This is a genomic window from Modestobacter sp. VKM Ac-2978 (genome assembly GCF_026968025.1).
Lineage (GTDB): Bacteria > Actinomycetota > Actinomycetes > Mycobacteriales > Geodermatophilaceae > Modestobacter.
On record NZ_JAPVBP010000011.1, the window covers coordinates 1 to 55,492 of the forward strand.

At 74.2% G+C, this 55,492-nt stretch carries 60 protein-coding genes and 1 pseudogene (2 of these 61 running past the window's edge); 10 read left to right on the forward strand and 51 right to left on the reverse strand.

The annotated features are described in order from the left end of the window. Nucleotides 1-396 precede the first annotated feature (396 nt). The 9 genes from dapB to O2W53_RS22130 form a co-directional block, all read right to left on the reverse strand. On the reverse strand, nt 397-1,206 hold the full coding sequence (gene dapB, locus O2W53_RS22090; RefSeq protein ID WP_269165222.1) for a 4-hydroxy-tetrahydrodipicolinate reductase: 810 nt from the start codon (nt 1,204-1,206) through the stop codon (nt 397-399). A 59-nt stretch (nt 1,207-1,265) separates the two neighbouring features. Next, a complete protein-coding gene (locus O2W53_RS22095; protein ID WP_269165223.1) occupies nt 1,266-1,646 on the reverse strand; it encodes a VanZ family protein in 381 nt (126 codons plus the stop codon). 8 nt (nt 1,647-1,654) lie between these two features. Then, on the reverse strand, nt 1,655-3,031 hold the full coding sequence (locus tag O2W53_RS22100; protein ID WP_269165224.1) for a M16 family metallopeptidase: 1,377 nt from the start codon (nt 3,029-3,031) through the stop codon (nt 1,655-1,657). Then, the gene (locus tag O2W53_RS22105; protein WP_269165225.1) at nt 3,028-5,292 is read right to left on the reverse strand and encodes a polyribonucleotide nucleotidyltransferase; all 2,265 of its coding nucleotides are present in this window, start codon (nt 5,290-5,292) and stop codon (nt 3,028-3,030) included. The genes O2W53_RS22100 and O2W53_RS22105 overlap by 4 nt, the downstream gene beginning before the upstream one ends. A 261-nt stretch (nt 5,293-5,553) precedes the next feature. After that, nucleotides 5,554-5,823 (reverse strand): 30S ribosomal protein S15, encoded by a 270-nt coding sequence (gene rpsO, locus O2W53_RS22110; protein ID WP_091942961.1) that lies wholly within the window; start codon nt 5,821-5,823, stop codon nt 5,554-5,556. Nucleotides 5,824-5,952: 129 nt separating this feature from the next. After that, nucleotides 5,953-6,924: a bifunctional riboflavin kinase/FAD synthetase gene (locus O2W53_RS22115; RefSeq protein ID WP_269165226.1), complete on the reverse strand. Its 972-nt coding sequence runs from the start codon at nt 6,922-6,924 to the stop codon at nt 5,953-5,955. Between the two features lie 37 nt (nt 6,925-6,961). Further along, nucleotides 6,962-8,113 carry a branched-chain amino acid aminotransferase gene (locus O2W53_RS22120; protein WP_197058485.1) on the reverse strand — a complete coding sequence of 384 codons (1,152 nt, stop codon included), beginning with the start codon at nt 8,111-8,113 and terminating at the stop codon, nt 6,962-6,964. A gap of 194 nt (nt 8,114-8,307) precedes the next feature. Beyond that, a complete protein-coding gene (locus O2W53_RS22125) occupies nt 8,308-8,634 on the reverse strand; it encodes an antibiotic biosynthesis monooxygenase family protein (protein WP_269165227.1) in 327 nt (108 codons plus the stop codon). 92 nt (nt 8,635-8,726) lie between these two features. Then, nucleotides 8,727-9,227, reverse strand: a complete 501-nt coding sequence (locus tag O2W53_RS22130) for a GNAT family N-acetyltransferase (RefSeq protein ID WP_269165228.1) — start codon at nt 9,225-9,227, stop codon at nt 8,727-8,729. Nucleotides 9,228-9,265: 38 nt separating this feature from the next. Here O2W53_RS22130 and larB point away from each other — a divergent pair, with 38 nt between their 5' ends. Beyond that, the gene (gene larB, locus O2W53_RS22135; RefSeq protein WP_269165229.1) at nt 9,266-9,943 is read left to right on the forward strand and encodes a nickel pincer cofactor biosynthesis protein LarB; all 678 of its coding nucleotides are present in this window, start codon (nt 9,266-9,268) and stop codon (nt 9,941-9,943) included. Here the strand turns inward: larB and larE are convergent. The 12 genes and pseudogenes from larE to rimP form a co-directional block, all read right to left on the reverse strand. Then, nucleotides 9,934-10,767 carry an ATP-dependent sacrificial sulfur transferase LarE gene (gene larE, locus O2W53_RS22140; protein WP_269165230.1) on the reverse strand — a complete coding sequence of 278 codons (834 nt, stop codon included), beginning with the start codon at nt 10,765-10,767 and terminating at the stop codon, nt 9,934-9,936. The genes larB and larE overlap by 10 nt on opposite strands. 22 nt (nt 10,768-10,789) lie before the next feature. Next, nucleotides 10,790-11,710 carry a tRNA pseudouridine(55) synthase TruB gene (gene truB / locus O2W53_RS22145; RefSeq protein ID WP_269165231.1) on the reverse strand — a complete coding sequence of 307 codons (921 nt, stop codon included), beginning with the start codon at nt 11,708-11,710 and terminating at the stop codon, nt 10,790-10,792. Beyond that, nucleotides 11,707-12,987, reverse strand: coding sequence for an MATE family efflux transporter (locus tag O2W53_RS22150; protein WP_269165232.1), 1,281 nt, complete (start codon nt 12,985-12,987; stop codon nt 11,707-11,709). The genes truB and O2W53_RS22150 overlap by 4 nt, the downstream gene beginning before the upstream one ends. 17 nt (nt 12,988-13,004) lie before the next feature. Next, nucleotides 13,005-13,994: a DHH family phosphoesterase gene (locus O2W53_RS22155; protein WP_269165233.1), complete on the reverse strand. Its 990-nt coding sequence runs from the start codon at nt 13,992-13,994 to the stop codon at nt 13,005-13,007. A gap of 4 nt (nt 13,995-13,998) precedes the next feature. Next, nucleotides 13,999-14,241 carry a hypothetical protein gene (locus tag O2W53_RS22160; RefSeq protein ID WP_269165234.1) on the reverse strand — a complete coding sequence of 81 codons (243 nt, stop codon included), beginning with the start codon at nt 14,239-14,241 and terminating at the stop codon, nt 13,999-14,001. Further along, on the reverse strand, nt 14,238-14,789 hold the full coding sequence (rbfA, locus tag O2W53_RS22165) for a 30S ribosome-binding factor RbfA (RefSeq protein ID WP_269165235.1): 552 nt from the start codon (nt 14,787-14,789) through the stop codon (nt 14,238-14,240). The genes O2W53_RS22160 and rbfA overlap by 4 nt, the downstream gene beginning before the upstream one ends. Nucleotides 14,790-14,869: 80 nt before the next feature. Further along, nucleotides 14,870-15,172 carry a DUF503 domain-containing protein gene (locus O2W53_RS22170; RefSeq protein ID WP_269165236.1) on the reverse strand — a complete coding sequence of 101 codons (303 nt, stop codon included), beginning with the start codon at nt 15,170-15,172 and terminating at the stop codon, nt 14,870-14,872. Nucleotides 15,173-15,257: 85 nt separating this feature from the next. Next, nucleotides 15,258-17,096 carry a translation initiation factor IF-2 gene (infB, locus tag O2W53_RS22175; protein ID WP_269165347.1) on the reverse strand — a complete coding sequence of 613 codons (1,839 nt, stop codon included), beginning with the start codon at nt 17,094-17,096 and terminating at the stop codon, nt 15,258-15,260. A gap of 1,044 nt (nt 17,097-18,140) precedes the next feature. Beyond that, nucleotides 18,141-18,281 (reverse strand): annotated as a pseudogene (locus O2W53_RS22180) (translation initiation factor IF-2 N-terminal domain-containing protein); the annotation flags it as partial. A gap of 215 nt (nt 18,282-18,496) precedes the next feature. Next, on the reverse strand, nt 18,497-18,763 hold the full coding sequence (locus tag O2W53_RS22185; RefSeq protein WP_164701072.1) for a YlxR family protein: 267 nt from the start codon (nt 18,761-18,763) through the stop codon (nt 18,497-18,499). Between the two features lie 8 nt (nt 18,764-18,771). Next, nucleotides 18,772-19,896 carry a transcription termination factor NusA gene (nusA, locus tag O2W53_RS22190; protein WP_269165237.1) on the reverse strand — a complete coding sequence of 375 codons (1,125 nt, stop codon included), beginning with the start codon at nt 19,894-19,896 and terminating at the stop codon, nt 18,772-18,774. Further along, on the reverse strand, nt 19,893-20,684 hold the full coding sequence (rimP, locus tag O2W53_RS22195) for a ribosome maturation factor RimP (protein WP_269165238.1): 792 nt from the start codon (nt 20,682-20,684) through the stop codon (nt 19,893-19,895). Before rimP ends, nusA begins: the two co-directional genes overlap by 4 nt. A 210-nt stretch (nt 20,685-20,894) precedes the next feature. Between rimP and O2W53_RS22200 the strand changes: the two genes are divergently transcribed. Next, the gene (locus O2W53_RS22200) at nt 20,895-21,398 is read left to right on the forward strand and encodes a hypothetical protein (protein ID WP_269165239.1); all 504 of its coding nucleotides are present in this window, start codon (nt 20,895-20,897) and stop codon (nt 21,396-21,398) included. A 39-nt stretch (nt 21,399-21,437) separates the two neighbouring features. Beyond that, nucleotides 21,438-21,926 (forward strand): ferritin-like domain-containing protein, encoded by a 489-nt coding sequence (locus O2W53_RS22205; protein ID WP_269165240.1) that lies wholly within the window; start codon nt 21,438-21,440, stop codon nt 21,924-21,926. Here O2W53_RS22205 and O2W53_RS22210 read toward each other — a convergent pair. From O2W53_RS22210 to dxr, 5 genes are all read right to left on the reverse strand, one after another. Then, nucleotides 21,923-23,857, reverse strand: a complete 1,935-nt coding sequence (locus O2W53_RS22210) for a penicillin-binding transpeptidase domain-containing protein (protein WP_269165241.1) — start codon at nt 23,855-23,857, stop codon at nt 21,923-21,925. The genes O2W53_RS22205 and O2W53_RS22210 overlap by 4 nt on opposite strands. Nucleotides 23,858-23,930: 73 nt before the next feature. Continuing rightward, entirely contained in the window at nt 23,931-24,782 is an 852-nt protein-coding gene (locus O2W53_RS22215; protein ID WP_269165242.1) for a GNAT family N-acetyltransferase, read from the reverse strand. A gap of 40 nt (nt 24,783-24,822) precedes the next feature. After that, on the reverse strand, nt 24,823-25,977 hold the full coding sequence (ispG, locus tag O2W53_RS22220; RefSeq protein WP_036339862.1) for a flavodoxin-dependent (E)-4-hydroxy-3-methylbut-2-enyl-diphosphate synthase: 1,155 nt from the start codon (nt 25,975-25,977) through the stop codon (nt 24,823-24,825). 18 nt (nt 25,978-25,995) lie between these two features. Next, on the reverse strand, nt 25,996-27,450 hold the full coding sequence (locus O2W53_RS22225) for a M50 family metallopeptidase (protein WP_269165243.1): 1,455 nt from the start codon (nt 27,448-27,450) through the stop codon (nt 25,996-25,998). After that, entirely contained in the window at nt 27,387-28,619 is a 1,233-nt protein-coding gene (gene dxr, locus O2W53_RS22230; protein ID WP_269165244.1) for a 1-deoxy-D-xylulose-5-phosphate reductoisomerase, read from the reverse strand. The genes O2W53_RS22225 and dxr overlap by 64 nt, the downstream gene beginning before the upstream one ends. 278 nt (nt 28,620-28,897) lie before the next feature. Between dxr and O2W53_RS22235 the strand changes: the two genes are divergently transcribed. The 4 genes from O2W53_RS22235 (at nt 28,898) to O2W53_RS22250 (ending at nt 32,405) form a co-directional block, all read left to right on the forward strand. Further along, a complete protein-coding gene (locus O2W53_RS22235; RefSeq protein ID WP_269165245.1) occupies nt 28,898-29,860 on the forward strand; it encodes a hypothetical protein in 963 nt (320 codons plus the stop codon). A 2-nt stretch (nt 29,861-29,862) separates the two neighbouring features. After that, nucleotides 29,863-30,852 (forward strand): LCP family protein, encoded by a 990-nt coding sequence (locus O2W53_RS22240; protein WP_269165246.1) that lies wholly within the window; start codon nt 29,863-29,865, stop codon nt 30,850-30,852. A 62-nt stretch (nt 30,853-30,914) separates the two neighbouring features. Beyond that, complete coding sequence (locus O2W53_RS22245; protein WP_269165247.1) at nt 30,915-31,244, forward strand: DUF2631 domain-containing protein; 330 nt, start codon at nt 30,915-30,917, stop codon at nt 31,242-31,244. Nucleotides 31,245-31,547: 303 nt separating this feature from the next. Beyond that, nucleotides 31,548-32,405 carry a hypothetical protein gene (locus O2W53_RS22250; protein ID WP_269165248.1) on the forward strand — a complete coding sequence of 286 codons (858 nt, stop codon included), beginning with the start codon at nt 31,548-31,550 and terminating at the stop codon, nt 32,403-32,405. Between the two features lie 118 nt (nt 32,406-32,523). Here O2W53_RS22250 and O2W53_RS22255 read toward each other — a convergent pair whose 3' ends face one another. The 9 genes from O2W53_RS22255 to rpsB all read right to left on the reverse strand — a co-directional run bounded on the left by O2W53_RS22255 (nt 32,524) and on the right by rpsB (nt 41,746). Then, complete coding sequence (locus tag O2W53_RS22255) at nt 32,524-33,231, reverse strand: VIT1/CCC1 transporter family protein (RefSeq protein WP_269165249.1); 708 nt, start codon at nt 33,229-33,231, stop codon at nt 32,524-32,526. A 2-nt stretch (nt 33,232-33,233) separates the two neighbouring features. Continuing rightward, the gene (gene rlmN, locus O2W53_RS22260) at nt 33,234-34,412 is read right to left on the reverse strand and encodes a 23S rRNA (adenine(2503)-C(2))-methyltransferase RlmN (RefSeq protein ID WP_269165250.1); all 1,179 of its coding nucleotides are present in this window, start codon (nt 34,410-34,412) and stop codon (nt 33,234-33,236) included. A gap of 96 nt (nt 34,413-34,508) precedes the next feature. Next, nucleotides 34,509-36,071 (reverse strand): hypothetical protein, encoded by a 1,563-nt coding sequence (locus O2W53_RS22265; protein ID WP_269165251.1) that lies wholly within the window; start codon nt 36,069-36,071, stop codon nt 34,509-34,511. Between the two features lie 150 nt (nt 36,072-36,221). Continuing rightward, on the reverse strand, nt 36,222-36,866 hold the full coding sequence (locus O2W53_RS22270) for a TrmH family RNA methyltransferase (RefSeq protein ID WP_269165252.1): 645 nt from the start codon (nt 36,864-36,866) through the stop codon (nt 36,222-36,224). A 94-nt stretch (nt 36,867-36,960) separates the two neighbouring features. Beyond that, entirely contained in the window at nt 36,961-38,193 is a 1,233-nt protein-coding gene (locus O2W53_RS22275) for a phosphatidate cytidylyltransferase (protein WP_269165253.1), read from the reverse strand. Between the two features lie 20 nt (nt 38,194-38,213). Beyond that, on the reverse strand, nt 38,214-38,771 hold the full coding sequence (gene frr / locus O2W53_RS22280) for a ribosome recycling factor (protein ID WP_166755318.1): 558 nt from the start codon (nt 38,769-38,771) through the stop codon (nt 38,214-38,216). A gap of 94 nt (nt 38,772-38,865) precedes the next feature. Next, nucleotides 38,866-39,627, reverse strand: coding sequence for a UMP kinase (pyrH, locus tag O2W53_RS22285; RefSeq protein ID WP_269165254.1), 762 nt, complete (start codon nt 39,625-39,627; stop codon nt 38,866-38,868). 161 nt (nt 39,628-39,788) lie between these two features. Beyond that, complete coding sequence (gene tsf, locus O2W53_RS22290; RefSeq protein WP_269165255.1) at nt 39,789-40,604, reverse strand: translation elongation factor Ts; 816 nt, start codon at nt 40,602-40,604, stop codon at nt 39,789-39,791. Nucleotides 40,605-40,729: 125 nt separating this feature from the next. Beyond that, on the reverse strand, nt 40,730-41,746 hold the full coding sequence (rpsB, locus tag O2W53_RS22295) for a 30S ribosomal protein S2 (protein WP_269165256.1): 1,017 nt from the start codon (nt 41,744-41,746) through the stop codon (nt 40,730-40,732). A gap of 323 nt (nt 41,747-42,069) precedes the next feature. Here rpsB and O2W53_RS22300 point away from each other — a divergent pair, with 323 nt between their 5' ends. Together O2W53_RS22300 and O2W53_RS22305 are read left to right on the forward strand one after the other, a co-directional pair. Next, complete coding sequence (locus tag O2W53_RS22300) at nt 42,070-42,597, forward strand: M23 family metallopeptidase (protein ID WP_269165257.1); 528 nt, start codon at nt 42,070-42,072, stop codon at nt 42,595-42,597. A gap of 37 nt (nt 42,598-42,634) precedes the next feature. Continuing rightward, nucleotides 42,635-43,156: a DUF4262 domain-containing protein gene (locus tag O2W53_RS22305; RefSeq protein WP_269165258.1), complete on the forward strand. Its 522-nt coding sequence runs from the start codon at nt 42,635-42,637 to the stop codon at nt 43,154-43,156. A 144-nt stretch (nt 43,157-43,300) separates the two neighbouring features. Here O2W53_RS22305 and whiG read toward each other — a convergent pair whose 3' ends face one another. From whiG to rpsP, 15 genes are all read right to left on the reverse strand, one after another. Further along, nucleotides 43,301-44,098, reverse strand: coding sequence for an RNA polymerase sigma factor WhiG (gene whiG / locus O2W53_RS22310; protein ID WP_036339894.1), 798 nt, complete (start codon nt 44,096-44,098; stop codon nt 43,301-43,303). A gap of 48 nt (nt 44,099-44,146) precedes the next feature. Beyond that, on the reverse strand, nt 44,147-45,106 hold the full coding sequence (locus tag O2W53_RS22315; protein ID WP_269165259.1) for a tyrosine recombinase XerC: 960 nt from the start codon (nt 45,104-45,106) through the stop codon (nt 44,147-44,149). Nucleotides 45,107-45,188: 82 nt separating this feature from the next. Continuing rightward, the gene (gene dprA / locus O2W53_RS22320) at nt 45,189-46,394 is read right to left on the reverse strand and encodes a DNA-processing protein DprA (RefSeq protein ID WP_269165260.1); all 1,206 of its coding nucleotides are present in this window, start codon (nt 46,392-46,394) and stop codon (nt 45,189-45,191) included. Then, entirely contained in the window at nt 46,391-47,911 is a 1,521-nt protein-coding gene (locus O2W53_RS22325) for a YifB family Mg chelatase-like AAA ATPase (RefSeq protein ID WP_269165261.1), read from the reverse strand. The genes dprA and O2W53_RS22325 overlap by 4 nt, the downstream gene beginning before the upstream one ends. Then, nucleotides 47,911-48,291: a YraN family protein gene (locus O2W53_RS22330; RefSeq protein WP_269165262.1), complete on the reverse strand. Its 381-nt coding sequence runs from the start codon at nt 48,289-48,291 to the stop codon at nt 47,911-47,913. The genes O2W53_RS22325 and O2W53_RS22330 overlap by 1 nt, the downstream gene beginning before the upstream one ends. A gap of 128 nt (nt 48,292-48,419) precedes the next feature. Continuing rightward, nucleotides 48,420-48,740 (reverse strand): DUF2469 domain-containing protein, encoded by a 321-nt coding sequence (locus O2W53_RS22335; protein ID WP_036339823.1) that lies wholly within the window; start codon nt 48,738-48,740, stop codon nt 48,420-48,422. Then, the gene (locus O2W53_RS22340; RefSeq protein ID WP_269165263.1) at nt 48,737-49,501 is read right to left on the reverse strand and encodes a ribonuclease HII; all 765 of its coding nucleotides are present in this window, start codon (nt 49,499-49,501) and stop codon (nt 48,737-48,739) included. Before O2W53_RS22340 ends, O2W53_RS22335 begins: the two co-directional genes overlap by 4 nt. A 235-nt stretch (nt 49,502-49,736) precedes the next feature. Further along, nucleotides 49,737-50,429, reverse strand: coding sequence for a response regulator transcription factor (locus O2W53_RS22345; RefSeq protein ID WP_269165264.1), 693 nt, complete (start codon nt 50,427-50,429; stop codon nt 49,737-49,739). Between the two features lie 196 nt (nt 50,430-50,625). Next, on the reverse strand, nt 50,626-51,687 hold the full coding sequence (gene lepB / locus O2W53_RS22350; protein WP_269165265.1) for a signal peptidase I: 1,062 nt from the start codon (nt 51,685-51,687) through the stop codon (nt 50,626-50,628). A 136-nt stretch (nt 51,688-51,823) separates the two neighbouring features. After that, nucleotides 51,824-52,180 (reverse strand): 50S ribosomal protein L19, encoded by a 357-nt coding sequence (gene rplS, locus O2W53_RS22355; protein WP_036339817.1) that lies wholly within the window; start codon nt 52,178-52,180, stop codon nt 51,824-51,826. 160 nt (nt 52,181-52,340) lie between these two features. Further along, nucleotides 52,341-52,841 (reverse strand): NUDIX hydrolase, encoded by a 501-nt coding sequence (locus O2W53_RS22360; RefSeq protein ID WP_269165266.1) that lies wholly within the window; start codon nt 52,839-52,841, stop codon nt 52,341-52,343. After that, entirely contained in the window at nt 52,838-53,584 is a 747-nt protein-coding gene (gene trmD, locus O2W53_RS22365) for a tRNA (guanosine(37)-N1)-methyltransferase TrmD (protein ID WP_164701909.1), read from the reverse strand. The genes O2W53_RS22360 and trmD overlap by 4 nt, the downstream gene beginning before the upstream one ends. Continuing rightward, nucleotides 53,581-54,096 carry a ribosome maturation factor RimM gene (gene rimM / locus O2W53_RS22370; protein ID WP_269165267.1) on the reverse strand — a complete coding sequence of 172 codons (516 nt, stop codon included), beginning with the start codon at nt 54,094-54,096 and terminating at the stop codon, nt 53,581-53,583. The genes trmD and rimM overlap by 4 nt, the downstream gene beginning before the upstream one ends. Before the next feature lie 44 nt (nt 54,097-54,140). Beyond that, nucleotides 54,141-54,377, reverse strand: coding sequence for an RNA-binding protein (locus O2W53_RS22375; protein ID WP_014742367.1), 237 nt, complete (start codon nt 54,375-54,377; stop codon nt 54,141-54,143). A gap of 3 nt (nt 54,378-54,380) precedes the next feature. Then, nucleotides 54,381-54,914 carry a 30S ribosomal protein S16 gene (rpsP, locus tag O2W53_RS22380; RefSeq protein ID WP_269165268.1) on the reverse strand — a complete coding sequence of 178 codons (534 nt, stop codon included), beginning with the start codon at nt 54,912-54,914 and terminating at the stop codon, nt 54,381-54,383. A gap of 154 nt (nt 54,915-55,068) precedes the next feature. Between rpsP and O2W53_RS22385 the strand changes: the two genes are divergently transcribed. Then, nucleotides 55,069-55,492, forward strand: the 5' portion of a protein-coding gene (locus O2W53_RS22385) for a VOC family protein (protein ID WP_269165269.1). It continues 8 nt past the right edge of the window; 424 of the gene's 432 nt are visible here — the first part of the coding sequence; its start codon is at nt 55,069-55,071; its stop codon lies off the right edge, out of view. Next, a protein-coding gene (locus tag O2W53_RS22390) for a ribonuclease E inhibitor RraB (RefSeq protein WP_269165270.1) crosses the window boundary here: on the reverse strand, nt 55,431-55,492 show its end. The gene runs 310 nt beyond the window's last position; only the last 62 of its 372 coding nucleotides appear in the window; its start codon lies off the right edge, out of view; its stop codon occupies nt 55,431-55,433. The genes O2W53_RS22385 and O2W53_RS22390 overlap by 70 nt on opposite strands.

Consider the following 55,492-nt stretch of genomic DNA (forward strand, 5'->3'; position numbering starts at 1 on the left):
AGGACGCCGAATGGGGGTATTGATATATGGCACTGACTTTCGGCACGCTGTTGAGTTCTCAAGGAGCGGACGCGCACAAAACCCGACCAATTGCTTGGCCCTCGTTCGAGGCGGCTTGTCCGACTGTACGCCGTGCACGGCTCGCTGTCACACCCGGGGGTCTGACCTCGCGGCTCCCGGCTCTTTCGACCCGGTCTCGCTCGGCGCAAAGAAGAAGTTACGTGCCGTCCAGGCCCTCGTCAAACCGCCGGAGGGCCTGAGCACCGTCCGAACGCCTCCCGAGGGCCATGGCGGCTGAGAAACCGCAGGTCAGCGCCGACACGGCTGTCCAGGATTGCGAGGCAGGTCACTCTGCGGAGGCCGGCGGGTGGGCCGGCCGGCCTCCGCGCACCGGCCTCAGAGCCCGAGCAGCGACTCGATCCCGACGGTCAAGCCAGGACGGCGGCCGATCTCCCGGACGGCGAGGAGGACACCGGGCATGAACGACGCCCGGTCGTAGGAGTCGTGCCGCAGGGTCAGCGTCTCCCCCGCTGCCCCCATGAGCACCTCCTGGTGGGCGACGAGCCCGGCGAGCCGGACCGCGTGCACGGGCACGCCCTCGATGTCGGCACCGCGCGCACCGGGCAGCGAGTCGGCCTCCCGGGTCGCGTCCGGCGCGGCCGGCACGCCCGCCGCCCGCCGGGCGGCCGCGACCAGCCGGGCCGTGCGGGCCGCGGTGCCCGAGGGGGCATCGACCTTGGCCGGGTGGTGCAGCTCGACGATCTCCACGGACGGGAAGAAGCGCGCCGCCTCCTGGGCGAAGCGCATGAGGAGCACGGCACCGATCCCGAAGTTCGGTGCGATGAGCACCCCGAGGTCCGGCTTGGGCTCCAGCCACTCGGCGATCGTGGCCAGCCGCTGCTCGTCGAAGCCCGTCGTCCCGACGACGCAGTGGATGTTCTGGTCGATGCAGAAGCGGATGTTGTCCATGACGGAGTCGGGCCGGGTGAAGTCGACGACCACCTGGGCGCCCGCGTCCGCCACGTTGAACAGCCAGTCGCGCTCGTCGACCATCGCCACGAGCTCGAGGTCCTCCGCGGCGTCGACCGCCCGGCACACCTCGGTGCCCATCCGGCCCCTGGCGCCGAGCACCCCCACCGAGACCAGCGGGGTCTCCCCGGTGGTGGAGGTCGGAGGCTGGACGTCGGGGGCCGGCGGGGTGCTCATCCCGCGATGCTCACCAACGCGGGCGCCGCACGCAAGGCGGCGCCCCACCCACCGGCAGGTCAGGTCGGACGCGCGGCCCGGTGCCGGGCGAGGGCTTCCCAGGCCAGGAGCCCGACGGCCACCCCGGCGACGTCGGCCGCGAGGTCGGCGACCGACGTCGACCGGTTCAGCACGGCCAGGGACTGGAGCAGTTCACTGGCCGCCGCGTAGAGCACCAGGAGGACGGCGAGCACCCACCGGCCGACACCGGCCCACCGGCCGCTGACCGCCAACCCGGCGAACAGCAGCCCGTGCACGACCTTGTCCACGCCCGGCGGGGCCGACGGCACGCCGGACGCCGGGGTGAACAGCACCGCCAGCGACACCAGCACGACGACGGCGAAGGTGCCGCGCGCCAGTGCACCGTGGTCGGCGAACCGCAGGGTCGGGCGGGAGCTCATCCGGCGACTCAGGCGGCGAGCAGCCGGTCGAGGTCGCGTTCCCGGTAGGGGCCGACGACGGCCAGGCAGGTCGGCCGGGTGAACAGGTCGGCGGCCACCGCACGCACCTGGTCCTCCTGCACCGCCTCCAGCCGGGCCAGCACCTCTCGCACCGGCAGGTACTCGCCGTAGGAGAGCTCGCTCTTGCCCAACCGGCTCATCCGCGAGCCGGTGTCCTCCAGCCCCAGCACCAGCCCGCCCTTGAGCTGGCCGCGTGCCCGGACGACCTCCTCGGTGGTCAGGCCGGTGGCCGCGACCTCCGCGAGCCCGGCGCGGATCAGCCGGAGCACCTCGGGCACGCGCTTGGGCGAGCAGCCGGCGTACACCGAGAAGCTCCCGGCACCGGCGTAGTGGGTCAGCGAGGACCCCACGCTGTAGACCAGGCCCCGCTTCTCCCGGATCTCCTGGAACAGCCGCGAGCTCATGCCGCCACCCACCGCGGCGTCCAGCACCGCGCCGGCGTACCGCCGCTCGTCCAGTCGGCCCATCCCCAGGCTGCCCAGCAGCAGGTGCGTCTGCTCGGTGCGCCGGTGGATCAGCCCGGTCGGCCGGGCTGGCTCGCCCAGGACGACGTCGGACCCCAGCCGCAACGGCTCCGGCCGCGCTCCCCCGCTCAACCGTCCACCGAAGGCCGCCGTGACGAGGTCGATGACCTGTTGGTGGTCGACTCGCCCGGCCGCCGAGACGACGATCGAGGGGACGGCGTAGCGGTCGCGGTACCAGCCGTCGACGTCGTCCCGGGTCAGGGACTCGATCGACTCCACGGTGCCGAGCACCGACCGGCCCAGCGGGGTGTCGCCGAACAGGGTCTCGGCGTACAGGTCGTGCACCGCGTCGGCGGGCTCGTCGTCGCGCATCGCGATCTCCTCGAGCACCACCGTGCGCTCGGACTCGAGGTCCGGGGCGGTGTTGAGGGCCTCGGTGACCAGGTCCCCGAGCAGGGTCACCGCGAGCGGGAGGTCGCTGGCGAGCACGTTCGCGTAGTAGCAGGTGTGCTCCTTGGCGGTGAAGGCGTTCATCTCACCACCGACGGCGTCCATCGCCGTGGCGATCTCCAGCGCCGTGCGGCTCCGGGTGCCCTTGAACAGCAGGTGCTCGAGGAAGTGCGAGGAGCCGCCCAGCTCCGGGCTCTCGTCCCGGGACCCGACGCCGACCCAGATGCCCAGGGTCGCCGACAGCACCCCGGGCATCGTCTCGGTGAGCACCCGCAGCCCGCCGGGCAGCTCGGTCCGCTCCACCCGGCCGCCGACCTCGTCGACGTCCAGCACCTGCGTGACACCGACCGGGGCCGGGACGGACGCCGCAGCGCCCGCCCCGGCCCCGGTCAGGTCGGTACTCGTGTTCACGCCTCCGCGGGAGCGGCGGTCTCGTCAGCCGGAGCTGCGTCACCGGCTGCGGCGGCGTCGCCCTCGACGACCGGCACCAGGCTGATCTTGCCGCGGGCGTCGATGTCGGTGATCTCGACCTGCAGCTTGTCGCCGACGTTCGCGACGTCCTCGACCTTGGCGATCCGCTTGCCGTTGCCCAGCTTGCTGATGTGGACCAGGCCGTCGCGGCCGGGCAGCAGCGAGACGAAGGCGCCGAAGGCCGTCGTCTTGACCACGGTGCCGAGGAACCGCTCGCCGACCTTGGGCAGCGTCGGGTTCGCGATGGCGTTGATCCGGTCGACCGCGGCCTGGGCCGAGGGGCCATCGGAGGCGCCGACGTAGATCGTGCCGTCGTCCTCGATGGTGATGTCGGCGCCGGTCTCGTCCTGGATCGCGTTGATCATCTGCCCCTTCGGGCCGATGACCGCGCCGATCTTGTCGACCGGGATGCGCACCGTGGTCACCCGCGGGGCGTAGGCGCTCATCTCGTCGGGGCCGTCGATCGCCTCGAGCATGACGTCGAGGATGTGCAGCCGGGCCGCGCGGGCCTGGGTCAGCGCACCGGCGAGGACGTCGGAGGGGATGCCGTCGAGCTTCGTGTCCAGCTGGAGGGCCGTCACGAAGTCCTTGGTGCCGGCGACCTTGAAGTCCATGTCACCGAAGGCGTCCTCGGCGCCGAGGATGTCGGTCAGCGCGACGTACTCGGTCTTGCCGTCGACCTCGTCGGAGACCAGGCCCATGGCGATGCCGGCGACCGCGGCCTTCAGCGGCACACCGGCGTTGAGCATGGCCAGCGTCGAGGCGCAGACCGAGCCCATCGAGGTGGAGCCGTTGGAGCCGAGGGCCTCGGAGACCTGTCGGATCGCGTAGGGGAACTCCTCGCGGTTCGGCAGCACCGGCAGCAGTGCCCGCTCGGCCAGCGCTCCGTGGCCGATCTCGCGGCGCTTGGGCGAGCCCACCCGGCCGGTCTCACCGGTGGAGTACGGCGGGAAGTTGTAGTTGTGCATGTAGCGCTTGCGGGTGATCGGGTTCAGCGTGTCCAGCTGCTGCTCCATGCGGAGCATGTTCAGCGTGGTGACGCCCATGATCTGGGTCTCGCCGCGCTCGAACAGCGCCGAGCCGTGCACCCGCGGGAGCACCTCGACCTCGGCCGACAGCGGCCGGATGTCGGTGAGCCCACGGCCGTCGATGCGGATCTTGTCGCGCAGGATGCGCTGCCGGACGACCTTCTTGGTCACGGCGCGGAAGGCTCCGGAGACCTCCTTCTCGCGGCCCTCGAACTGCCCGGCCAGGGCGGCCTTGACCTCGTCCTTGAGCGCGTCGGTGGCCTCCTCGCGCTCCTGCTTGCCGGCGATGGCCTGGGCCACGGCCAGCTTCTCGGCGGCGTGCGCCTCGACGGCGGCGTAGACGTCGTCCTGGTAGTCCAGGAAGCGGGGGAAGTGCGCCTCCGGCTTGGCGGCCTTCTCGGCCAGCGCGGACTGCGCCTGGCACAGCGCCTTGATGAACGGCTTCGCGGCCTCGAGGCCCTGGGCCACGACCTCCTCGGTCGGGGCGGTGGCGCCACCGGCGATGAGCTCGATGGTCTTCTCGGTGGCCTCGGCCTCGACCATCATGATCGCGACGTCGCCGTCGGGCAGGACCCGGCCGGCCACGACCATGTCGAAGACGGCGTCCTCGAGCTCGGCGTGGGTCGGGAAGCCGACCCACTGCCCGTTGATCAGCGCCACCCGGGTGCCACCGATCGGGCCGGAGAACGGCAGGCCGGAGAGCTGGGTGGAGGCCGACGCGGCGTTGATCGCGAGCACGTCGTAGACGTGGTCGGGGTCCAGGGACAGGACGGTGATGACGACCTGGACCTCGTTGCGCAGGCCCTTGGCGAAGGTCGGCCGCAGCGGGCGGTCGATCAGTCGGCAGGTGAGGATCGCGTCCTCGGAGGGGCGGCCCTCGCGGCGGAAGAACGAACCGGGGATCTTCCCGATCGAGTACATCCGCTCCTCGACGTCCACCGTGAGCGGGAAGAAGTCGAACTGCTCCTTGGGCTGGCGGCCGGCCGTGGTGGCCGACAGCAGCGTGGTGTCGCCCATGGTGGCGACGACGGAGCCGGCGGCCTGCTTGGCGAGGCGGCCGGTCTCGAAGGTGACGGTGCGGGAACCGAGGGCCCCGTTGTCGATCACCGCGGTGGCGGTGAACACGCCGTCCTCGGCGTCGAAGTCGGTGGGATCTGTGGTGGGTGCGGACATCGTGTCCTCTTCCTACGTCGCATACGGCGACGTCCTCTTCGCGGCGTCGCGCCGACGGCGTCCGGGGCGACCGGTCTTCGATCGAAGCCCTCGGGGGGCGCACTCGCGGGGTCCTGCACTCAGGCTCGCTGCGTCCCGGGGGCCACTACCGAGGACCGGCCCTCGCGGGGCGGCCGGCGTGGGGCCGGTGGTCCCGTGCGGCGGGTGCCGCACGAGTGAGGGGACCGTCCCGGTGTTGCCGGAGCGGTCCCCTCGGTCGTGCTAGCGGCGCAGGCCGAGCCGCTCGATGAGCGAGCGGTACCGGTTGATGTCGGTCTTGGCCAGGTAGTTCAGCAGCCGCCGGCGACGGCCGACCAGCAGGAGCAGGCCCCGCCGGCTGTGGTGGTCGTGCTTGTGCAGCTTGAGGTGCTCGGTCAGGTCGCTGATCCGTCGGGTCAGCATCGCGACCTGCACCTCGGGGGAACCCGTGTCGTTCTCGACCGTCGCGTACTCGGTCATGATCTGCTTCTTCGTCGCGCTCTCCAGCGCCATGGTGCCTCCAGGGCAGGTCACGTGTGGCCCCCGGTCTGTGTCACGGGGGCAGCATGCACACACGTCGGTCACCCGACGTCAGCACCGAGGTTACACGGCCGCACCAGGGCCAGGCCCGGAGTCGCCCGGTCACACCTCCAGGACGGCGCGGGTCCGCGCCACGTCCTCGCCCATGGCCACCAGCAGCTCCGGCACCCCGGCGAAGTTGAGCATCGGGCGCAGCCGCTCGACGAACTCGACGCCGACGTGCTCGCCGTACAGGTCGCCGTCGAAGTCGAGCAGGTGGGCCTCGACGGTGCGCCGGGCGCCGGCGAAGGTCGGGTTGCTGCCCACCGAGATCGCGGCCGGATGGGTGCTGCGGCTGACCCCGCGGTGGTCGCGCAGCACCAGCCGCCCGGCGTAGACCCCGTCGGCCGGGATCGCGGTGTGCGCCGGGCTCTCCACGTTGGCGGTCGGGTAGCCGAGTTCCCGCCCGCGACGGTCACCGCGGACGACGATCCCGTCGACCCGGTGCGGGCGGCCGAGCGCGAGGGCGGCCGACGCCATGTCCCCGGCGGCCACGCAGGCCCGGATGTAGGTGGAGGAGATGGTCACCTCGCCGTCGCCGGCCAGGTCGGGGGCCGAGCCGACGCTGGTCAGGTCGACCCCCTCGACGCTGAAGCCGAACCGCCGGCCCTCGGCGGCCAGTGTCTCGACGGTCCCGGCCGCCTTGTGCCCGTAGGTGAAGTTCCGCCCCACCACCACCTGGGCGGCGTGCAGGTGCTCGACCAGCACGGTGTGCGTGAACTCCCCCGGGGACAGCCGGCTGAACTCGGGCGTGAAGGGCAGCACGCACATGGCGTCCACACCCAGCTCGGCCACCAGTTCGGCCTTGCGGTCGGCCGAGGTCAGGATCGCCGGGTGGGAGCCGGGCCGCACCACCTCGGAGGGGTGCGGGTCGAAGGTGAGCAGCAGCGCCGGTCGTCCGACCGCGCGGGCCCGGGTGACCGCCGCACCGATCAGGTGCTGATGACCCCGGTGCACGCCGTCGTACATGCCGACGGTGACCACGGTGCGCCCCAGGTCCGGCGGGGTCGCGTCCAGGCCACGCCAGCGCAGCACGTCGTTCCCCTCCCCCGGTGTCGAGTGGTCGACGTGCTCAGGAGGCCACGGGCGCGACGCGGTGCAGCCAGCCGTGGGTGTCGGGGACCCGGCCGTGCTGGACGTCGAGCAGCCGCGCGCGCAGCTCCATGGTCAGCGGGCCGGGCTCGCCGTTGCCGACCGTGAAGTCGCCGGTGCGCCCCTTGACCTCACCGACCGGGGTGATGACCGCGGCCGTACCGCAGGCGAAGGTCTCGGTCACCGTGCCGTCGGCGACGCCGGCCCGCCACTCGTCGACGCTGAACTTCCGCTCGGTGACCGGGTGCCCGAGCTCGCGGGCCACGGTGATCAGCGACTCGCGGGTGATGCCGGGCAGCAGCGTGCCGGTGAGCTCAGGGGTGACGAGCTCGGCGTCGGCGCCGGAACCCAGGACGAAGAACAGGTTCATTCCGCCCATCTCCTCGACCCAGCGCTTCTCCACCGCGTCCAGCCAGACCACCTGGTCGCAGCCGGCAGCGATCGCCTGCTCCTGGGCCAGCAGGCTGGCCGCGTAGTTGCCGGCGCACTTGACGTCGCCGGTGCCGCCGGGGGCGGCCCGGATGTAGTCCTCGGAGAGGTAGACCGACACCGGCTGCACGCCGCGCGGGAAGTACGCCCCGGCCGGGCTGGCGATGACGAGGAACAGGTACTCGCTCGCCGGCCGGACCCCGAGGAACGGGTCGACGGCCATCATGTACGGGCGGAGGTAGAGGGTCTGGTCGGGGCCGGTGGGGACCCACTCGCGGTCGGCGTCGACCAGGGCGTCGACGGCGGTGAGGAAGGCGTCGTGCGGGACGGCCGGCATGGCCAGCCGGGCGGCGCTGCGGGCGAACCGGGCGGCGTTGGACTCCGGCCGGAAGGTCGCGACGCTGCCGTCGGGCTGGGCGTAGGCCTTGAGCCCCTCGAAGATCGACTGGGCGTAGTGCAGGCCGGCGGTGCTGGGGTCCAGCTGGAGCGGCCCGTACCCGGTCAGCCGGGCGTCGACCCAGCCCTCACCTGCGCGGTACCGGGCCACGACCATCGAGTCGGTGAAGTGGCGACCGAAGCCGGGGTCCGCCAGGACCGCGGCACGCTCGGCGGCGGACCGGCGCGGCACGTCCTCCACGACCAGCGGCACGCCCTCGGTGAAGACCCGGGGGGAGGTACGGCTGTCGGCGAGCGTGTCGGTCATGGCTCCCACCTGCTGGTGCTCGTGCTGGAGCGTGGTCCGGCGGTTGCCAGGCCCGCACGGTCACCCTAGCCCGGCTCCACGGGCCCACGGCACGTGCGGCGGGACGACCGCCCGCCCGTAGGTCGTGCGATCGGACGAACCGGCGGGCCCGGCCGTCGTCGCCGAGGCGGGCGACGACGGCGCGGGCCGGCGGCTCAGCTGCTCTTCGGGGCCGCGGACTCGACGACCTCGTAGCTCCACACGTGCTGCTGCGAGCGCTCGGCGGCCGGGGCCAGGGTGTCGCCCCCGCCGTCGTGCGCGCGGTCGAAGTCCTGGCTGGTCTGCCAGGCCTCGTAGGCCTCCTGGCTGCTCCACCGCGTGTAGACGAGGTAGGAGTCGGTGCCGGCGACCGGGCGCAGCAGCTCGAACCACTCGAACCCCGGGGTGGTCTCCACCGCACCGGCGCGGCCCTTGAACCGCTCCTCGAAACGGGCGCGCTTGTCCTCGGGCATGGTCACGACGTTGATCTTCACGACGCTCATGCACCGCATCCTGCCCAGCGACGACCGGCTCGACACGGCGGGTGCGACACCCGCGGCTGCTGGTCCCCGTCCACTCGCGCTGGAGGGCGCGGTCAACCCCGCGGCGGTGGGACGTAGACCCGGATCGGCGGACGCACTCCGGCAGGGGTCGTCCAGTCGGCCGACCGGCGGTCGACCAGCCGCCATCCCAGCCGCTCGTAGAGGCGCACGGCGCCGCTGGCCTCGACCACCTCGAGCACCACCTGCAGACCCCGGTCCTCGGCGCACGCCGTCACCGCGGCCAGCAGACCGGCGCCGAGGCCCTGCCCTCTCCCCCGCGGCGCGACGTACAGCCGGGAGACGACGCCCAGCCCGCCGGCCGGCACCCCGGTCCGTCGGCTCAGCACGTCGTCGACGACGCCGCCCACCAGACAGGCGTGCCCGACGACGACGCCGGCCACCTCGGCCACCCAGCAGGCGACGGTCCCGCTGGGCGTCAACCACGCTGTGGGGTCCGCCGGCCACCGCGCCGGGTACCCGTCGACGTCGTGCACCTCCCGCAGGGCGCGGACGCTGCCCGGGAGGTCGTGGTCCACCCGGCGCCGCACCAGCACCCGGACAGTCTGCCGAGCCGGTGGGCGAGACTGATGCGGTGATCGAGCAGCCGCGCACCGCCGACATCGGCTTCGCCCGGCTGGACCCCGACCGGGCGGCCCGGACCGGCACCCCCGAGGTGGTCTTCGCCGGCGGCAAGACCCCGGCCGAGACCGTGGGCTGCCTGGCCGGCCTGCTCGACGCCGGAGCCCCGCTCGCCTGGGCCACCCGGGTCGACGAACCCACCGCCGCGGCGGTGCTCGAGCGCTGGCCGGAGGCCCACGTCGACCCGGTGGGCCGGGTGGCCTGGGTGGGCACACCGGAACCGCCGGTCGGCCAGGTGCTGGTGTTGACCGCCGGGACGTCGGACGGCGCGGTCGCCGCCGAGGTCGCCGCCACCCTGGCCGCCAGCGGGGTGGGGTGCCGGCGGGTGGACGACGTCGGGGTGGCCGGCGTGCACCGGGTGCTGGCCGTGGCCCCGGACCTGGCCGCGGCCGACGCCGTCGTCGTGGTCGCCGGGATGGACGGCGCGCTGCCCAGCGTGGTCGCCGGGCTCACCGACCGGCTGGTGGTCGCCGTCCCCACCTCGGTCGGCTACGGCGCCGCCTTCGAGGGCCTGGCCGCGCTGCTCACCATGCTCACCGCCTGCGCGCCCGGCGTGCTGGTCGTCAACATCGACAACGGGTTCGGCGCCGGCGTCGCGGCCGCCCGGATCGTCCGCTCAGCTCACCGGTAGCGCACCGGGTCGGGCAGCAGCTCGTTCATCGCCCCCGACCGGAAGCCCCGCGGGTCCAGCTCCACCCGGGCGAACCCGGTGACCGCGGCCAGCAGCTCCGTGCCGACGACCGGCACCAGTGCGGCATCGACCTCCACCCGGGCCACGTCCTCGCCCATGTCCCGCACCCGCAGGTCCCGCGCCGGGTGCCCGGCCTCGGCCAGCGCGGCCCGCAACGCCGCCTCGGCCGCCTCCACCCGCGCCAGGCCCGCCGCCGACACCGGCACCCCGTAGGCGATCCGGCTGGCCAGGCATGCGGCGGCCGGCTTGTCGGCCAGCGGCAGGCCCCAGAGCCGGGCGGCCGCCCGGACGTCGTCCTTGGTCATGCCGGCCCTGGCCAGCGGCGCCCACGCGCCCCGTTCGGCAGCCGCCCGGATGCCGGGCCGGAAGCCCGCCCGCAGGTCATCGGCGTTCGTACCGGTGACCACGTCGGCGATCCCCAGCTCCGTGGCCAGCGGGGTGAGCACGTCGACCAGCTCGGTCTTGCAGAACGCACAGCGGTCACCGGCGTTGGCCACGTACCCCGGACGGGACAGCTCGTCGGTGCGAGGCTGCTCGTGCTGCACCCCCAGCGAGCTCGCGAACGCCCGTGCCGCCACCTGCTCCGCCGCCGGCAGGCTCGGGGAGACGGCCGTCGCAGCGACCACCCGTCCGGCGCCCAGTGCGCGCACCGCAGCGGCCAGCACGACACCGGAGTCGACGCCGCCGGAGAAGGCGACCAGCACCCCGGGGACGGCGGCGAGCTCGGCGTCCAGCAGGGCCAACCGGTGCTCGAGTGCGCTCATCCTCCGCAGGGTGTCATCCGGCTCAGCCCGGCGGGAAGCCGACCGCGACCCGGGCCACCGATCCGGCGTCCTCGACCAGCGCGACCAGCCGACCGTCGGGAGCGACCGCCGCGTGCAGCCCCGGGGTGCCGGTGGCCGGGACCCGCTGGCCGTACCCCAGGGCGACGGCCTCCTCCGCGGTGAGCTCCCGGGCGGGGAAGACCGCCCGGGAGGCGTCGGTCAGGCCCAGCACGCCCGGGCCGCTGCCCGGCCCGGCCAGCGCCTCGGCGGCCTCCTCGACCGGTCGGGCGTCGGCGGTGGCGAACGGCCCCGACGAGGTGCGGCGCAGGGCCGTGAGGTGGCCCCCGACCCCGAGGGCCGCGCCCACGTCCCGGGCGATCGCCCGGATGTAGGTGCCGGTGCTGCAGGAGACGGTCACGTCGACGTCGACCAGGTCGACGGTGGGACGACGGACGTCGTGGACGTCGATCCGGTGCACGGTCACCGACCGGGCCGCCAGCTCGAACTCCTCGCCGGCCCGCACCCGGTCGTAGGAGCGCTTGCCGTCGACCTTCACCGCGCTGACCGACGAGGGCACCTGCTGCAGCGGGCCGACCTGACCGGCCAGCGCGGCGTGGACGGCGTCCTCGGTGACCCCGGCGGCCGAGGCGGTGGCGGTCACGTCACCCTCACGGTCGTCGGTGACCGTGGTCTGGCCGAGCCGGATGGTGGCCTCGTACGTCTTGTCCGAGCCGGAGAGGTGGCCGAGCAGCCGGGTGGCCGCGCCCACGCCCAGCACCAGCAACCCGGTGGCCATCGGGTCCAGGGTGCCGGCGTGCCCGACCTTGCGCACCGACAGCACCCGCCGGGCGCGGGCGACGACGTCGTGGGAGGTCATGCCGCCGGCCTTGTCGACCAGCAGCAGGGACGGCGGGACGTCGGCGTCGGGCTTCTTCGGACTCACGGGGCCACGCTCTCACCCAGCCAGGCGCTGCCCCGCACCCGCCAGCTCACCGCGACCAGCCGCAGCACGATGAACAGGGTCAGGCCGGTCCACACCCCCGGCAGCCCCCAGTCCAGCCAGCCGGACAGCAGCGACAGCGGCACGAACCCCACCAGCGCTGCACCGACGGTGACGGTGCGCAGGTAGGCGACGTCCCCCGCGCCCATGAGCACCCCGTCCAGGGCGAAGACCAGCCCGGCCAGCGGCTGCATGAGCGCCAGGAACCACCACACGACGCCCGCCTCGGCGAGCACCGCCGGGTCGTCGGTGAACAACGGCGGCAGCACCGGGCGCAGGGCGAGCAGTGCGACGGCCACGAGGACGCCGGTGCCCAGGCCCCAGCCGACCACCCGGCTCGCGGTGGCGCGGGCCTCGGCCGGGCGGGCCGCGCCCAGCGCCGTGCCGACGAGGGTCTGCGCGGCGATGGCGTAGGCGTCGAGCACCAGGGCGAGGAACAGCCACAGCTGCAGGGCGATCTGGTGCGCCCCGAGCTCGGCGGTGCCCGACCGGGCCACCACCCCCGTGGCGGCGGCGAAGGCCAGTTGGAGGACGGCGGCGCGCAGCAGGAGGTCGCGCCCGAGCACCAGCTGGCCCCGCAGCGCGGCCGGCCGGGGCCGCAGGGAGGTCCCGGTCCCGGCCAGCTCACGGGTCAGCGCACGGACGAAGAGCGCGGCGGAGACGGCCTGGCCGACCACGTTGGCCACGGCGGAGCCGACCAGCCCCATCTCGGCGGTGTGCACCAGCAGCGGGCACAGCACCAGGCTGACCAGGCTGCCGGCCAGGACGTAGCCCATCGGCCGGCGCAGCTCCTGGACGCCACGCAGCCAGCCGTTGCCGGCCAGTGCGATCAGGAGCAGCGGGAGCCCCAGGCTGGCCACCCGCAGCCACTCCTCGGCGGCGTCGGCGACCGGCCCGTCCCCGCCGGCGAGCAGGCGGGTCAGCGGCCCGGCCGCGACCTGGAAGACGGCGGCCAGCCCCAGGCCCAGGGCCAGGGCCAGCCAGGTGGCCTGCACGCCCTCGGCGACCGCGCCGTCCCGGTCCCCGGCCCCGGCGCGCCGGGCCGCGCGGGCGGTCGTGCCGTACGCCAGGAAGTTGAGCAGCGCCGCCACGTAGGCCAGCAGACCGCCGCCGACGGCGAGACCGCCGAGGCTGACCGTGCCGAGGTTGCCGACCACCGCGGTGTCGACGAGCAGGTACAGCGGCTCGGCAGCCAGCACGACCAGTGCCGGCGCCGCCAACGACGGGACCGACCTGCTCAGCGGGCCAGCTCCTGCCGGAGCTGCGCGATCGTGCCCTCCCGGTCGGCGGTCGAGGTGTACCCGGCGGCTGCGCGGTGCCCACCGCCCCCGAGGGCCATCGCCACCCGGGCCAGGTCGGTGGCGCCGCGCGAGCGGAGGGAGACCGACCAGGCACCGTCGTCCTGACCCTTGAGGACGCAGGCCACGTCGGCCTCGGCGGTGGCACGGACGACGTCGACCAGGGCCTCGAGCTGGTCGGCGGCCAGGCCGTGGGTGCGCGCCTCCGCCGCCGTCGACCAGGTCCAGACCAGTCCTGCGCCGACCTCCCGGTCGAGCACGGCGCGCCCGGTGACGGCCGAGAGCAGCCCCAGCCAGCCGAAGGGCGCGGTGTCGAACAGCCGCTGGCTGATCGCCGCGTGGTCGATGCCGGTGCGCAGCAGCCGGGCAGCCAGCTCGTGGGTGCCCGGCGCGGTGTTGCCGAAGCGGAAGGAGCCGGTGTCGGCCGCCAACCCGGCGTACAGGCAGGTGGCCAGCCGCTCGTCGAGCTCGACGCCCAGGCCGTCCAGCAGGTCCGCGACGAGCACGACGGTCGCGGCGGCGCGTGCCTCGACCACCCGGATCTCGCCGAACCCGGGGTTGCTGGCGTGGTGGTCGACGACGACCGACCGCCGCGCGGTGGTCAGCAGGGCCGCCAGGTCACCCAGCCGACCGGGGGCGGCGGCGTCCAGGCTGACGAACACGTCGACGTCGGCCGGCACGGTCCGTGGTGGGACCAGCTGCTCGGCGCCGGGGAGCCAGCCCAGCGACGCCGGCAGCGTGAACGGCTCGGGGAAGGTGGCGACCACCCGGGCGCCGCAGCGTCGGAGCCCCTCGGCCAGCGCGAGGGTGCTGCCCAGAGCGTCGGCGTCGGGCTGGACGTGGCCGGAGAGCACGACCGTCTGCCCGGTGGCCGCCGCAGCGGCGAGCAGCTCCACGGCCGCGTCCGCGGGCGCGGAGACGGTGGTCATCGGTTCACGTGCCGTCCGGGCCGGCGTGCGGCGGCTGCTGCGGCTCGGGATCGGTGTTGCCGCCGCCCGGCGCGTAGTGCGTGCCGTCGTCCGGCTCGTCCTCGGCGATGCTGTCGGTCGTCCCGATGTCGCCGTGCTTGCCGCCGGCGGTGGGGTCGCCGGTGGCCGGCTCCTGCCGACCGCCGAACCCGGCTCCCTCCCGTTCTCCGGCCAGGTCGTCCGGGTCCGGGTCCACGGCGCCGGTCACGATGCGCTCCGCTCGGCGGCCGACGGGCGGCCGTCGGCGTAGCCGTCCGTGCGGCCGGCAGCAGCGTCGGCCGGCTCGTCGGCAGCGCCGTCGAGGTCGTCCCCGTCCTCGGTGTCCTCGTCCTCGTCGACCGCGGGCTTGCGGTACGGGTCCGCCTCGCCCGCGTACTGGGCGTTCTCCCGGGCGCGGGCCAGTTCGGCGTCGGCCTCCCGGACGCGGGCCAGCGCCTCCTCCAGCTCGCGGGCGGTGTCCGGGACGATGTCGGCCACGAAGGCCAGCGTGGGCACGAACTTGATCCCGGTCTGCTTGCCCACGGTGGAGCGGAGCACGCCGGTGGCGCTGGCGAGGGCCCGTGCGGAGTCCTCGATCTGCAGCGCGTCGCCGTAGACGGTGTAGAACACCGTCGCCTCGCGCAGGTCGCTGGTGACCCGCGCGTCGGTGATGGTGACCATCCCGAGGCGGGGGTCCTTGATCTGCATCTCGATCGTGGCGCTGACGATCTGACGGATGCGCACCGCCAGTCGGCGTGCCCGGGCCGGGTCGGCCATGACGGACCTCCATGTCGAGGGTGTGGTGGCCCCCTTGCCGGGCCCCGCCGCGAGCGTGCGAGTGGCGGGGGGCAGGGGGGTCATTGATCGGTGTCGCTGGACAACTGCCGGTGCGTCGACAGCAGCGTCACCTCGGGTCGCTCGGCCAGCAACCGCTCGCAGGCGTCCAGCACGTCGCCCACCTGGGCGGCTTCGCCGGCCACGGTGGCGACCCCGACCTGCACACGGCGGTGCAGGTCGGGGTCGCCGACCTCGGCGGCGGCCACGGAGTAGCGACGCCGCAGTTCGGCCACGATCGGCTTCACCACGGCACGCTTCTCCTTGAGCGAGTGCACGTCGCCCAACAGCAGGTCGGCGGTGAGCGTGCCCGTGAACACGCTCACCGCCTCTCTGCTGCTCAGTGACTCACTGCCCCGTCCCGAGGCTCACGCCGAGCCTGCGAGGCGTGAGGAGGACGGGGTCCTTCCGTTATGCGCGCGGCTTCTCGCGCAGCTCGAAGGTCTGGATGACGTCCTCGGGCTTGATGTCGTTGAACGACCCCAGCCCGACACCGCACTCGTAGCCCTCGCGGACCTCGGTCGCGTCGTCCTTGAAGCGACGCAGCGACTCGACGGTCAGGTTGTCCGCGACCACGGCGCCGTCCCGGATGAGACGGGCCTTGGAGTTGCGGACGATCGTGCCGCTGCGCACCAAGGAGCCGGCGACGTTGCCGATCTTCGGGACCCGGAAGACCTCGCGGACCTCCGCGGTGCCCAGCTGCACCTCTTCGTACTCGGGCTTGAGCATGCCCTTGAGCGCGGACTCGATCTCCTCGATGGCCTGGTAGATGACCGTGTAGTACCGGACGTCCACGCCTTCGCGGGCGGCGAGCTCGGTGGCCTGGCCCTCGGCCCGGACGTTGAAGCCCAGGACGATGACGTCGTCGGCCAGCGCCAGGTCGATGTCGCTCTTGGTGATCCCACCGACGCCGCGGTGGATGACCCGCAGCGTGAGGTCGTCGCTCACCTCGATCTTCATCAGCGCCTCTTCGAGCGCCTCGACGGTGCCCGAGTTGTCGCCCTTGATGATCAGGTTGAGCTGACGGGTCTCCTTGAGCGCCGCGTCGAGGTCCTCCAGGCTGATCCGCTTCCGCATGGACGCGTTCTGCGCGTTGCGGATGCGGGCCTGACGGCGATCGGCGATCTGCCGGGCGATCCGGTCCTCCTCGACGACGAGGAAGGTGTCACCGGCGCGCGGCACGGAGGTCAGGCCGACGACCTGGACCGGGCGGGCCGGCAGGGCCTCCTTGAGCTTGTTGCCGTGCTCGTCGAGCAGCGACCGGACGCGACCGTAGGCGTCGCCGGCCACGATCGAGTCACCCTGGCGCAGCGTGCCGCGCTGGACCAGCACCGTGGCGACGGGGCCACGGCCCTTGTCCAGCTTGCCCTCGATGACCACACCCTGGGGGTCCTGGCCCACGTTGGCGCGCAGGTCCAGGGAGGCGTCGGCGGTCAGCAGGATCGAGGTCAGCAGGTCGTCGAGGCCCTGACGGGTGGTCGCGGAGACGTCGACGAACATCGTGTCGCCGCCGTACTCCTCGGCCACCAGCCCGTACTCGGTGAGCTGCTGACGGATCTTGGCGGGGTTGGCCCCCTCCTTGTCAATCTTGTTGACCGCGACCACGATCGGCACCTCGGCGGCCTGGGCGTGGTTCAGCGCCTCGACCGTCTGCGGCATGACGCCGTCGTCGGCGGCCACGACCAGGACGACGATGTCGGTGACCTTCGCGCCACGGGCACGCATCGCGGTGAACGACTCGTGACCCGGGGTGTCGATGAAGGTGACCGGACGCTCGTTGCCCTCCAGCTCGGTGACGATCTGGTAGGCGCCGATGTGCTGGGTGATCCCACCGGCCTCCTTGCCCGCCACGTTCGCGTGCCGGAGTGCGTCCAGGAGCTTGGTCTTCCCGTGGTCGACGTGACCCATGACGGTGACGACCGGCGGGCGGATGCCCCAGTCGTCCTCGTCGTCGCTCTCCTCGTCACCGAAGGTGAGGTCGAAGGTGTCGAGGAGCTCGCGGTCCTCGTCCTCCGGGCTGACGACCTGGATGACCCAGCCGATCTCGGCACCCAGCAGCTGCAGGGTGTCGTCGTTGACCGACTGCGTCGCGGTGATCATCTCGCCCAGGTGGAACAGGGCGGTGACCAGCGCGGCCGGCTCGGCGTTGATGCGCTCGGCCAGGTCGGTCAGCGAGGCGCCACGCGGCAGCCGGACGGTCTGCCCGTTGCCACGGGGCAGCGAGACGCCACCCATGCTCGGCGCCGCCATGGAGTCGAACTCCTGACGCCGCTGCTTCTTGCTCTTGCGCCCACGGACCGGACCGCGACCACCCGGACGCCCGAAGGCACCCGCGGTGCCGGCACCGGAGCCACCGCGGCCACGACCACGGCCGCCGCCGCCGCCACCCGGACGGAAGCCACCGCCGGCCGGCGCGCCACCAGGACCACCGGGACCGCCGCCACCGGGACGGAAGCCACCGCCACCGCCGGGACCACCCGGACGGCCACGACCACCGGCGCCAGCGGGGCCGCCAGGACCACCGGCGCGACCGCCACCGGCCGGCCGCGGCGGCATCATGCCGGGGCTCGGACGCTGCGGCATCATGCCGGGGTTGGGACGCGGCCCACCAGGACCGGCGGCGGGACGGGGCCCGCCAGGACCCGACGACGGACGGGGACCGCCGGCGCCGGGAGCCGGACGCGGGCCACCGGGGCCGGGACGCGGCCCACCGGGACCGGCCTGCTGACCGGGAGCTCCGCCGGGTCGCGGACCGGCGGCAGCCGGACGCGGGGCGCTGCTGAAGGGGTTGTTGCCCGGCCGGGGGGCCGGACGGGGGCCGGGCCGGGGCCCGGGAGCGGCCGGGCGCGGGGCGCCCGGAGCGGATCCACCAGCGGCCGGGCCGCCGTCCGGCGCACCACCCGCGGGTCGCGGACCCGGAGCAGCCGGACGCGCGCCCGGCTGGGCCGGTGCGGCCGGAGGCTGCTGGGTCGGGGCGCTGGCGGCCGGCTGCTGCGGGGCAGGGGCCTCCACCACCGGCTGCTGCGGGGCCGGCCGGGGGCCGGGACGCGGGCCGGGAGCCGCCGGACGGGCCGGCGACGGAGCACCAGCCTGGGCAGCCGGGGCCTGAGCAGCCGGGGCCTCGGCAGCGGCCGGAGCCTCGGCAGCGGCCGGAGCCGGAGCAGCGGGAGCCGGGGCGGCAGGAGCCGACGCCACCGGCGCGGGCCGGGGGCCGGGACGCGGAGCGGGGCGGCCACCGGAGGCGCCGTTGCCGCCACCGGAGCTCGAGGCACCGTCGCCGGGGAAGGCCTCACGCAGCCGTCGGGCCACCGGGGCCTCGACGGTGGACGAGGCGGACTTCACGAACTCGCCCTGCTCCTTGAGCTTGGCGAGCACTGTCTTGCTGTCGATACCGAGCTCTTTCGCGAGCTCGTGTACGCGGGCCTTGCCTGGCACGGGTCTCCTCTGGTGAGGCCGGCGGCTGGCCCGCTCGACCTCTGTCTCAGTGGTGCATGGTCATCGTGGCGACTTCACGGGTTGCTCATCCGAGGTCGTCCTGCTCTCGACTGTGGACCGGCCGGGTGCCGGTCCGACTGGATCGCGCTCAGTACATGGTGCTCGGTTGGTGCAGGGTGCTCGGTGCGGTCCGTCCGGGGCACCACCCGGGCGGGTCAGGTGACCTGCCGGAGGACGTGGGCCTCGAGCGGGCCGGTCTCCAGCGGCGTGCTGCTGCGCAGCGCGCGCGGGAAGGCCCGGCGCCGGACTGCTGCCTGCAGGCACTCCGCGGTGGGGTGCAGGGACGCACCCCGGCCGGGGAGCCGTCGCCGCGGATCAGGGGTGAGCCCCCCGCCGCGGACGACGACACGCAACAGCTCGGTGACCGGAGCGCGTCGCCGGCACCCCACACAGGTGCGGACCGGCATCGACGAATCGGCCATCAGGGAGTCTAGCGCGCCGCGGGCCCGGGATGTTCCGCGCGCCGTACGGGGGGCCGGTGACCGCCCTGCGGACCGCGGGCACCGGGCCGGCCCGGCTGCACGCCCGCCCGCAACGGAGCCCGCCCGACACCCGGGGAGACCGGGGCGTCGCCGTCGGTGGGCTCGGCGTCACTGCGGATGTCGATGCGGCACCCGGTGAGCCGGGCGGCCAGGCGGGCGTTCTGCCCCTCCTTGCCGATCGCCAGCGACAACTGGTAGTCCGGCACGACCACCTGGACCGCCCGAGCGGCCGGGTCCACCACCCGTGCGCTGGTGACCCGCGCGGGCGACAGCGCAGAGGCGACGAAGCTGGCCTCGTCCTCGGACCAGTCGACGATGTCGATCTTCTCGCCGTGCAGGTCGCTCATCACGTTGCGGACCCGCTGGCCCATCGGGCCGATGCACGCACCCTTGGCGTTCAGCCCCGGGACGCGGGTGCGGACGGCGATCTTCGACCGGTGCCCGGCCTCGCGCGCCACGGCGACGATCTCCACGCTGCCGTCGGCGACCTCGGGCACCTCGAGCGCGAACAGCTTGCGGACCAGGTTGGGGTGGGTGCGCGACAACGTCACCTGCGGGCCGCGGAAGGTGCGGGCGACGGAGACGACGTAGGCCTTCAGCCGGCTGCCGTGCCGGTAGTCCTCACCGGGCACCTGCTCGGGGGCCGGCAGCGTGGCCTCCACCTTGCCGATGTCGACCAGCACCACGCCCTGGGTGTTGCGGCGTTCGTGCGCCTGCACGATGCCGCTGACGATGTCGCCCTCCTTGCCGGCGTACTCGCCGAAGGTCTGCTCGTGCTCGGCGTCGCGGAGCCGCTGGATGATCACCTGCTTGGCGGTGCTGGCGGCGATCCGGCCGAAGTCGGAGGGGGTGTCGTCCCACTCGTGCACGACCTCGCCGTCCGGCCCCAGCTCCTGGGCCAGGACGGCGACCTCGCCGCTCTTGCGGTCGACCTGCACGCGCACGTGCTTGGCCGCGCCGTCCGCGTGCCGGTAGGCGGTGACCAGCGCGCTCTCGATCGCCTGCAGCACCGTGTCCGCGGGGATGCCCTTCTCCCGCTCGACCGCCTTGAGAGCCGTCACGTCGATGTTCACTCGTTGCCTCCTCGTCGCGACCGGGGGTCCTGCGGCGCGCGGCGCGGGGCCGGTCGTCCGGTCCTCCCGCTCGCGTCGGTCGCGTCGGCCCCGGCCGGGTCCTGCTCGTGGTCGTGCTCGGTGCCCGCGGGCACCTCGTCGTCGGTCTCGTCGTCGTCCTGGTGCGCCTCGTCGTCCTGGTGCTCGTCGTCCTGCTCGTCGTCGTCGTGCTCGTCGTCGGTGCCGTCGCCGTGGTGGACCAGCGCGGCGTCGCGGTGCCCGGCCGGGCGGGTGAACTCCACCTGCACCCGCGCCTCGCCCAGCTCTGCCCAGGGCACGGTGCGCTCGCCGACGGCCTTGCGCACCTGGCCCTTCTTGGTGCCGCCCTTCTCCACGGCCAGCACGACCCCGTCGTCGTCGACCCGGAGGACCCGGCCGGTGAGCTGCTCCCGGCCGGACTCGGGGCCGACGGCGACGCCGACCAACCGGCCGACGTTGCGCCGCCAGTGCCGCGGCAGGGTCAGTGGGCGGTCGACCCCGGGGCTGGTGACCTCCAGGACGTAGGGCGAGCGACCCAGCGCCTCGTCCTGCGCGTCGAGCACCTCCGACAGCGCACGGCTGAGCTCGGCGACGTCGTCCAGGCTGACCCCGGCGTCCCGGTCGACCACGACCCGCACCACCGACCGCTGGCCGGCGGGGCGGACGACGAGCTCCTCCAGGTCGTACCCGGCGGCGGCGACCACGGGCTCGACCCAACCGGTCAGCTTGGCGGTCACCACGTCCGCGGTGCCTGCACCTCGCGTGGACACCGACTGCCTCCTGTTGTGTGGGAACCGCGACGTGCCCACCGGGTGGGACCCCGGTGGGCGGCCGGGCGGGCCCGACGGGCCACCGGCGTGCTGCGCGTGAACCGTCAGGCTACCGCCCGCACCGCCGGCACCACCGGTCCCACGAGCAGCGACCGGCGCTCCGGTGCGTTCGGCCAGGAGAGTCGCCCGGGACTGTCAGGATGGACGGCGATGTCCGGACTCCTCCCCGCTCCCCCGGCCGCCGGCACGTTCTCCCGACGCAGCCTGTTGATCGCCACCCTCGCCGGCACGGCGCTGGTGTCCACCGGCTGCACCGGCAGCCCCGGCGACGTGACCGACGCGGTCACCCCGGCTCAGGTCGACCGGCTCGCCGCCCAGGTCCGGGTGCAGGAGGAGGTGGTGGCCGGCTACGACCAGGCGTTGAGCAGCGCACCCGACCTGGCCGCGGCGCTGACCCCGCTCGCCGCGCAGGCGCGGGCACAGCTGGACCGGCTGCGCGCGGCCGCCCCCGGCGACACCGCGACGACCTCGGCGGCGACCAGCGGCGCCGCGGCACCGACCGATCCGGCGGAGGCACGCGTCTGGCTGCGGGGCGTCGTCGCCGCGGCCGCCACCGCGCACGCCGAGGCCTGCCCGGAGTTCACCGGAGGGCGGGCGGCGCTGCTCGGCAGCATCGCGGCCGGCCTGCGGGGCCAGGACGGACTGTTGGCATGAACACTGCTCCGCGACGGGAAGCCGGGAGACGGGACGACGATGGCTGACGGCACCAGCTCACCCTCGGGCTCGCCCACCGCGGCGGGGGACATGGCGGCAGAAGACGCCGCACTGCAGGACGCGCTGGCCGCGGTGCACGCGGCGATCTGGGGCTACGGCGTCGTCGGTGCGGCACTCCCCCCGGAGTCCCGGGACGCCGTGGTCGCGTGCGAGCTGGCGTACCTGGACCTCCGCGACCAGCTCGTCGCCCTGCTGAGCGCCCGGCAGGTCGAGCCGGTCGCCGACGAACCGGGGCACACGCTGCCCTTCCCCGTGCTCTCCCCGGTCGACGCCGCAGCACTCGCGGTCGTGCTGGAGGAGGGCGCGTCCGCGACGTGGACGTGGGTGCTGGACCGGGCGAGCGAGCGCAGCACCCGCGTGCTCGCCGTCGCCGCGCTGAGCGCCGCCGAGCTGCGGGCGGTCGACTGGCGCGCCCTGGCCGGCCGCACCCCACCGACCAGCGCCTTCCCCGGCCTGCCGCAGGCCTAGCCGCCCAGCGCGGCGAGGAAGGCGTCGGCGACCTCGACGGCGACGCTGCTGGACTGCCCTCCCTCGACCAGCACGGCGAACGCGACGTCGCCCTGGGGGCCCCCGAGCTGGTAGCCCATGAACCACCCGTGTGCGTCCAGCGGGGTGTTGGTGCCGTACTCCGCGGTGCCGGTCTTGCCGTACACCTCACCCCGGTCGGCCAGCCCGGTGGCCGTCCCGCCGAGGACCACCTGGCGCATCATCGGCCGCAGCGCGTCCAGGACGGCCGGGTCGGGTCCGGCGGGGGCTGCCCCGGCCGGCTCTCCCCCCACGACCTCCACGGGCACGGCCGGGGTGCCGCTGGCGATGCCGGCGGCCACCAGGGCCAGCTGGGCCGGGCTCATCAGCACCTGGCCCTGGCCGATCGCGTCGGCGGCCTCCGTCGTGCCGGTGCTCGCTGCGGGCACCTCTCCGCTGAAGACGTCGACCGGCAGCTGCCAGTCGGTGCCCACCCCGTAGGAGGCGGCCGCGGCGGCGAGCGCACCGTCGGGGAGGGTGAGCGCCTGCTGGATGAAGGTGGTGTTGCAGGACTGGGCGAACGCCTCGGTCATCGGCACCGTGCCGAGGTCGAACTGGTCCTCGTTCTCGAACTCCCGGCCCTCCACGACCGTCGTGGCCGGGCAGGGCACCTGCGTCTCCGGGGTGACCGTGCCGGCGGACAGCAGCGCCGTCGCCGTCATCGTCTTCATGCTCGAACCGGGCGGGAACTGCCCGGTCAGGGCGTTGACCGGGTTGGCCGCCTCGTTGGAGCTGACCGCCAGGAGCTCCCCGGTGCCAGGCCGCACCGCCACCAGGTGGGTGGCCAGCGGCTGGGTGGCCACGGCGGCGTCGGCGGCGTTCTGGACCGCCGGCAGCAGCGGGGTCTGGACCGGGGTGCCCGGCACGGGGTCGACGGTGCCGACGACCCGCCCGGTGTCCTCGAGGGCCTCGTCGGTGCTCACCACCCGCACGGTGAACCCGGGCGTGCCGGCCAGCTGCTCCTGGTGGGCCAGCTGCAGGCCGGACAGGCCCAGCCGGTCCCCGGCGGCGTAGCGCTGCTCGCCGTCGGCGTCGACGGTGTCCTCCAGCACCTCGGCGGTGGCGTCCCCGACCCGGCCCAGCAGGGCGAGCCCGAACCGGGACGTGGGGGCGAGCAACCGGGTGCTGGTCGGGAAGACCGCCCCGGGCAGGTCGTACACCTGCGCGCGGATCGCCTCGAAGTCCGGCCGGCGCAGGGTGATCACCGGGACGAACTGCCCGACCGGTGCCGCCTGCACGTCGGCGGTGATCTCCTCCGCGGAGATCCCGGTGGCAGCGGAGAGCCCGGCGGCCAGCGCCGGCAGGTCGGTGACCTGAGCGGTGTCCACCCCGACGTCCACCACCTCGGTCTCGGCGAACAGCGGTGCGCCGGTGCCGTCGGTGATCGGTGCGCGCTCCGGCAGCGACCGGGCGAGCTCGAGGTGCTGGCCGTCGGCCAGCTCCGGGTGGACGACGCCCGGCTCGGCGACGACCTCCCAGCTGTCCTCGCCCTCCTGCAGCTCCAGCGTTGCGTCGTAGGTCCAGTCCGGGGCCGCCGCGAGGTCCCAGGTGGCCTGCCAGGTGACGGTCGCCGCGCCGTCCTCGACCTGCACCTCGCCCAGCTCGGTGCTCAGGGTCGCGTCGGGCAGGTCGGCGGCGGTCTGCTCGAGCAGTGCCCCGGCCGCCGCGGGGTCGGTCGTGCGGTCGGCGGCTGCATCCGCCCGGCCCGCGGCCCAGTCGTCGAGGAAGGCCTGGGCGGCGGCGCGGACGTCGTCGGTGGAGTCGCCGGAGCACCCGCTCAGCAGCGGGGCGAGCACCAGCACCGCGGCGCCCCCGGCCGTCGTCACCCGGCGGGTGGCCCCGCTCCTGCTCCTGGACCCGTGTCGGCTGCGCACCCACCCACCCTGGCAGAAGTCCGCTGCCGATCCGGGACTCCTCGCCGCACCAGCCCCAGGACTCACAGGCCGTTCAGAACAAGATCGAGGCGAAGGTGCCGACCTGCTGGAAGCCGACCCGTTCGTAGGCGGCGCGGGCCGCACGGTTGTAGTCGTTGACGTAGAGACTGACCACCGGCGCGATCGCCGTGCGTGCGTACTCGACCACCGCCGCGGTGCCCCGCTGCCCGATGCCCTGCCCGCGGTGCTGCGGGGAGACCCAGACGCCCTGCACCTGGCAGGCGTCGCGGGAGACGGCGCCGACGTCGGCCTTGAAGAGCACCTCACCGCGCTCGATCCACGCCAGCGAGTGACCCGCGTGGACCATCTCCGCCACCCGGGCGCGGTAGCCGGCGCCGCCGTCGACGCGCAGCGGGCTGACCCCGACCTCCTCGGTGAACATGGCGACGGCGGCCGGCAGCAGGGTGTCCAGCTCCTCGGTCCGGACCGGGCGCACCCGCGGCTCGGCCGGCACCGACGCCGGCCCCGAGATGGCCAGCAGTGGCTGCTGGGCGCGCACCTCCCGTGCCGGGCCCCAGTACGGCGCCAGCAGCTCCCACAGCGGCAGCACCGCCGCCGCCGGGCCCACCACGGTCGAGCACCGTCGCCCGGCCCGCCGGGCCCGGTCGGCGAACGCGGTCGCCGCAGCCCGTTCGGCGCCCGGTCGGGCGAAGGGGATCAGGTTCGCGCCGGCCAGGCAGACGGCCTCCAGCCGGCGACCGGCGTACAGGCCCCACAGCGGCGCGCCCAGGGACGTCGTCGCGGTGCCGTGGGTCTCGACCCGCCCGGCGAGCATGCAGGCGCCGACCGGGTCGGTGGCCAGCAGCTCCCGGACGGCGCCCTCGTCCCCGGCGTCCAGGACCCGGGCGGGCGAGGAACGCAGCACGCGGACCACTGTCCTCGGTCGGCCGGTGTGGGCGGGCGGGTCAGGAGACGGAGACGACCGGCGGACCGGACGGGGTGCCCTCGGCGACCTGCGCCTCGGCGATCCGCATGGCCTCCTCGATCAGCGTCTCCACGATCATCGACTCGGGCACGGTCTTGACGACCTCGCCCTTGACGAAGATCTGCCCCTTGCCGTTGCCGGAGGCGACGCCCAGGTCGGCCTCGCGGGCCTCCCCCGGGCCGTTCACCACGCAGCCCATGACGGCCACCCGCAGCGGCACCTCCATGCCCTCGAGGCCGGCGGTGACCTCGTCGGCGAGCTTGTAGACGTCGACCTGGGCCCGGCCGCAGGAGGGGCAGCTCACGATCTCCAGGCCGCGCTGGCGCAGGTTCAGCGACTCCAGGATCTGGTTGCCGACCTTGACCTCCTCCGCCGGCGGGGCGGAGAGGGAGACCCGGATGGTGTCGCCGATGCCCTGGGACAGCAGCGCGCCGAAGGCGACCGCGGACTTGATGGTGCCCTGGAAGGCGGGGCCGGCCTCGGTCACGCCGAGGTGCAGCGGGTAGTCGCACTGGGCGGCCAGCAGCTCATAGGCGCGGACCATGACCACCGGGTCGTTGTGCTTCACCGAGATCTTGATGTCGCGGAAGTCGTGCTCCTCGAACAGCGAGCACTCCCACAGCGCCGACTCGACCAGCGCCTCCGGCGTCGCCTTGCCGTACTTGGCCAGCAGGCGCTTGTCCAGCGAGCCGGCGTTCACCCCGATCCGGATCGGGGTGCCGGCGTCCTTGGCCGCCCGGGCGATCTCGCCGACCTTGTCGTCGAACTTCTTGATGTTGCCCGGGTTGACCCGCACGGCGGCGCACCCGGCGTCGATCGCGGCGAACACGTAGCGCGGCTGGAAGTGGATGTCGGCGATCACCGGGATCTGCGACTTCCGGGCGATGATCGGCAGCGCCTCGGCGTCGTCGGTGTCGGGCACCGCGACCCGCACGATCTGGCACCCGGAGGCGGTCAGCTCGGCGATCTGCTGCAGCGTCGCGTTGATGTCGGCGGTCTTGGTGGTGCACATCGACTGGACGCTGACCGGGGAGTCGCTGCCGACCCCGACGCCCCCGACGTCCAGCTGACGGGTCTTCCGGCGCGGAGCGAGGACGGGCGGCGGAGAGGCGGGCATGCCCAGCGAGACGGTCACGGTAGGTCAGTCTCCCACTTACTGCAGGGTGATCGGGTTGACGACGTCGGCGATGACGAGCAGGCCGGACAACAGGATGAACAACCCCGCCACGGCATAGGCGACCGGCATGAGCCGGGCGATGTCGAACGGGCCGGGATCGGGCCGCCCGCGCAGCCGGGCCACGGTCGAGCGGGCCTTCTCGTACAGCGCGCCGGCGACGTGTCCGCCGTCCAGCGGGTAGAGCGGCACGAGGTTGAACAGGAAGAGCACCAGGTTGACGCTGGCCAGCAGCGACACGAAGAAGCTGAGCTTGTCCACGTTGCTGAACTGCTCCAGGGCGAACGCCTCGCCGGAGAGCCGGCTGACCCCGACCAGGCCGATCGGCCCCTCGCGGTCGCGCTCCTCGCCCATGAACGTGGCCCGGAACAGCTGCGGGATGCGCTCGGGGATCTGCACCAGCCGCTGGACCGACTCGACGACCACGGTGCCGAAGTAGCCCGGCAGCGAGCTCAGCGGCTGGCCGACGTACTCCGTCGCGGACTGGACGCCGAGGTACCCGACCTCCTCGGTGCCGTCGGGTTCACCGTCGGAGTCCGGGTCGGTGTAGACGGTGTTCTCGATCGGGGTGACCGTGAGGTCGAGCTGCTCGGGAACGCCCTGGGCGTCCTCGCGGGCGACGGTCAGCGTCAGCGGGGTGCTGGCGCTGGCCTGCACCGTCTCGACCAGCGCCTCCCAGCCGTCGCCCGGCTCCTGGGTGACGGGCTCGCCGTCGATCGCCAGGATCGTGTCCCCGGCCTGCAGCCCGGCCTGTGCGGCAGGGCCGGCCGGCGGCAGCGCACAGTCGGCCGCACCCGCCTCGCAGACCTGCCCCTCGGGCGTGATCGGGACGGTGCAGGGGTCCGCGGCGGCGGCACTGGCGGCCCCGGCGGGCAGCACGCAGTCGGGCACCGCCGCGATCGTGGTGGTGGTCGTCGGCAGGCCGATGCCCACCAGCAGGACCAGGAAGAGCAGCACTGCCAGCACCAGGTTGTGGAAGGGACCGGCGAACATCACGATCACCCGCTGCCACCACGGCTTGGCGTAGAAGACCCGGCCGCGGTCGGTGGGCAGGACGTCGTTGAGGGCCGCCCCGCGCACCTCGGCGATGAAGCTGCGCATCCGGGTGGCGCGCTTGCTCTCGCCCTCCTCGGCCGGCGGGATCATGCCGACGATCCGGATGTAGCCGCCCAGCGGGATCGCCTTGATCCCGAACTCGGTCTCGCCGCGACGGAAGGACCACACCGTCGTCCCGAAGCCGACGAAGAACTGCGGCACCCGCATGCCGAACTTCCGGGCCCAGTAGAAGTGCCCGAACTCGTGGAAGCCGATGCTGAACAGCAGCCCGACGGCGAAGGCGACGATCCCGAGGACCGTCAGGAGGAACCCGCTCAGCTCAAGCTCCGTCTCGGGTTGTCCGCGTCGATGGCGACGCGGGCGTGCTCCCGGGCCCACTTCTCAGCGGCCAGCACGTCCTCGACGCAGGTGGGTGCGCCGAGGTCCGGCGCGGCGTCGAGGGTACGCGCGATGACCTGCACGATCCCTGGGAACGAGAGGTGTCCGGCGGTGAATGCGGCGACCGCCTCCTCGTTGGCCGCGTTGTAGAGCGCCGGGACGACGCCGCCGGCCTCCCCCGCCTGCCGGGCGAGTCGGACCGCCGGGAACACCTCGGAGTCCAGCGGCTGGAACTCCCAGGTGCTCGCGGCCGACCAGTCCAGCGCGGGCTGTACGTCCGGCAGCCGGTCCGGCCAGGCCAGCGCCAGCGCGATCGGCAGCCGCATGTCCGGCGGGCTGGCCTGGGCGATCGTCGCGCCGTCGGTGAACGTCACCATCGAGTGGACGATCGACTGCGGGTGCACCACGACGTCGATGTCGGCGTACGGGACGCCGAAGAGCAGGTGGGCCTCGATCAGCTCCAGCCCCTTGTTCACCAGGGTCGCGGAGTTGATGGTCACCACCGGGCCCATGTCCCAGGTGGGGTGGGCCAGCGCCTGCTCGCGGGTGACTCCCGCCAGCTCCTCCGCCGTCCGGCCCCGGAAGGGACCGCCGCTGGCGGTGAGCACCAGCCGGGCCACCTCGCCCCGCTGACCCCCGCGCAGGCACTGGGCCAGCGCGGAGTGCTCGGAGTCGACCGGCACCAGCTGGCCCGGGGCGGCCGCCGCCGTCACCAGTGCCCCGCCGGCGACGAGCGACTCCTTGTTCGCCAGCGCCACCGTGCGCCCCGCGGCGAGCGCGGAGAGCGTCGGCCGCAGCCCGATCGACCCGGTGATCCCGTTGAGGACGACGTCGGCCGGACGCGTGGCCAGCTCCTCGGCGGCGCGCGGGCCGGCCAGGATCTCCGGGAGCGCGTACTGGCCCTGGGCCCAGCCGCGCTGCTGCGCCGCGGCGTAAAAGGCGAGCTGCAGGTCCTGGGCGGCGGTGGCGCGGGCGATGGCCACGGTGCGCACGCCCAGGGAGAGGGCCTGCTCGGCCAGCAGGGCGACGTCACCCCCACCGGCGGCGAGCCCGGTGACCCGCAGCCGGTCCGGGTTCTGCCGGGCGACGGCGATCGCCTGGCGCCCGATCGACCCGGTGGACCCCAGCACGGTGACCGTGCGGGGTTCGGTGCTGCGCGGCTGGCTCATGCACGTGATCCTGCCAAGCCCGCCGAGTCCACGTCTCGCCGCCAGGCGCGGTACCGCCACCACAGCCTCTGGCGGTCCACACTTGACGACGATCCGTCCGTGACCGACTGATCTCGACAGCCACACCTCATCCAGATCTGGACGGATCAGCCGTCGGTTGTCACTCGTTGGGCAACTTCTCGGCGTGTCGTCCCACCGAGCAACAATCCGAGTCGTTGCGTGCCGATACTCCTCCCGATGGCTCGGACGTCCGGGCCCGGACCCGACGGAGAACCCTCATGTCCCGCATGTCCCCGCTCCGCGCCTCCGTGGCGACCGGCCTCAGCCTCGGCACCGTGGGCCTCGGCATCGCCTTCGCGCCGGCCGCCCTGGCCGCCGACCTGCCCCCGCTGCAGGGTTCGTCCACCGCGGTGATCGGTCAGCCCTACACCCTGACCGGCACCGAGTGTGCGGCGACGGACCCCAGCAAGCCGGCCATCGCCTACGTGGAGATCCTGGCCGCGGCAGATGCCAACGACCCCGCAGCCGAGCCGGTGCTCAGCCTGGCGGGCCCGGTGGAGGCCGGCACCTGGACCGCGGCGCTGGAGTTCCTGCCCGAGGCGACGCCGGGCGGCTACGTGGCCTTCGCCATCTGCGAGCCCTACGACGGCGGGGAGACCGATGACGGCACGGACTGGCTCCTCTACCCCGAGTTCGGGTTCACCCTGCAGGCGGCTCCCGTGACGCCGACGCCGGTCACGCCGACGCCGGTCACCTCGCCCCCCAGCACCCCGACCACCGTCGTCCCGACCGGCGAGCTGCGCGGCGAGACCGCGAACACCGTCGGCGTGTCCAGCACCAAGACCGCCTCCACGACCGGCGCCAGCGCCGTCCAGGGCACGAAGATCGTCAAGGTCCTCACCGGCTTCAAGCCCGGGGAGAAGGTCACCGTCACGCTGCACTCGGACCCGCAGACGGTGGGCACCTTCACCGCCGACGGGAACGGCACCGTGACGGCCACCTTCACGCTGCCGGCCGGCACCCCGGCCGGTGAGCACGACCTGGTCTTCGAGGGCGACATGGGCACCTACTTCCAGGAGTCCCTGACGGTCACCGCCGCCAGCTCCGCGGACTCCGACGACCTGGCCTACACCGGCGCGAGTGTCGCCCTGCCGCTGTCGCTGGGTGGCGGGCTGCTCGTCGCCGGCGCAGGTGCGCTCTACGCCCTCCGGCGCCGTCCGGCGGGGGCCGAGCAGGCCTGAGCATGACCCTTCCGCACGACGTGGACGCCGGCCAGGAGACTCCTGGCCGGCGTCCGCCGCGTTCCCGCACACGTGCGCGGCGCTGGGCGCGCGTCGTCCTCTCCGTCCTCGCCCTGCTGGTGGTCGCCCTGGGCGCGGACGCAGCCGTGCTCGCCGGCCGGTTGGAGCAGGTCGACGTCGACCTGTCCGACGGCCCCGGGGACGCCGACGGACGGACCTGGGTCCTCGTCGGACTCGACTCGCGCACGAACCTCCCCACCGACGCCGCCACCGATGCCTTCGGCACACCTGAGGACGTCCCCGGCAGCCGCGCGGACGTGGTCGTGGTGGTCCACCAGACCGACGCCGGCACCACCGTGTTCTCGGTGCCGCGCGACGTGGTGGTGCGCACCGACCGACGTCCCGGTCGACTCGCACTCACCTGGTTGCGCGGACCACAGGCCACCGTCGAGGGACTGTGCCAGCTCGGCATCCCCACCGACCACCTCCTGACCGTGGACCTGGGCGGCTTCGCCGCGGTGGTCGACGCCGCCGGCGGCCTGGACGTCGACGTCCCCGAGCCGGTCCGCGACCAGCCCGCCGGGCTCGAGCTCACCCGCGCCGGCCACCAGCACGTGGACGGCGCCACCGCCCTGGCCCTCGTGCGCTCCCGGCACCCCGAGCACCTGGTCGACGGGGAGTGGGTGCCGGCGCCCACAGCCCCCGACGGCCGCGCCACCGCCGCCGGCAGCGTGCTCGCTGCCCTGATGGACCAGGTCCGCGCCACGACCCCGCGACCATGGCGCCTGCAGTCGGTCGCCTGGGCGGCCTCCGCGGCCATCGCCACCGATCCGGACACCTCCGTCGGGGAGCTCACCTCACTGGCCCGCGCAGACGTGGCCGACGTACGGGTCCTCCCGGTCGGCAACCCGGTGGGCGGCACGATCGCCCGGCTGCCCACGGCGGACACCACGGCCGCGCTCGCGTCGGCCGGGCTCTCGTGCAGCCGCTGACCGAGCACACGCGTCGCGCCACGACCGCGCCGAGCGGGTGGAGCGCACCGGGGCCTGGCAAGATGGGCGCCGTGAGTGAGCACAGTGGCCGGGGCCAGGGGCAGCAGACGAGCGCCAGGGTGGTCGAGCAGTCCGCCCGCGAGGAGGGCATCGTCCGCGCGGGGTCGACACCCGTCCACGACGAGCACCCTGCGGACTGGGGGTGGCACGCCGAGTCGGGCCGGGTCGGCCGGATCACCGGCTGGCTGATGGTGCTGGGCCTGCTGGCCCTGCTGTTCGGCAACCACGACGGCCAGGTCGAGAACCTGTGGATCCTCGGGTTCGTGCTCACGCTCGTGGTCATGCTGCTGTGGGACATCCGCCGGCGGAAGAACGCCTGGCGCTCCCGCTAGCGCCCCGGCCGCCGATCTGCGGCCCGCGATCTCGACAGTGGCCGTCTCCCCTCGGGGGAGGCGGCCTCTGTCGTACCTGCGGTCCTCCCCACCCAGACCTCACTGGACAGAGATAACGGTGGATGACTCCATCTCGGGCAATGTCGACTCCTCTTGCGGTGGACAGTTCGGATAGAGGATGTGCACATCTGACCGACTCGTCCGCGTGTCGCACAGAAAACTGCCAGCCAGGAAGTCGGGTCGGCTAGAAAGTGCGCAACGGACCCGCAAAGCCCGGGCCGACACACACACGGAGGAACCCCGATGAGCCGCCTGTCCCGCACCCGCGTCGCCGTCGTGACCGGTCTGACCCTCGGCACGGCCTCCGCGGGCCTCCTCCTCGCCCCCGCCGCGCTCGCCGCGCCTGCCGCGCCGTCCGTCGCGCCGTCGAGCACGCTCGCCCCCGGTGCCACCTTCACCATCTCCGGCGCCGACTGCACCCAGGCCTCCGACACCGACGCGGAGCCCATGGCCGTCATCACGCCCGACAGCGACGACCCCGGCTGGGGCGACGGCGGCCCGGTCAACGCCGACGGCACCTGGACCCTCGAGCTGGACGCACCCGCCGAGGTGGGCACCTACTCGTACCGGCTGTTCTGCGACCAGTACACGACCGACTTCCAGTACCCGAACGTGACCATCACGGTCACCGCCGACGGCAAGCCCGCCCCCGCCCCCGCCCCGGCCGCCTTCGTGCCGGGAGCGACGCCGAACACGCCGGGCATCTCCGTCACCAAGAACAGCACCACCAGCAACGTGGCGAAGCCGGGCCAGCAGATCACCCACGTGCTCAAGGGCTTCAAGCCCAACGAGAAGGTCACCCTGGTCCTGCACTCCACCCCGGTGACCCTGGGTGTCTTCACCGCCGACGCCAACGGCGTGCTGACCGCGACCTACACGCTCCCCGCCGGGACGACGCTGGCCAACCACACCCTGGCCTTCGACGGCGACGCCGGGAGCCACTACGAGATCGCCCTCACGCTGACCGCGGACGGCAAGGCGCTCGCCTACACCGGCGCCAGCGTCACCCTGCCGCTGGTCGCGGGCACCGTGCTCGTCGGCGCCGGCGCCGGCGCCCTGGTCCTCAGCCGCCGCCGCACCGCGGGAGCCACGCAGGCCTGACACGACCCCAGCACCACGACGGACGCCGGCCAGGACCTCCCTGGCCGGCGTCCGCTGCGTTCCCGGGTCGACGAGGTGGCGGCGGACGCCGGGACGTCGTGCCAGCGCTGAGCCGGCGTCAGCTGACGGCCACGCCGATCGCGCTGCCGATGAGGTAGGTCGCGCCGGCGGCCAACGCCCCGAACAGCAGCTGGCGCAGGGCTGACCACCACCACGGCCGCGGGGTGAAGCGCGAGGACAGCGCACCGGCGACCGCCAGGCCCACCCCGCCGCACACCAGCGCCACCCACAGCAGGTCCAGCCCGAACAGGTAGGGCAACAACGGCACGGCCGCGCCGACCGAGAACGTCACGAACGAGGAGACCGCAGCCACCTTCGGCGACGGGGTGTCCTCCGGACTCAGCCCCATCTCCGCGACGACGTGCAGCCGCAGCGCCGTCTCCGGGTCCCGGGACAGCTGCACCGACACCCGCTCGGCGAGGTCGTCGTCCACCCCGCCGGCGCGCAGCAGCGCGACCAGCTCGTGCCGCTCCCCCTCGGGGTTGCGTTCCAGTTCCCCGCGCTCCTTGGCGACCTCGAGCTCGAGCTGCTCGTTCTGGGTGGTCACCGACGTGTACTCGCCCAGCGCCATCGAGATGGCCCCGGCGACGAGGCTGGCGACGCCGGAGAGCACGACCGTCTGCGCCGCGGCACCGCCGGCGCCGACCCCGGCCACGAGGGCCGTGTTGGTCACCAGACCGTCCATCGCGCCGAAGACGGCCGCCCGCAGCCAGCCGCCGGAGACGTCGGCGTGACTGTGCTCGTGCGCCTCCGCGTCGGGGGACACGGTCAGCCCTGGTCCGACTCGGCTCCCAGCGGGACGGCGTCCTCGACGGTGGGGACCGGGACGGCGACGCTCGGCACCCCGTCGACCTGATCGGCGGCGGCCAGCTGACCGCAGGCGCCGTCGATGTCCGAACCGCGGGTGTCGCGGACCGTGGTCGGGACGCCGGCAGCGCGCAGCCGGGCGACGAACTCCCGCTGCGCGGGCAGCGGGCTGGCGTCCCACTTGCTGCCCGGGGTCGGGTTGAGCGGGATGAGGTTCACGTGCGCCAGCCGCTTCGCCAGCAGCTTCCCGAGCAGGTCGGCCCGGAACGGCTGGTCGTTGATGTCCCGGATGAGCGCGTACTCGATCGAGTAGCGGCGACCGGTGCGGCGGGCGAAGTCGTCGGCGGCGCCCAGCACCTCGTCGACCTTCCAGCGGGTGTTGATCGGCACCAGTTCGTCGCGCAGCTCGTCGTCGGGGGCGTGCAGGCTGACCGCCAGGGTGACGTTGAGCCCCTCCTCGGTGAGCTTGCGGATCGCCGGGACCACGCCGACCGTCGAGACGGTCACCGAGCGCTGGGCCAGGCCCAGCCCGTGCGGTGCCGGGGTCAGCAGTGCGTCGAGCGTCTTGCGCACCCGGGCGTAGTTGGCCAGTGGCTCCCCCATGCCCATGAAGACGACGTTGGACAGCCGACCGGGCCCGCCGGGGATCTCGCCGTTGGCCATCGCCGCGGCCGCCGCGACCGCCTGGCCGATGATCTCTGCCGCAGAGAGGTTGCGGGTCAGGCCGCTCTGGCCGGTCGCGCAGAACGGGCAGGCCATGCCGCAGCCGGCCTGGCTGGAGATGCAGACGGTGGCGCGCTCGGGATAGCGCATGAGCACGCTCTCCACCAGGGCCCCGTCGTGCAGGCGCCACAGCGTCTTGCGGGTGCGGCCGCCGTCGGCCGACTGGTGCCGGACCGGGGTCAGCAGCCCCGGCAGCAGCGCCTCGGCCAGCTCCGCGCGCGACGCGGCCGGCAGGTCGGTCATCTGCTCCGGATCGGTCACCCCGGCGTAGAAGTGCCGGGCCAGCTGGTCGGCCCGGAACGCCGGCTGACCCAGCTCGACGGCCGCCGCGCGGGCCTCCGCTCGGGTCAGGTCGGCGAGGTGCCGAGGCGGCTTGGTGCGGCGGGGGGCCTCGAAGACCAGGGGCAAGACAGTCATGACGAGGTCCATGCTCCCACCACCGGGCCGCTGGGGGTGGCTCAGCGAGGGTGAGATGGCTCCCGGGGAGGAGCCCGGGGAGGCGCCGGGGCCCCGTCAGCTCCGGCCGAGGGCCTCGGCCGGCGTCGCCGACGGGTCGGGTGCGCCGGACGGCGTGGACGTCGGGGTGGGCGACGGCGAGGGCGAGGGCGTGGGCGTCGGCGTCGGCGTCGGCGTCGGCGTCGGCGCAGGGCTGGGGGCGGGGGTCTCCTCGGGGGCGACGATCGGCGGGACCACCTCGCCATCGCCGGACGGTCCGTCCCCGGAGCCGTCGGGGACCTCTGCGTCGCCGCCGGGGTCGGTGGCGTCGGGATCCGGGCCCTCGGGACCGGGGGCCTGCGGATCGGGGTCCACCGGCGCGCACGCCGGGACCGTGACGGGGGCGTCGGGGTCGGTGCCCTCGTCCGGGGTCTGGCCGTCCTCGGGCACGGTGGCCGGGCAGTCGCCGTCCGGCACCGTCGGGTTCCTGACCGGGTCGATGGGCGTCGGGCCGACCGGGGCAGGGTCGACCGGGGCAGGGTCGACCGGAGCCGGGTCGACCGGAGGGGGGTCGACCGGGACGGGCGGCGCCGGAGGGCCCGACACCGGCTGCACGGCGGAGCCCGCGGGCTCGCGCGACTGCACGTCGGCCCGCGGCGCCGCCACCACCCGGAACGTGCGGCCCCGGGCCGACGAGGTGGCCACCGGGATCGATGCGACCCGGAGATCAGGTGTCGCTGCCGCGCTCGGCGGCCCGGCCGGGGCCGTGGGGGGCGGGGTGTCCACGTCGCCGACGCCGGCGCCGAGTGCAGGCAGCCCGTTCACGCGGGGCGCGGGCGACCGGTTCGCCGTCGTCGGCGCAGTCCGCTCGTCGGCGTCCCGCTGTACTGCCGCGACCGAGGGGCCCGCGCCGTCCGAGCCGCCGGGCAGAGTGAAGCCGGCCACGACACCGGCGACGACGAGCACCGCCGCGGGGAGGAGCACGCGGTACCGCCGCCGACCAGCAGCAGCCGGCGGCGTGCGGACGGCGGGGAGGGTGCCAGCGGGCCCGGAGTCGCGTGCGCCGGCATCGGTGGGCGCGGGCAGCGCCTCCGCCGCCTCGATGTCGGCAGCCCAGGCGGCGAGCTGCGCCTGGCGCTCCCGCTCGGCGGTGCGCTCGGCCGCCTCCAGTTCGGCCAGGGCAGCGACCAGCTCGGCGGACGCCCCCGGGACCAGGTACTGCAGGTCAAGCCGCAGCTGAGGCTCGGACGCCGGCGCCGGCTCGGGGAAGGCGTTCGCAGACGGCCGCGCAGGCGCTGCCCCGGGTGCGGCATCGACCCACTGCGGCAGCCAGGCCTCGTCCCACGGAGCAGCGTCGGACGGCGACTGACCGGTGTGGCCGTGCTCGGCCGGCGCGCGGTCCGCCGACTCGTCGATCGTCGCTCGGTCCAGCTCCGGCACCTCGGCCTCCGACACCTCGACCCCGGGGGCCTCGGCCTCCGACTCCTCGGTCGTCGGCCACTCGGTCGCCGCGTCGCTGGCCGTGGGAGCGCCACGCTCGGGGCCCACCGCGACCGGCTCGTCCGCGCCGCCCGCCGGCACGGGCGCCGCAGACGCCTGCTCCTGCAACGACTCGTCACCTCGCGGTGGGCCCGACGCCACGGCCACTCCTCCCCGGCCGGTCGCCGTCTCGGCCACCGTTCGCGGCCGAGCCCGGACACCAGACCCGAACGGCCATGCTGCCGGAGAGGAGCGCGCCCATCCGGTAGGCGCGGCGTGATCGCCCGGTCACACTGCGCTCGGCCTCGCCGATCAGCCGCGCTCGCGCACCACGCTGAGATCGGCGTGCTCCCGGACCCAGGCGTGCATCGCGATCCCTGCCGCGACCCCGGCGTTCAGCGACCGCGTCGAGCCGAACTGGGCGATCGACACCGTGAGTGCGGCGCCGTCCCGGGCCGCTGGGGTGAGCCCGGGACCCTCCTGCCCGAACAGCAGGACGCAGCGGCGCGGCAAGGAGACGGTCTCCAGCGGAACGGCGCCGGGGCCGTTGTCCACCGCCACCACCGTCAGGTCCTCGGCCGCTGCGAACCCCAGCAGCCCGGTCACCTCCGGGTGGTGGCGCAGGTGCTGGTAGCGGTCGGTGACCATGGCGCCCCGCCGGTTCCACCGGCGCCGGCCGACCACGTGCACCTCCGCCGCCAGGAAGGCGTTGGCGGTGCGCACGACCGTGCCGATGTTCAGGTCGTGCTCGAAGTTCTCGATGGCGACGTGGAACGGGTGCCGTCGCGGGTCCAGGTCGGCGACCACCGCCTCCAGCCGCCAGTACCGGTAGCGGTCCACCACGTTGCGCCGATCGCCCTCGGCGAGCAGCTCGCGGTCGTACCGCGGATCGGTCGGCCAGGCACCGACCCACGGGCCGACGCCGACCGACCCACCCCACTCGGTCGGCCCGGGCACCTCGTCGTCCGTGAGCCCGTCGTCCGTGGCCTCGCCGTCTGTCGGCCGGGCGTCCGTCGCCTGGCCCGTCGTCCCGTCCGTCACCGCCGCGGGCTCAGACCGGCGCGACCATCGACAGGATCAGCCACGCGACCGCGGCCGAGGGGAGCAGGGAGTCCATCCGGTCCATCAGACCGCCGTGGCCGGGCAGCAGGTCGCCCATGTCCTTGATCCCCAGGTCCCGCTTGATCAGGGACTCCCCCAGGTCGCCCAGGGTCGCGGTGACCGCGATGGCGACCCCGAAGAGCACGCCGCCCCACCACGGCCCGTCGAAGACCAGCGTGATCAGCAGCGTGCCGATGAGCACGCAGGCCGCGACCGACCCGGCCAGCCCTTCCCAGGACTTCTTCGGACTGACCGTGCGGGCCAGCGGGTGCTTCCCGAACAGCACGCCCGCAGCGAAGCCGCCCACGTCACTGCAGACCACCGTGCCGATGAACGTCAGCACCCGGGCAGCACCGTCGTCGGGTGCGAGGAGCAGGACGGCGAACCCGGCCAGCAGCGGTACGTAGAGGGCGACGAAGACCGCGGCCGACGCATCGCGCAGGTAACCGACCGGGCCGTCGCCCAGCCGCCAGAGCAGCACGGCGAAGACGGTGAGCAGGAAGGCGATGACCAGCCCCGAGGGGCCGCGCGTCCAGGCCAGGGCCGCCATCACGACCGCCCCCACCAGGACAGGCGTGCGCGGCGGCCGGTGACCGCCCTTCTCCAGCGCCCCGCTGAGCTCGAAGACGCTGATCAGGACGGCGGCGGTGACGACGGCGAGGAAGGAGGGCCGCCAGAGCAGCAGCGTGGCGAAGACCACCGCTCCGAGCGACAGCCCGACCCCGACCGCGGCGGCCATGTCCCGCCCGGCCCGCCCGACGGCCCGCGGTGCGCCACTCGGGGTGTCCTGCGGGGGCTCTCCGGTGACCTCGGCACCCAGGGCATCGGGCACCGCGGTGAGCGGGGCGTCGGCGGGCGCCTCCTCGTGGCCGGCTTCCCGATCCGGCGCCTCGACCGCCGGCCCGCCCGGCATCAGCGACACGGCGTCGGCGCCCTCGTCGTCCGGGCGCAGCTCGTTGGTCTCCGGCCCCGCGACCGGCCCGGGGCGCGCCGCGCGGGGCCCGACCGCGGGTCGCGGCGGCACCGGCGGCTGGTCGATCCGGACCAGCGGTCCGGTGTCGGGGTCCTGGCGTGCTGCCGGCCCCTCCCCCTTGCCGCCCGGGCCGTCGGCGATCCCGGCCCGGCTGCGGGCAGGCTGACGGCCCGAGCCGAGGGGCTCGGGGCGGTGCGGGTCGCGGGTCACGGCAGCGTCCGGAGGTCGACTCAGACGTCCAGGAGCTCGGTCTCCTTGTTCTTCATCGCCTCGTCGATGCTGGCGACGTGTGCCGCGGTGAGGTCGTCGAGCTCCTTCTCCGCCCGGCGCACGTCGTCCTCGCCCGCCTCACCGTCCTTGTTGATCCGGTCCAGCTCCTCCTTGGCGCGGCGACGCACGTTGCGGATCGAGACCTTGGCGTCCTCGCCCTTCGACCGGGCCATCTTCACCAGGTCGCGGCGGCGCTCCTCGGTCAGCTGGGGGAAGACCACCCGGATCAGCGACCCGTCGTTGGTGGGGTTCACGCCCAGGTCTGAGTTGCGGATCGACTTCTCGATCGCCTGCAGCTGGGTGGCGTCGTAGGGCTTGATGACCGCCATCCGCGCCTCCGGCACGGTGATCGAGGCCATCTGCGGCACCGGGGTCAGCGCGCCGTAGTAGTCGACGAAGATCTTGTTGAACATGGACGGCGCGGCGCGGCCGGTGCGAACGGAACCGAGGTCCTCGCGAGCGACCGACAGGGCCTTGTCCATCCGCTCCTCGGCGTCGAGCAGGGTGTCGTCGATCACGGGTCTTCTCCTCCTGCGGCAGCTGCCGGGGTCTGTGCGGTCTGCGGGTGGGGCGGTGCCCGGCGTGCGCCGCCCCGATCGACGTCCGGCCCGGTCAGGGCCGGGCGCTGATCAACGTGCCGATCCTCTCACCTGCCACCGCGCGGGCGATGTTGCCGTCGCGCAACAGGTTGAACACGACGATCGGCATCTGGTTGTCCATGCAGAGGCTGATGGCCGTGGCGTCGGCGACCTTGAGCTGCTTGGCCAGCACCGTGCCGTAGTCCAGGTCGGAGTACATCGTGGCCGCGGCGTTGGTGCGCGGGTCGTCGTCGTAGACGCCGTCGACGCCGTTCTTGGCCATCAGCAGCACCTGGCACTCGATCTCCAGTGCCCGCTGCGCGGCGACCGTGTCGGTCGAGAAGTACGGCATCCCGGCGCCGGCTCCGAAGATGACCAGCCGCCCCTTCTCCATGTGCCGCATCGCCTTGCGCGGGATGTAGGGCTCGGCGACCTGCCCCATGGTGATGGCCGTCTGCACCCGGGTCTCGAGCCCGGCCTTCTCGCAGAAGTCCTGCAGGGCCAGGCAGTTCATCACCGTGCCGAGCATGCCCATGTAGTCGGCGTGACCGCGGTCCATGCCGGCCTGGGAGAGCTCCGCGCCACGGAAGAAGTTGCCGCCACCGACGACGACCGCGACCTGGGTGCCGGAGCCGACCACGGCGGCCAGCTGCTCGGCGATGGTGCGGATGATCACCGGGTCGACCCCGACCTTGCCGCCACCGAAGGCCTCACCGGAGAGCTTCAGCAGGACCCGGCTGTAACCGGACCCGTCCAGCGGGGCGAAGGCGGTGGGCGCGGACTTCAGAGCGGTCACGGGCGTTCCTCGGTTCGGTGTCGGTTGGATCGATCCTGCCGCATCCGGCGGGCGTGCGCGGGGGCCCCGGCGGGTCCGGACAGACCACCGGCCCCGTCCTGGTGAGAACGGGGCCGGTGGATCTCCGTGGGCTGAGCGGTCTCAGGCCTCGGAGGTGCAGCTCAGGCCTGGCCGACCTCGAAGCGGGCGAACCGGTCGACGGTCAGGCCGGCGTCGGCGATGACCTGCTTGACGGTGCGCTTCGGCTCGGTGATCGAGGGCTGCTCGAGCAGGACGAAGTCCTTGAAGTAGGCGTTGACCCGCCCCTCGACGATCTTGGTGATCGCCTGCTCGGGCTTGCCCTCCTCCTTCGCGGTCTGCTCGGCGACCCGGCGCTCGGTCTCCACGGCGTCGGCGGGGACCTCCTCGCGGGTCAGGTAGCGGGGACGTGCGGCGGCGATGTGCATCGCCAGCGAACGCGCCGCGTCCGCGTCGCCGCCGGAGTACTGCACGGCGACACCGATGGCCGGGGGCAGGTCGGTGGCCCGCTTGTGCAGGTAGACCGCCGTGGTGCCCTCGAAGACGGCGAATCGGGAGAGCACCAGCTTCTCGCCGATGCGGGCCGACTCCGACTCGATGAGCTGGGCGACCGACTGGCCGTCGACCTGGGTGGCCATCAGCGCGTCGACGTCGGCCGGCTTCTCGGTCACGACGAGGTCGAGCAGGCGCTCGGCGAGCTTGACGAAGTCGGCGTTCTTGGCGACGAAGTCGGTCTCGCAGTCGAGCTCGAGCAGGGCCCCGTCGCGGCTGACGACCACGCCGTTGGTGGTCGAGCGCTCCAGGCGCTTGCCCACGTCCTTGGCGCCCTTGACGCGCAGGAACTCGATGGCCTTGTCGTAGTCGCCATCGGCCTCGGTCAGGGCCTTCTTGGAGTCCATCATGCCGGCGCCGGTGGCGTCACGGAGACGCTTCACGTCGGCTGCGGTGAAAGCAGGCATGTCACTTCCTCTGATCGGTGGTGGTGCGGGGCGCGGACCCCGCGAGGTGAGGTGCCGGCCTGGGGCCGGGCAGACGGCGGCGCCGCCCTTCCTCGCACGCGGCGGGGAGGAGCGGCGCCGACCGGTCAGCCGTTCTGCGCGCCCTGGGTGCCCGTGGTCTGGTCACCGGTGGCGGGGACGCCCTCGACCGGGGCGACCTCGTTGGCCGTGACGGCCGGGGGGTCGGCCGGGGTCTCGGGCAGCTCGGTGGCGGCAGCCGGGGCGGCCTCGGCCTCGGTGGCGGCAGCCGGGGCGGCCTCGGCCTCGGTGGCGACGGCCGGGACGACCTCGGCAGCCGGGGCGGCGGCGTCAGCGGCGCCACCGGTCAGCAGCTCGCGCTCCCAGTCGGCCAGCGGCTCGGCGCCGGCCGGTGCCTCGGCGCCGTCCTCGCCACGACCGGCGTTGGCCTGCGCCGCGGAGCGGGCCATGAGGCCCTCGGCGACCGCGTCGGCGATCACGCGGGTCAGCAGCGCCGTGCTGCGGATGGCGTCGTCGTTGCCCGGGATCTTGTAGTCGACCTCGTCGGGGTCACAGTTGGTGTCGAGGATCGCGACGACCGGGATGTTCAGCTTGCGAGCCTCGCCGACGGCGATGTGCTCCTTCTTGGTGTCCACGATCCAGACGGCGCTGGGCACCTTCTTCATGTCGCGGATGCCGCCGAGGGAGCGCTCGAGCTTGGCCTTCTCACGGGAGAGGACCAGCTGCTCCTTCTTGGAGAGGCTGACCAGCGCGCCGGTCTGCTCGAGGTCCTCGAGCTCCTTGAGGCGCTCCAGCCGCTTGTAGACGGTCTGGAAGTTGGTGAGCATGCCGCCCAGCCAGCGCTGGTTCACGTAGGGCATGCCGACGCGGGTCGCCTGCTCGGCGATGACCTCCTGCGCCTGGCGCTTGGTCCCGATGAACATGATCGAGCCGCCGTGGGCGACGGTCTGCTTCACGAACTCGTAGGCCTGGTCGATGTAACCCAGCGTCTGCTGGATGTCGATGATGTAGATGCCGTTGCGCTCGGTGAAGATGAACCGCTTCATCTTCGGGTTCCAGCGACGGGTCTGGTGCCCGAAGTGGACCCCGCTGTCGAGCAGGTTCTTCATGCTGACGACTGCCACGTGGCGCCGCCTTCCTTCTCGTGCGCGGGCGGCCGGGGGCCGACGCCGCGCTGCTCGGTTGTCGCGGACACACCGGGAGGTGCGCCGCCCTGGTGTCCGGCTGCGCCACCGAAACCCGCCAGGAGGCGGGACCGAGGTGACGACTGCCCCGCTGCAGCAGCGGGAAGAGGACACGCGAAGTCGATCCGCCGGAGGCGGACCGCATCGACGAGCATACGCCCTGGGCGACCGCGGTCCGACCGGGTCGTCCCCAGGGCCCCCGGGCGTCCACGACCTCGCGCCGGCGCCTCCGCTCGGCGACGTCCGACGGCAACCTCTGGCGGGTGTCCCCACGCCGCGTTCCGCTCGCCGCACTGGTCGTCGCCGTCCTGCTGACCGGCCTGCCGGGGGCATCGGCCGCCCCCACCGCCGCGTCCACCCCCGCACCGGCACCAGCCGCCGGACTCTGGGGCTGGCCCCTGCCGGGCACACCCACGGTCGGTCGGCCCTTCGACGCCCCGGCGACGCCGTACGCGGCCGGGCACCGCGGGGTGGACCTGACCGGCGCGATGGACGGACAGGTGCTCTCCGCCGGCGACGGGGTGGTCGCCTTCGCCGGGATGGTCGCCGGCCGGCCGGTGGTCAGCGTCGACCACGCCGACGGGCTGCGGACGACGTACGAGCCGGTGACCGCGGGGGTGGCCGCCGGTCAGTCCGTGGCCCGGGGCTCCCCGCTGGGCGTGCTGATGGCCGGGCACGCCGGCTGCCCGGTGGACGCCTGCCTGCACTGGGGCCTGCGCCGTGGCGAGACGTACCTGGACCCGCTGGCACTGCTGCGTCCGCCGCGGGTGCGACTGCTCCCGTGGCACTGAGCCCACCGGACGGCGGTGACGGCGCTACCGTCCGGGCGTGCGTTGGCGACGGAAGAAGGCCCCCGAAGAGCAGGCCACCGAGCAGCAGGCCCCCGACCAGGACCCCGGTCAGGCGCTGGAGGGCCTGCGGCAGGTGGTCGACCGGTTCGGCTGGGCGGTGCTGCACGGCGGCGGAGGCGGCGCCGGTGACCCGCGGTGGTCGCACACCGTGGGGCTGACCGCGCTCGGGCACCCCGAGGTGATCGTCGTGGGGCTGCCGTTCCCGGCCGGGGAGAAGTACCTCAACCTCGTGGGTGAGGCGGTGCGCGGCGGTGCCCGCTTCGGCCCCGGCGCGGCCACGACGGGGCTGACCGACGCCGACTCCCCGGTGGTCTTCCTCGCGGTCGAGGACACCGCACGGCTCGCGGTCGCCGAGCAGTTCTACGGCTCGATTGAGGTGCTCCAGCTCGTCTGGCCGGACTCGACCGGCCGGCTGCCCTGGCAGGAGGGCCACCGGAACCCGCCGGAGGCCCAACCGCTGCTGGGGCCGCTGCCGGGTGACGAGTCGCCCAGCAGCTGAGCCCAGCTGCCCTCGGTCCCGACCGGGATCAGCGGCCCTCGATCAGCAGCTGCCCGATGAGGTCGGGGTCGACATGACGACGACCCCAGGGCTGCCGTCATGCCGGTCCGGGCGGACGTCAGCAGCGGCCGACGGCCGTCCGGGTCAGGCGATGTCGGCGAGCTTGGTGCGCAGGTGCAGGACGGCCTTGGTGTGCAGCTGGCAGATCCGGCTCTCGGTCACCCCGAGGACCCGGCCGATGTCGGCCAGGGTCAGGCCCTCGAAGTAGTAGAGGCTGACGACGACCTTCTCCCGCTCGGGGAGCTGCTCGACGGCGCGGGCCAGCAGCTGCCGGGCCTCGCCGTGCTCGGCCATCGCCTGCGGGTCCAGCGCGCTGGTGTCCTTGAGCGTGTCACCCAGGCGGGGAGCGGAGCCGTCGTCGTCCACGAGGAGCTCGTCGAGGGCGACCACGTTGACCAGGGACAGCTGGCCGAGGAACTTGCGGATCTCCTCGACGTCCATGTCCATCTCGTCGGCGACCTCTTCGTCGGTCGGGCTGCGCTGGAGCTTCGACTCCAGGGCCGCGACCGTCCGCTCGTACTGCCGGGCCTTCATCCGGACCGAGCGCGGGATCCAGTCGGTGGACCGGAGCTCGTCGATGATCGCGCCGCGGATGCGGGCCATCGCGTAGCTCTCGAACTTGATCTCCCGTTCGGGCTCGAAGCGGGTGATCGCGTCGATCAGCCCGAACGTCCCGTAGGACACCAGGTCCGCCTGCTCCACGTGCGCTGGCAGGCCGCTGCCCACCCGGCCGGCGACGTACTTGACCAACGGCGCGTAGTGCAGGATCAGCCGGTCGCGCAGCCCGGTGTCCCGGTTCTCGACGTAGCGCGACCAGAGCTCGATCACGTGGGCGTCGGGGTCCCCACTCGCACCGACCTGCCGGACCGTCGCCTCAGACACCTGCACTCCCCCGCTCGAACTCTGCTGTTGCGTGCACCGACGCCGTCCTCATGCCCGCGGATGAGCGCGGGCGTGGACCGCCCGGAGCCGCTCGACGGTCACGTGCGTGTAGACCTGCGTCGTCGCGAGGCTAGCGTGACCCAGCAGTTCCTGAACGCTGCGCAGGTCGGCGCCGCCCTCCAGCACGTGGGTGGCGGCGGAGTGCCGCAGCCCGTGCGGGCCGACGTCCGGGGTGCCCGGCGCGGCAGCGACCGCCGCGTGCACGACCCGGCGGGCCTCCCGCGGGTCCAGCCGGCCGCCGCGCACGCCGAGGAACAGCGCCGGTCCACTGCTCCCCGTCGCGAGCACCGGACGGCCCCGACCCAGCCACGCCTCCAGGGCGTCGGCCGCCGGGGCGCCGAACGGCACGCTGCGCTCCTTGCGGCCCTTGCCCAGCACCCGCAGCAGCCGGCGCCCGCGGTCGACGTCGTCGACGTCCAGCCCGACGAGTTCCCCGACCCGCACCCCGCTGGCGTAGAGCAGCTCGACGACCAGCACGTTGCGCAGCCGCAGCGCCGTGTCGGCCGGGGTCTCCTCCTCGGCCGGCGGGCGCGCCGCCTCCTCGAGCACCGCACGGGCCTGGTCGGCGCCGAGCACGCCGGGCAGCGTGCGGTGCGCGCGTGGGCTGGCCAGCCGCAGCCCGACGTCCTCGGCGACCTGACCGCTGCGGCGCAGGTGGGCGGTGAACGAGCGTGACGACGCGGCCCGCCGGGCGGTGGTGGACCGGCTGTCCCCGCGGGTCCGTCCCTGGGCCAGCCAGCTGCGCAGGGTGGCGAGGTCCAGGTCGGCGGCCGTGTGACCGCTGCGCCGGACCAGGTGGTCCAGCAGCGAGACGACGTCTCCGACGTAGGCCCGGACGGTGTGCTCGGACAGGTCCCGCTGGAGCCGCAGGTGCTCCTCCCAGCCCGCGAGCGACTCGGCGAGCGCAGGCGGGAGCGCGGCGCGCAGCTCTGCGGTCCCGGTGGCCATGGGCGCAGCGTCCGTCGGCGAGGCGGGCCGGTCAACCGGGCGCGCCGCAGACCGGGCACCGCGGCCATCCACCCGGCAGGGGTCACCGAGCCGGCTCGCGCTCCCTGGGCGGCCGACGGACCCGCCAGCCGGTGCCGGTCCACTCGACGAGGTCGGCGAGCTCCAGGGCCGGCAGCACCCGCAGCACGTCGACCACCGAGCACCCGGCGACCGCGGCCAGCCGCTCCGGCGGCACCCCGATCCGGACCGGGCAGGCGTCCAGCACCCGCCGGGCGACATCGGACAGCGAGTCACCAGGCACGGTCGCCCGCTCCACCGGCGGCGCTAGGTCCTCCCCCAGCCTGCCCACCGCCTCCAGCACCTCGGCCGCCGACGTCACCAGCGCCACGGCGTGCCCCTGGTCCCGCAGCAGCTGGTGACACCCCACCGACATGGCGCTGGTTACCGGGCCGGGGACGGCCATCACCGCCTTGCCCAGCTCGCGCGCCCGGTTGGCGGTGGCCTGCGCGCCGGAGCGGGCAGCCGCCTCGACCACCACGGTGCCCCGCGTCAGTGCCGCGATCAGCCGGTTGCGCACCAGGAAGCGGTGCCGCAGCGGCGCGCACCCGGGCGGCCACTCGCTGACCAGCAGCCCCTCGTCGAGCACCCGGGCGAACAACGCCGAGTGCGCACCCGGATAGACCCGGTCGACCCCGCACGCCAGGACGGCGACGGTCGGCGCCCCGGCGGCCAGCGCACCCCGGTGCGCCGCGGCGTCGATCCCGAAGGCGCCCCCCGAGACGGTCGTCCAGCCCCGCTCCCCCAGCCCGTGCGCCAGCTCCCCGGCGACGTGCTCGCCGTAGGCCGTCGAGGCCCGCGACCCGACCAGCGCGACGGACCGGTCGACCAACCCGGTCAGCGACGCCGCCCCGCGCACCCACAACGCCAGGGGCGGCACCAGCGTGAGCGTGCGGTTCGGCAGCCGACCGTCCACCAGCCCCCGCCCGTCCTCGGTGGCGAGGGCCAGGGAGTGCAGCGGCAGCGCCGGCCACTCCGGGTCCTCCGGCGTCACCAGCCGGCCTCCACACCGTTCCACCCGCCGCAGGTCCTCGACGCTGGCGTCCTCTCCCGCCCGGGCACCGGCCACCGCCTGCACCTCGGCCGGGGCGGTGCCCGCCCGCAACGCAGCGGCAGCCGCCACCGGACCGGCGTCCTCCACGAACCGCCACACCGCGACCGACCCCGGCTCCAGCGCCCGGGACAACCACGCGCGCGCCCGCCGCACCTCGGGGTCGACACCGCCGCTCATGCCGCGGCTCGCTGCAGGCGCATGCCCAGCGCCTCGGCGACCTGGTCGGTGCCGGGCACGGTGAGGCCTCCGAGGTCGGCCAACGTCCACGCGACGCGCACCACCCGGTCGAAGCCGCGCACCGACAGCGACCCGCGCTCCAGTGCCCGCTCCGCCAGCGCGAGCGCCGCGCGCGGCACCGGCCAGCGCTCCCGCAGCAGCCGCCCCGGCACGTGGCTGTTAAGCGCCAGGCCGCTGCCGGCCAGCCGTTCGGCCGCCGCACCCCGCGCGGCCCGCACCCGTGCCGCGACGACCGCAGTCGACTCCGGGGTGCCCAGGCCGTCCAGCCAGGCGGCCCGGGTCACCGGCGGCAGGGTGACCCGCAGGTCGATCCGGTCCAGCAGCGGCCCGGACAGCCGCGACTGGTAACGCCGGCGTTCCAGGGCGCTGCAGGTGCAGGCGGTGTCACCGGCCGCACTGGCGCAGGGGCAGGGGTTGGCGGCCAGCACGAGCTGCGCCCGGCACGGGAAGGTCGCCGACCCGTTGGCCCGGTGGATCGTGACTGCGCCGCGTTCCAGTGGCTGGCGCAGCGTGTCCAGCACGGCCCGGGGGAACTCCGGCGCCTCGTCCAGGAACAGCACCCCGCGATGCGCACGGCACAACGCTCCGGGACGGATCTGGCCGGAGCCGCCGCCGACCAGGGCGGCCATCGTCGCCGAGTGGTGCGGCGCCTCGAACGTCGGCCGGGTCACCAGCGGTGCACCGGGCGGGAGGGTGCCGGCGATGGAGGCGATGGCGGTCACCTCCAGGGCGGCCTGCTCGTCCAGCGGCGGCAGGAGCCCGGGCAGCCGTTCGGCGAGCATGGTCTTGCCGGCACCCGGCGGCCCGCTCAGGAACAGGTGGTGGCCACCGGCGGCGGCCACCTCGACCGCCCGGCGTCCCGCGGCCTGCCCCACCACGTCGGCCAGGTCGGGCCCCGGTGGCGCCGGGGCGGCCGCGGCCCGGACGTGCGGGGCGAGCACGGCCTTCCCGGCGAGGTGGGCCACCACCTGACGGAGGCTCCCGGCCGCCAGCACGGCGATGCCCTCCACGAGCCCCGCCTCCTCCGCATTCTCCTCCGGCACCACCACCTCGCGGTGGCCGGCCCGCGCAGCAGCCAGCACGGCCGGCAGCACCCCACGGACGGCCCGCAGCGACCCGTCGAGCCCGAGCTCCCCCAGCAGCACCAGCTCCCGGACGGCGGCCGCGGGCACCACCCGGGCACCGGCGAGCACGGCGACGGCCAGGGCGAGGTCGAACCCACTGCCCTGCTTGGGCATGGCCGCCGGCGACAGCCCGATGGTCACCCGGCGCAGCGGGAACTCGTGCCCGCTGTTGAGCAGCGCGGCCCGCACCCGGTCCACCGACTGGCGCACGACGGCGTCGGGCAGCCCGACCAGCGCCACGGTCGGCACCCCCGGCGCCAGGTCGACCTCCACCTCGACCATCGCCCCCTGGACGCCGGCCAACCCCACCGACCAGGTCTGCGCGAGCGCCATCAGAACGCGTTCCGCAGATGCGTCACCCGGGCCGGCCCGGACGACGGCACGTGCACCCCGACGACGTCGAAGCGCAGGTCCGGGGCGTGCTGGTCGTGCGCCGCCAGCCAGGCACGGGCCAGCGACCGCAGCCGGCGGCGCTTGCTCGCGGTCACCGCCTCGGCCGGGTGCCCGAACCCGGTGCCGGTGCGCGTCTTCACCTCGCAGAAGACCAACGCCTGGCCGTCCCGAGCAACGACGTCGAGCTCACCGTCTCGGCAGCGCCAGTTGCGGTCGAGGACCTGGAGGCCGGCGTCGGTCAGCGCCCGGACGGCGACCCGTTCGCCGTAGGCACCGAGGGCGGCGCGGTGGCCGGGCGGGGACTTCTGCGGATTCGGCACCCGTCGACCGTCGCCGTCGGGAGGCCGGCGGGGCCAGGGCCCCGGCCGGGTTGTGGACGGACGGCCGCACTGTGGACGGCGGCCGGCGGACCCGCCTCAGCACCGGCCAGGGTGACCGGCGACCGGGATCAGGGCAGGCGCGGGTTGTCCGGCAGCTCCAGGTCGGGCTTGTCCAGCTCTTCCACGTTGACGTCCTTGAACGTCACCACCCGGACGTTCTTCACGAACCGGGCCGGGCGGTACATGTCCCACACCCAGGCGTCGGAGAGGGTCAGCTCGAAGAACACCTCTCCCCCGGCGTCACGCACCTGGAGGTCGACGCTGTTGGCCAGGTAGAAGCGTCGCTCGGTCTCCACGACGTAGGAGAACTGCCGGACGATGTCCTTGTACTCGCGATAGAGCTGCAGCTCCATCTCGGTCTCGTACTTCTCGAGGTCCTCGGTGCTCATCGCGCGTGCTCCATCGGGGCCGGGGACGTCAGTGCCGCAGCCGGGGTTCCGGGCGGCACCGGTCCATCATCGTGCATGGCCGCTGCTCCCGGCAGGGGTGGCGTCCGCGCGGCGTGTGCGGCCCGGGCCCGCGCGACGTTGACGAAGCGCATCCGGTGTTCCGGGCACGGCCCGTGCTCGTCGAGGGCGGCGCTGTGCGCGTCGGTGATGTACCCCTTGTGCTCGGCGAACCCGTACTGCGGGAAGCGCCCGTCCAGCTCCAGCATCGTCCGGTCCCTGGTGACCTTGGCCAGCACCGAGGCGGCCGCGACGCAGGCCGCCACCCGGTCCCCCTTCCACACGGCGAGGGAGGGCTGGGACAGGCCGCTGACCGGGAAGCCGTCGGTGAGCACGTAGTCGGGGCACGGGTCGAGCACCCGGACGGCGCGACGGAGTGCCTCGATGTTGGTCACGTGCATGCCGCGCGCGTCGAGCTCCCCCACCGGGATCGCGATCACCGACCAGCAGATCGCCCGGTCGACGACCTCCGCGTAGACCTCGTCCCGGGTGGCGGCGGTGAGCAGCTTGGAGTCGGCCAGCCCGGGAACCCGCCCGCGGCGTCCGGCGGGGAGCACGCACGCAGCGGCCACGAGCGGGCCCGCGCAGGCGCCCCGCCCGGCCTCGTCCGCCCCGGCGATGGCGGCGAACCCCCGGCGGCGGAGCGAGCGCTCCATCGTCCAGAGGTCGTCGGCGGGGTCTGCAGCACCAGGTCGAGCGGCCATCGCCTGCCGACCCTACGTCGCTGCCCCGGACCCGCCAGGGCACCCGGTGGGTCCGCGTCCGATCGCACCCCGGAACGCACCACGAGCCGATCCCTGGGGGAACAGGGACCGGCTCGGGGCGGCTGGTCAGCGGCGCGGACGCCGATCCGACCGGCGTGCCGGAGCGGAGCCCGCTCCGGCGGTCCATCCGGCCCGCGCCACCGTGGGTGCGCGGACCGTGGTCGTGGCTGCCGGGTCAGGCGTCGGCAGACGTGAGGGCGTGTGCCCCGCAGGAGCAGCCCGGGTTGCGCGCAGACAGCACCAGGGAGACGGCGTGCGCCCGGTCGCGGGCGCCCAGCTTGCGCAGGATGGCCTTGACGTGGGACTTCACGGTGTCCTCGGAGATGAACAGGTTCTTCCCGATCGCCCGGTTCGACTGGCCCTGGAGCAGCTCGTCGAGCACGTCGGACTCCCGGCGGGTCAGCGGCACCTCCGGGGTCAGCTCCCGCGACACCGGCTCCGCCGAGCCCTCCCCGCGACGGATCTGCGGGTCCACCACGGTGCGCCCGGCCCGCGCAGCCAGCACCGCCCAGCCCAGCAGGGTCGGGGAGGTGTTCATCAGCAGGTAGCTGCGCACCCCGGCGGCCAGCGCCTCGTTCACCACACCCGGGTCCTCCGACGTCGCCAGCGCCACCACGGCCAGCTGCGGGAACCGGCGACGCAGGTCCCGCACCGCGTTCAGCGTGGCCGCCCGGCCGGTGCCCAGCTCCACCACCACCGCGTCCGGCCGAGCGGACTCGGCCAGGGTCAGCGCGCGACGCGGCTCCCCCGGGGTGCCCACCGCCTGCATGCCGGCGGTCTCGTTGATCATGCCGACCAGCCCACGGCGCAGGACCGGGGCGTCGGCGAGGATCAGGACGCGGGTGACGCCGCGGGGGGTGCTCACCATCGGGGTAGACACAGCTGACTCTCCGTTCAAGGTCCGGTGACTCTCTGCTTGTCCATCGGACGAGTGAACGGAGTGCTTGAACAACTTCTCGGGGAGTCCGCCGCAAACGCGCACAGATCATGCCGAACGCGGCAGGGACAGCCGGGAGGTACAGCCCCGGCGCGGCGGCTCGACGACCGCCTCCGGGAGCCCGAGATCAGTCGGTGTGCGTCTCCCGGCCGGGCCGGGTCTGGACCGGCCGACGGACCCGGCGCCAGCCGGTGCCCGGCGGGCGGCGGGACGGCCCGGTCAGCCGGGCACCCCGGGAACGACGCCGCCGGCGCCAGGCGGTGAGCGGCAGCGCGCCACCGAGCCCGAGCACGTAGGGGGCGGCCAGGGCTGCGGTGTCCTGCACCGGTGCCGGCTCCGGCCCGACGGCGCCCGCAGCGTCCGCCTGGCCGGCCTGGATGTCCGGGCTGTCGAGCAGGGTGAACCGGTCCAGCGGCCAGACGATCAGGGCCGCCTTGCCGATGACGTCGTCGACAGCGATGGTGCCGGCGTACTGGTCGTCCATGTGCTGCTTGGAGTCGGCCGACGCGGAGCGGTGGTCGCCCATCACCCACAGCCGCCCCTCGGGCACGGTGACCGGGGGGAACTCGCGCCCCCCGGAGCCCCCGGTGTTCAGCGGGGAGTCCTGGTGGATGTACGGCTCGTCGAGCGGCTCGCCGTCGACCATGACCCGCCCCTGCGGGTCGCAACACTCGACGGTCTGCCCCTCGGTGGCGATGACCCGCTTGACGTAGTCGTCCTCACTGGGCGGGGCGACGCCGATCGCCCGGCCCAGGGTCAGCGCGGCGCCGGTGAACCAGTTGGTGGGCTCCTCCACCGCGATCTCCGGCGACCAGGTGTCCGGGCCCTGGAACACCACGATGTCGCCGGGCTCGGGCTCACCGAACCAGTAGGGCACCTTGTTGACCAGCACCCGGTCACCCGTGCAGCCGGTGCAGCCGTGCAGCGTCTGCTCCATCGAACCCGACGGGATGAAGAACGCCTGCACGAGGAAGGTCTTCACCAGCAGGGCGAGCACGAACGCGATGACCAGCAGCACCGGCAGCTCACGCAGCAGGGAGCCCTTCTTGGCCTCCCGCCCGCGGCCTCGGCTGGCGGCCGCCGACCCGGTCGGGGTCGTGGCGGTGGGGTCGGCAGAGTTCTCGTCGGCGGAGGTGGGACGCCCGGCATCGCCGGTGTCGGCAGGCTCAGCAGGCCCGTGCGTGCTCATCGGGGCCCAGCGTACGGTCCGCCGGCCGACACGTCCGGCGACCCACCCGCCGACCGGTGCGGCCGGCGCCGTCCCCCACGAACGCGACCGGGCCGGCTGCGAGTGCAGCCGGCCCGGTCGTTCACATCGCTGGAGGTCAGCGGCTGACGACCTCGCGCTTCTCCTTGATCTTGGCGGCCTTGCCGCGCAGCTCGCGGAGGTAGTACAGCTTCGCGCGGCGCACGTCACCGCGGGTCAGCACCTCGATCTTCTCGACGACCGGGGTGTGCACCGGGAAGGTGCGCTCCACGCCGACGCCGAAGCTGACCTTGCGGACGGTGAAGGTCTCGCGGATGCCGCCACCCTGGCGACGGATGATGACGCCCTGGAACACCTGGACACGCGCACGGGTGCCCTCGATGACCCGCACGTGCACCTTCACGGTGTCCCCGGGCCGGAAGGTGGGGATGTCGTCGCGCAGCGACGCGGCGTCGAGGGCGTCCAGGGTGTTCATCGCAGCAGTCCTCAGTCCTAGCGGGAAAGTCGTCGTGGTACGGGCAGCGGTGTCCCGGTGCATCCGTACCGGGTGGCTGCGCTCCACCGCCCGGTGCGGGTGCGGAGCCACCGTCGGGGTGAACCGACGGCCTGCAGCAGCTCACTACTGTGCCACATCTTCAGTCGACGACGCGTGGCGGCCCCGTCCACGGGCCGCCGAGCACCTCCGGCAGCGCCGCGGCGAGGTCCCGCGGGGCGAAGGCCTCCACGCTGTCGGCGATCTCCGCCAGGGACCACCACCGATACGGCTCGTCCAGCTGCCGTTCCAGCTCGGTGCGCCCGCTGACGTCGACGTCGTGCACCACGTCGCGCAGCACGAAGAAGGTCTCCCGGGCGTCCAGCAGGGTGTCACCCCACCGCCCCTGCCAGCGGCGGAGCCACACCGGGCCCTCCAGCGCCGCGGGCTCGACCAGCAGGGCGGTCTCCTCGGCCAGCTCCCGCACCGCCGCCGTCCGCAGGTCCTCGCCGTCCTCGACGCCACCGCCCGGGGTGAACCAGTACTCGACGCCCCCGGCTCCGCTGCTCGGCTGCAGGCCGCGCCCACCGAACAGCAGCACCCGCTGCTCGCGGTCGAGCACCAGCACCCGGGCCGACGGGCGGACCCGGACGCGCGACGTCACGCCTGCGGGTCCGCGTCCAGCGCGGCCCGGTCCGCGGCGGTCAGCGCCCCGTCGGGCAGCCCGGCGAGCAGGTCGGGACGGCGATCGGCGGTGCGGCGCAGCGACTGGGCCCGCCGCCAGCGGGCGATCGCGGCGTGGTCACCGGAGAGCAGCACCGGCGGCACCTCGTGGCCGCGCCAGGTCGCCGGCCGGGTGTAGGACGGGCCCTCGAGCAGCCCGTCGGCGTGCGAGTCGAACTCGACCGACTCGGCGTTGCCCACGACACCGGGGAGGAGCCGGGTGACCGCCTCGACCATCACCAGCACCGCGGACTCCCCGCCGGCGAGCACGTAGTCGCCGATCGAGACCTCCGAGACCGGACCGCCCTCGGCGGCCCAGTCGGCGACCCGCTGGTCGATCCCCTCGTAGCGGCCGCAGGCGAAGACCAGCCCGGGCTCGGTGGCCCACTGGGCAGCGACCGCCTGGGTGAACGGCCGCCCGGCCGGCGTGGGGACGACGAGCCGGGTGCCGGGAGGACGCACGGCCTCCAGCGCCCTCCCCCAGGGCTCCGGGCGCATGACCATGCCCGGCCCCCCGCCGTAGGGCGAGTCGTCGACCGTGCGGTGGACGTCGTCGGTCCACTGCCGCAGGTCGTGGACGCCGACGGAGACCAGTCCCCTGGCCGCCGCCTTGCCCAGCAGCGACTGGCCCAGCGGGGCGAGGTACTCCGGGAAGATCGTCAGGACGTCGATCCGGAACGTCACAGGTCGAGCAGTCCCTCGGGCGGGTCGACGACCAGCCGGCCGGCCGCGAGGTCGACGGTCGGGACCATCGCGGTGACGAACGGCACCAGCAGCTCTCCGCCCTCGGGACGGCGCAGCACCAGCAGCTCTGTGCCCTCGTGCCGCACGCCGGTCACCTCCCCGACCGGGGAGCCGTCGGGCAGCTCGGCGGCCAGCCCGACCAGCTGGTGGTCGTAGAAGGAGTCGGGGTCGTCCAGCTCCGGCAGGGCCGCGACGGGCACCAGGAGCATGGTGTTGCGCAGCGCGTCGGCCGCCTCGCGGTCGGCGACCACGGTGCCGTCGGGCAGCAGCAGGGTGAGCAGCAGCGTGCCGCTGTGCCAGCGGGCCGCCTCGATGGTCAGCGGCCCCCGTGTGGCGGGCTCGGTGAGCAGCGTGCCCCCCGGGGCGAACCGCAGGTCGGGGTCGTCGGTGCGCACCTCGACGGTCACCTGACCACGGACACCGTGGGGTCGGCCGATGCGGCCGACCACCACGGTGTCGGTGTTCTGCGGGGTGGCGCCGGAGGCGCCGGGAGTGCTCAGCGCCCGTCGGTGTCGACGACGTCGACCCGGAGGCCGCGACCGCCGACACCGGTCATCACCTGACGCAGCGCCTTGGCGGTGCGCCCGCCACGGCCGATGACCTTGCCGAGGTCGTCGGGGTGCACCCGGACCTCGAGGGTCTTGCCGCGCCGGCCGTTGACGAGGTCGACCACGACGTCGTCGGGGTTGTCGACGATGCCCTTGACCAGGTGCTCGAGCGCCTCTTCGAGCACGTCTTACTCGGCGGGCTTCTCGGCCGCGGCGGGCTCAGCCGCAGCCGGCTCGGCGGCCGGTGCCTCGGCGGCGGCAGCCGGCTCGGCGGCGGGCGCCTCGTCAGCGGCAGCAGCCTGGGGAGCGTCAGCGGCAGGAGCGTCAGCGGCCTTGGGAGCGGCCTTCTTCTTCGGCGTGGTGGCGTCGGCGGACGGCTCGCTCATGGCGGCCCGCGCGGCCTCCTCGTAGATGGCCTTCTTGTCGGCCTTGGGCGCCGCGACCTTCATCGGGGCCGGAGCCGGCTCGCCCTTGAACTTCTGCCAGTCGCCGGTCACCCGGAGGATGGCCCGCACGGCCTCGGTCGGCTGGGCGCCGACGCCGAGCCAGTAGGCGGCGCGCTCGCCGTCGACCTCGATGAAGGACGGGTCCTCCTTCGGGTGGTACTTGCCGATCGTCTCGATCGAACGACCATCCCGCTTGGTGCGGGCGTCGGCGACGACGATGCGGTAGTACGGCGCGCGCATCTTGCCCAGGCGCATGAGCTTGATCTTGGTGGCCACGAGTGTGGTGTGCTCCTCGAACGTGTGTGGTTGCTCGCCGGACGGACGCGTGGGGGTACGCCGGGGCGGAGCGCTGGACACGGGCGGGGATGGTGAGAGGGCCGCCCACCGCCGTGTTCGACAGACCATGATGCCAGATCCCAGGAGGACCGCTGTGGCCAGGACCGGCCTGCTCCACCACGTCGAGCTGTGGGTGCCCGATCTCGCCCGGGCCGAGCGCTCCTGGGGGTGGCTGCTCACCCGACTGGGGGCACGGCCCTACCAGTCGTGGGAGCTCGGGCGCTCCTGGTCCAGCGGCGACGTGTACGTCGTCCTGGAACAGTCCCCGGCCCTGGTCGGCGACCGGCACGAGCGACGGGCGCCGGGGCTCAACCACCTGGCGTTCTGGGTGGACGGTGACCTGGACGCGCTGGTCGCCGAGGCCCCCGCCCACGGCTGGTCGCTGCTGTTCGCCGACCGGCACCCGTTCGCCGGTGGCCCCGAGCACCGGGCCGCGTACCTGGCCGACGGCGACGGCTACGAGGTGGAGCTGGTGCCCTCGTCGCCGGACTCCGCGGCCACCAGGAACCCGCCCCAGC

Bases quoted from the DNA above. Each gene is read 5' to 3' on its own strand.
- O2W53_RS22240 (WP_269165246.1), top strand. From the start codon at position 29,863: ATGACCCTTCCGCACGACGTGGACGCCGGCCAGGAGACTCCTGGCCGG.
- lepB (WP_269165265.1), bottom strand. From the start codon at position 51,687: ATGAGCACGCACGGGCCTGCTGAGCCTGCCGACACCGGCGATGCCGGG.
- rplS (WP_036339817.1), bottom strand. From the start codon at position 52,180: ATGAACACCCTGGACGCCCTCGACGCCGCGTCGCTGCGCGACGACATC.
- O2W53_RS22345 (WP_269165264.1), bottom strand. From the start codon at position 50,429: ATGGTGAGCACCCCCCGCGGCGTCACCCGCGTCCTGATCCTCGCCGAC.
- larE (WP_269165230.1), bottom strand. From the start codon at position 10,767: ATGAGCGCACTCGAGCACCGGTTGGCCCTGCTGGACGCCGAGCTCGCC.
- infB (WP_269165347.1), bottom strand. From the start codon at position 17,096: ATGGCGGCGCCGAGCATGGGTGGCGTCTCGCTGCCCCGTGGCAACGGG.
- rbfA (WP_269165235.1), bottom strand. From the start codon at position 14,789: ATGGCCGACCCGGCCCGGGCACGCCGACTGGCGGTGCGCATCCGTCAG.
- dprA (WP_269165260.1), bottom strand. From the start codon at position 46,394: ATGAGCGGCGGTGTCGACCCCGAGGTGCGGCGGGCGCGCGCGTGGTTG.
- O2W53_RS22235 (WP_269165245.1), top strand. From the start codon at position 28,898: ATGTCCCGCATGTCCCCGCTCCGCGCCTCCGTGGCGACCGGCCTCAGC.
- O2W53_RS22325 (WP_269165261.1), bottom strand. From the start codon at position 47,911: ATGGCGCTCGCGCAGACCTGGTCGGTGGGGTTGGCCGGCGTCCAGGGG.
- O2W53_RS22095 (WP_269165223.1), bottom strand. From the start codon at position 1,646: ATGAGCTCCCGCCCGACCCTGCGGTTCGCCGACCACGGTGCACTGGCG.
- O2W53_RS22125 (WP_269165227.1), bottom strand. From the start codon at position 8,634: ATGAGCGTCGTGAAGATCAACGTCGTGACCATGCCCGAGGACAAGCGC.
- tsf (WP_269165255.1), bottom strand. From the start codon at position 40,604: ATGCCTGCTTTCACCGCAGCCGACGTGAAGCGTCTCCGTGACGCCACC.
- O2W53_RS22185 (WP_164701072.1), bottom strand. From the start codon at position 18,763: ATGGCCGATTCGTCGATGCCGGTCCGCACCTGTGTGGGGTGCCGGCGA.
- O2W53_RS22120 (WP_197058485.1), bottom strand. From the start codon at position 8,113: ATGACCGACACGCTCGCCGACAGCCGTACCTCCCCCCGGGTCTTCACC.
- O2W53_RS22315 (WP_269165259.1), bottom strand. From the start codon at position 45,106: ATGGCCACCGGGACCGCAGAGCTGCGCGCCGCGCTCCCGCCTGCGCTC.
- dapB (WP_269165222.1), bottom strand. From the start codon at position 1,206: ATGAGCACCCCGCCGGCCCCCGACGTCCAGCCTCCGACCTCCACCACC.
- O2W53_RS22245 (WP_269165247.1), top strand. From the start codon at position 30,915: ATGGGCGCCGTGAGTGAGCACAGTGGCCGGGGCCAGGGGCAGCAGACG.
- dxr (WP_269165244.1), bottom strand. From the start codon at position 28,619: ATGAGCCAGCCGCGCAGCACCGAACCCCGCACGGTCACCGTGCTGGGG.
- O2W53_RS22205 (WP_269165240.1), top strand. From the start codon at position 21,438: ATGGCTGACGGCACCAGCTCACCCTCGGGCTCGCCCACCGCGGCGGGG.
- rlmN (WP_269165250.1), bottom strand. From the start codon at position 34,412: ATGACTGTCTTGCCCCTGGTCTTCGAGGCCCCCCGCCGCACCAAGCCG.
- O2W53_RS22250 (WP_269165248.1), top strand. From the start codon at position 31,548: ATGAGCCGCCTGTCCCGCACCCGCGTCGCCGTCGTGACCGGTCTGACC.
- O2W53_RS22155 (WP_269165233.1), bottom strand. From the start codon at position 13,994: ATGACCACCGTCTCCGCGCCCGCGGACGCGGCCGTGGAGCTGCTCGCC.
- O2W53_RS22335 (WP_036339823.1), bottom strand. From the start codon at position 48,740: ATGAGCACCGAGGACCTCGAGAAGTACGAGACCGAGATGGAGCTGCAG.
- O2W53_RS22200 (WP_269165239.1), top strand. From the start codon at position 20,895: ATGTCCGGACTCCTCCCCGCTCCCCCGGCCGCCGGCACGTTCTCCCGA.
- O2W53_RS22105 (WP_269165225.1), bottom strand. From the start codon at position 5,292: ATGTCCGCACCCACCACAGATCCCACCGACTTCGACGCCGAGGACGGC.
- O2W53_RS22340 (WP_269165263.1), bottom strand. From the start codon at position 49,501: ATGGCCGCTCGACCTGGTGCTGCAGACCCCGCCGACGACCTCTGGACG.
- rpsO (WP_091942961.1), bottom strand. From the start codon at position 5,823: ATGGCGCTGGAGAGCGCGACGAAGAAGCAGATCATGACCGAGTACGCG.